The sequence below is a fragment of the Chryseobacterium oranimense genome (assembly GCF_900129755.1).
Lineage (GTDB): Bacteria > Bacteroidota > Bacteroidia > Flavobacteriales > Weeksellaceae > Chryseobacterium > Chryseobacterium oranimense.
Genome location: NZ_FQWT01000001.1, coordinates 461,371 through 519,041 on the forward strand (window position 1 = coordinate 461,371; position 57,671 = coordinate 519,041).

The window sequence follows — 57,671 nt, forward strand, 5'->3', positions numbered from 1 at the left end:
AGAAACACAAGTCCGAAGGCCATCGAAAAGATCTGTTTTCTCCATTTGTGAAAATCCTGCCATGAAGTGAACCAGGCGGCTTCAAAAAGAATAGGAGGAAGAAAAATAAGGAATACAAGATCCGGCTCTATTTCAATATGCGGCATCCCGGGGATGAGGCTGATGAGAAGGCCCGCAATCACGAGGAAGATGGGGTAAGCTACTTTCAGCTTCTGCCCTATCATCACCAATATCATTACAGATAAAAGGACTGCAATGGATATGATAACATAACTGTGAATCATTTTGATTTGTTTTTTAGTTGTTTTGGTCTGGCTAAACTTAAAGGCGTTAACATTCAGATGAAACTGAACCTTTTACTTTAAAGTACAATATTGTTCTTTGGAGCAATGGCTGGCGGAAGATCGGATTCATCCAGCATATCTCTCATATCAATCTCTATGGTACGGCTGATTTGGGTAATCGGCACATCGTTCGGACTTCCTTCAAAAGGATTTACTGAGGCTTCCCCCACACTGTCGAGGGTATGGAAACACCAGGTTACCATCAGCGAAAACGGAATATTGAACCATATGGTCCAGCCTTCCAAAAGGGTTCCTTCACCCAGTTTATCCAGCTCCTTCAGCAATCCGAAGGGTACGAAAAGGATGAACAGGAGCAAAAGATAGGTGGTAATCGATGAAAAATTTCTCGGGTAAGGAAAGTTCTTGATTCTTTCTGCTTTTCCCTGGTCATCTGTAAATTTTACCAGCTGCTGATTGATCTGCGTCCACTGAAAATCATTGATATCTCCCCTGGCATAGGCTTCGGACAATTCTTTACTCTGGCTTGCCATTAGCTGCGTTGCCCTGTTTTTTTTACTTAAAATATACTGAAGTTCGGTTTCGGAAAGATATTTTTCAAGTTCATCATCCAACTTGGTCAGCCTTTCCGGAATATCGTATTTTTTAGAATATTCATCAAACTGGGCGGTTCCCATATTTTCCCAGGCCCTTGGTTCTCTTAGCTGAAAACGAAGCGCGGTAAGCCATGCATAATGACGGAGAAACATTTCTTTTACCTTTCCGGGATCTTTTGCAGAAAGAGAATCTCTCAACACATACCCGAAACTGCGGCTGTCATTGATAATAGCACCATAGATCTGCCGGGCTTCCCAAAGTCTGCTGTAGCTGGCATTATTTTTAAAACCAACGATAAAAGCGACTGCAGTTCCCAAAATAGCAATGGGCTGCCAGGGAACGGAAAGGAATTTCCAGCCTAAAAAGTACAATACAGTAGGTATTGCTGATAATATCGTCAGAACATAGATACTTCGTCTTGTCCAGGTAGCGAACTCAAGCGCACCAAATCTTTTCCCTGAATGCATATGTGTTTATTTATTTTTTGATCTGTTGATTCTATTATCTAAATTAACAGTTTTTCTTCATCAAGGCATCCATCCGGCAAGGACTGTCAATATTAATTTTTATTAAAAGGAATATTATTATAAAAACCTATCTGGATCTGTCCCCGGTTCCTGTTTTCCTGGATCTGATTCATATATCCGGCTTCTATACGCATATTTTTATTGATAACATATCCTAACGCTCCATATACTCTGTTCCTGTCGAAAACCGGACTGTCAAAATGCAGGAAGATCTCATTATACACTGAAGCATACAATGATTTCGGGAGCATTTCTTTTTGGGTGATCGGGATATTGAGCCCGATCATATACCGGAATCTCATCCTGAAATCATCCTGGAGGAAACGTTCTTCCAAACGGTATCTGTGCTGAAGATTAAAACGTCCGAACTTCTGCTTGGTAATAAACTGCTGGAAAATCCTGTGTTCAATATTCTCTTTTTTCTCTCCGTTCACATACGGCCGGCTCAGAATAAAACCATACCCCAGCAAAATATTATTATTGTTTTCAGTAAGGTCATAACCTATTCCTGTACGAAGCAACAGCTGTTCGAGATCTCCAACGGCATCAAAATTCCGGTACTGGATTTCGTTGTGCCAGTTCAGCTTTTTACTGATCTTGTTGTTTCCGAAATACATATACCATGCTCCCAAATCGTTTTTCTGTGCTAATGCCGTTATGGAACCCAGACTCAATACTGTAAATAACAGTTTCGTAAAGATCTTTCTCATGTTATTCAATTACTATTATCTATCGTACAGAACAAAATTAATAATTTAAATCAATAATAGCAAACAATATTGAATGAGTCCTAATTGAAAGATATTTACTAAAATATTTGAATTAGCCTGGAATCTGCTCTACCAGAATATCATTTCCTTTTGTATCGAAATAGGTACAGGTCATGGCATTCAGATCCATCTCCCAGCCATTCACCCCGTTTTCTGCACAGTCGCTGCAAAATACGGGATAATCTGTACCGCCTTGCTGATGGAGCTTTAATCTTGTTTTAAACTGCTCAAGGTTCAGATCTCCTGCAACAGTAAGATCATCATATTTTTTCCCTGAATTTACAGACTGATGATCTGCATCAAAATATTCCGTATTTCCGTCAGCAACATATACTATGTATTTTGAAACTCCCAAATTTTTCATACCCTGAATATATTGAGGAAAATCTGCCCCGCTTTTCACTTTCTGATGTTCTGCTTTGATTTGTTCGATTGTAAATTTCATCTTTGTTTGTTTTTTTGTAAAAATTTAAGTCTATAACTGAATTCAAATTTAATTTTTTTTAAAGTACAAATGGATCATAAAATAAAAACCGGCAGACATTTCCACCGGTTAGCTTTACCTATATTTTGTATCTAAAGAACTTTTAAGGATGCTGCTGCATTTTCGCCGGATCGTCATAATTTACCATCCAGTTGATCCCGAATTTATCGGTAAACATCCCGAAATAAGCTCCCCAGAAGGTATCTGCCATTGGCATGGTTACCTGTCCGCCGGCTGAAAGACCGTTGAATAATTTTTCCGCTTCTTCTTTGGATTCTGCATTTACAGAAATAGAAAAATTGTTTCCTGCTTTGTAGTTGGAAGCCCATTCACCACCTGTATCGCTTCCCATTAAAACGGTTTCTTTGGAAATAGGAAGGGCAACGTGCATGATCTTGTCTTTATCTTCTTCAGGAGTTTCTTTGCCTTCCATTGGAGGCATTTCCCCAAAAGTTCCGATGTAAGGATATTCTCCTCCGAAAACTGATTTGTAAAAGTCGAATGCTTCTTTGCAGTTTCCATTAAATGTTAAATAAACGTTTACTGATGCCATGATTGTTTTTAAATATTAGTTAAGTTTTAATAAGTTTTTGTTTAAGGTTTTTCAGACAGTTCTTTCAGTCTGGAAAGTCCTTTCTGGTAATCTTTTCCAATAGCATCTTCCATATTCATAAACAGCTTCATTACCGTAAAAGGATAAGGTATTTTTGATGTGAACCCCCAGGTTGCCTTGCTTCCGTTTCCTTCGGGAACAATTTTCACATAAGCATTGGCTTCACTTTCGTAAGGGGTTAAAAATTTAATTTCCGTATCGATTCTTTTACCGGCAGGATCTACTTTTTTCACCTGCTGACAACCTTTTCCGGCAGCATCTTTTTGGCTGTTCCAGCAAACTCTCTCACCAGGCTGCCCGGTTGTTCCGGACCAATCCTTCTTCATTCCCGGGTCCAGGTCGTTCCATGGGCTCCACTGGTCCATAGCTTTTAGTGTATTGGTCTGCTGCCATACTTTTTCCACCGGTGCATTGATTGTTATTGATTTTTCGTAGGCACAGTCTCCTGAAACAAAAGCGGCTATAACCATCCATAAAATCAGGATAGAAGCCAGGACAAGGATAATTCTTCTTAATATTTTCATAATTTGGTTTTTATCTGTGTTGGTCTATTAATATCATGTTTCCATCAGGATCTTTCAGGAAAATATGTTCCGGTCCTGAAGTGGTTTCATCTGCCGTTTTATCAAGCTCCACTCCGTTTTCCTTTAAATGCCTCTGAATATCACGTACATCATCAAAAGTTTCAAGATTTTGTGCGTTTTCATCCCATCCCGGATTGAACGTCAGCATATTTCCATCAAACATAGCCTGAAACAGGCCAATCAAGGTACTTCCGTTCTTCATGATCAGATAATTCTGTTCCATATTCCCGCCCATAGCGGAAAAGCCTAGTTTTTCATAAAAATCCTTAGACTTCTGAAGATCTTTTACACTTAAACTGATTGAAAATACTCCTAATTTCATATGTTGATTTTATTGTTTTTAAAACTCAAATGGAATCGAATGCTATTCCGGATACACAATATATCCAGCCGTCGCGATTTCATATCTTTTTTGTTTTTAAAGCTAATGAACTTCCGGCAAATACAAGGCCCCACACCAGAATGCCTAAGACCCAGAACCAGGCCGGAGTCGGAAGGGAAGCCATCATATAGATCGTTATCAACAGAAAAATAACCCCACAGACAACTGCTGAAGTATGTTTTGCATTGTTGGCAACTTTTGATGCTGTGAATCCTGAAACGAAAGCAGCTAATGCGTATCCGATAATGACAAAGAAGAGTGCCATAAATGGAGCATGGGCAACATATTCCTTCATTGCCGTCATATCCCTGCTTCCGGCTGCTGCAGGAGGCGGATAAAGGTGATGCCCTATTTTCTCAACAAGGGTGATGCAGATGATTCCGGCAATAAGCCCTGCAGGGACGGCCAGTATGCGTCGTAACATAGTTATTGGTTTTTTAAACGGGTCTTGAAGTCCAGCGTTCCGTCATAACTTTTCCAATCACCAATAAGCTCTATATACTGTCCTTCTATTTTTTCAGTTTTCTTATTCCATCGGAAGGTGTAGACAAATTTACCTTTAAAAATACCGGAATGTTTTCCTTTAGGCTCTTCCGCGAGTTCATAATCCCCGAATACTATCCCTTTTCTTTTGGCATCCCTGTATTTCGTGATGGTTATTTTCCCTTCGTATTTTGCATAGTTGTCATCTACAAGAGAATAGCCGGAAATAAAATATTCCTGATCATTTTTTTTATTCTGTTCGGAGATATTGACTTTCAGCTTAAGCTGTTGCCCTTTATCACCTATTGTCCCGGAGTAGGGTTTGCTATTATTCAGCCAGACATTGGAAATATCCGGCATCTGCCCCCATGCAAAATTGCAGGCAAGAATGAGGATCCATAAAAGTTTTTTCATAGTGTGTGATTTTAAACGCCAAACTGGGCAAGGTGATGGTTCAGATGTTTTGCAAACATATTATTCCATTCCTGGGAATTGAGTTTTCCAAAAGAAAATGATTCTTTTCCATCAAAAGCCTCAGGACCCAACTGTTGGGTTTTCTGAATAAAACCGATCAGCCTTTTCTTCTCTTCCTCAAAGTTTTTTCTTCCGGAAATCAGAAACTGCGGAGCTGTAGGGGAATCTCTCGGATATGCTTTTTCACCCACTACTTTTGGTTTCACAAAGGTTTTTAAAATAAATTTTGCAATGGCTCCCGGTTTTTTATGCTTTTCAGGTTCATATACCATTTCATAGGATACGCTGCAATGCGCAAGCATCTGGTCAACCGTCATCTTGCCCCATAAACCGTGGGTATCTTCCACTAATTTATTGATCCTGTCAATATAGTTCTGGGCATCTTTTGCATCAAATACATTTTCCATAATATGTCTAATTATCTGAAAGCAAATATATCAGTTTTTTCTTTTGATTTTAACAGGTCGATGAAAAAAGTGATGACGTGTTTGAGGTAGCGGGATATGGAAATGAGTTACAGGTTTTCAGTTGCGGGATGCGGGTTCAGGATACGAATTGAAATATCAATAAAATTTACTGTTTAACTATTCACCTAATACTCTAATACTCTAATACTCTAATACTCTAATATTTCCTACTCTACAACGTTCTCTGCCTCTCCAGAGCCCGCATTTCTGAAAATAAACCAAAGCTTGATCTTTAATGCAATCCAGCCAATAACAGCATAGATGATAAGCAAAATGCTTAAATGCCTTAAATAAGGATAGGTAAGTTCAACAGAACCTTTTTGTATCAGTAGGATTTTAAAGGCTTGCAGGAAAGGGGTCAGAGGAATAATATTGGCAATAAACTGGACGAAAGCAGGCATAGCGCTTAACGGCCATGTAAATCCACTGATAATGAATGCCGGAGAAGCAATAACCATTAAAATCTGGGTTGCCTTCAATGCATCCGGGATGAGAATACTGATGAAAACACCCAAAAATGATGCAGAACCGACAAATACTGCCGTAAGAAGAATAAAATTGAATATCCCCTCAGGCATCGGAACCCTGAAAATCATATGCATAAAGTAATACACACTAACGATAAGTATGGAAAATACCCAGATAGGAATCACCTTAATGAGCATTGTCGGGAACGCCCATTTTTTCATCTTACCATATTCTTTCACGAAAGACCCTCTTTCGAATTCGGCGGCAAAACTGACAGCCATAGCAAGGAGAATCACCTGTTGCAGAACCACTGCAAGCATAGCCGGCCACATGAAAATAAGATAGTTTCCTGTAGTGTTGAAAAGGGTGATATAATTCGCTTTAAAAGGCTCATATTGTGTAGCGGCTTTTGTTGCGGGCATTCCCGCTTTTTGCAGCGCTTTGATGGATGCTCCGGCCGAGAAGGTTCCTATGGTAAGCTGTAGTGCTTTGGAAGCAAAATTGGCGGTGAGAACATTTCCGGTATTGATGTATACATTGAGTTCAGGATATTTTTTCTGAAGCATTTCTGCTTCAAACCTTGACGGAATAATAACTACCGCTGCAGCTTCATGCCGGATTACCTCATCTTTTATACTGAACGGTTCCTGGACATATTTAATGATGCTGATGCTTTTATTATCATCCAGCATATCGGTCAGCTGGCTGGATAAAGGAGTATTGTCCCGGTCAATAACAAGAACCGGAGTGTTTTCTACTTTTCCGCTTTTATAAACGAAACCCAACAGGGTGGCATAAAATACCGGGGCCAGAAAAAATACGGTCCTTAGGGTAGAATTGCCGATAAAAAGCTTGAATTCTCGTTTTAAAAGCCGGAAAAATTCTTTCATAATTATTTCAGGATAACGTTAGCGTTGACCAATATACTTTTAGCCTTGTTCATGTCTGACGGTTTTACTTTGATCTCGTAAACTGCATCCTGCAGCTGATAATCCGGGTAAGCAGTGGTAATATCCGCATATCTTGTAAGCTGTTTGATGTAAACGATTGTTCCGGTAAGAGTCTCTTTATTATAAACCACCTGCATAGTTACTTCCTGCCCTTTTTTATATTTTGAAATGGCACTTTCGGGAACGGTAAATCTGAAATACGTACTTTCCGGGATATATCCGTTGAACAGAGCAAAACCAGCAGTTGCAAGTTCACCCGTATTCAGGCTGATGGTTTCTATTTCCATATCATTGGTGGCAATAACATATCTTTCGGAATAGGCTACATTAGCCTCCTGAAGAGCACCTTTAGCCTGGGAAGCCTGCCCTGCCGCCATTTCCACTTTTTCGAACCGGGTTCCTCTTTTTACATCATCCAGCTCGGCCACTACCGCATCATACTGTGCTTTTGCTCCCTGAAGTTTGGCATAAACCTCATCGTAGGCCTGCGGAGACATTAAACTGTCACGATACATATTATTGGCTCTTTTAAAGGATTTCTGGGCAAACTCATACTGCTCTTTCAAACCTTTATATTTGGCATTGAGCTGTCTCAACTGATCTGCCGTAGCTCCGTTCTTGGCCATCTGCTCCTGAGCTGTTGCCGCACTCACGGCACCCTGAGCCTGTGCAATTTTTGCTGAAACTTCAGGTACGTCCAGTAATGCCAGCGTATCTCCTTTTTTTACGGTCTGGCCTTCGGATACATATATTTTTAAAATTCTTCCGGTTACCTTGGGTGCAAAAGAAATTACATCTTTTTTAGTTTTACCTTCGGAATCGTTAAGGTTTTCTTTTTTTTCACTGCAGCTCCCTACTAGAAAAAGAACAGCAAAGACTATGAATATATTTTTATGCATCATTTTAATGGTAGGATTAATAAAGTTTGGTAATATCAAGTTCCTGAGTCGATCTCATAAGCTCTATTCCTGCCCTTCTCTGGTTAAAAAGGGCATTCTGGTATTCCAGCTCAGCAAGCTCCAGGTCGTTTTCAGCATCAATCAGCTGTGAGGATTTGCTCATCCCGTATCTGAATTCTTTTTCAGCCTGAATCAGAGCATTTTTAGCGAGCTCTTTTTCTTTGGCTTTTAAATTGATCTGAGCGGTAGCGATATCATAATTGGTCTGGTTATTGGCCAGATTTAAAGTCAGTTTTTTAAGAGCATCTTCTTTTTTGTTCTGAAGGACTTCCTTTCCTACTTTTGCAGTTTCTTCGGCATGTTTTCCTTCTTTTCCGTCAAAGATTTCCCATTTAAAACCAACGCCGGCAGTCAACAGGGGAAGAATGTTAATATTCGTAGGTTTCCAGTCAAGCTTTGCACCTTCATAGCCCAACGCCGGAACTGCAGGGATTACATTTTCCGAAGTTTTGATACGACTTCCGTAAAGTCCGATATAATATGCTGAGGCCATCAGCTGTACTTTGGGGATCATCCAGGTTTTTTCTGCTTTTATTTTGTAGTCTGCAGCTGTTATTCCATGTTCTAATGCCCGCACCTCAGCCCTCTCCTCTATTCCTTTTTGTGAGGATAAAAGTTCTACGGGCGAAAGTACCGGGTCGATCAATCTGAGGCGTTCTTTACTGATTCCGGTCAGGACATAAAGCTGGGTAAGAAGAAGTTCTTTTTTCCCTTCATATTCTACCATTTTAGCATCAAGAGTAGCTTGTGCCAGTTCTATTTTCTTATGGTCATATGGAGTGATCAGACCGTAGCCTAAGGCTTTGTCCGCTGTTTTCCTGTTGATATCAAGTCTTTTTTTACTTTCATCGAGTACTTTTTTAGACTGATGGATAAGAGCCAGCTGATCATATGCTTTGGAAATATTGGCTACTACATCATCTTTTGTTTTTTCAAGGAGAATATCTTCAGAAATTTTCTTTTCCTCGTTGGCTTTTTTCAGGTACTTTACTTTTCCGCCTGAATAGAGAAGCATTTTGGCATCTGCTTTAGCAATTCCAGAAAAGCCGGAAACATTAAGATTGTTGTTAAAACTTCCCTGGGGAATATTGATAAAAGGAGCCAGATTAATTTCCGGTGACGTCAGCCTTGCAGTAGCATTCAGATATCCGACTTGGCCGCTTACTTCCAGCGTAGGAAGAAAGATATCTTTCAGTTTATGTTCATCAAGGTCTGTAAGCTTGTTCTGGGTAATCTGCATTTTAAGATCGGAATCCCGGACCATGGCACTGTCTAAAAGTTCTTTAAAGTCCGGCGCAGACTGTGCCCGGCAGAAAGCAGGGAAAGCCAAAAAACTAAACGCAAAAATCAATAAATTGTTTTTCATGGCTTATGTTTATAACAAATATAATGCAAAAATCCGTTAAATCCACGAAGATAATTCATCAATATGGTGAATTTAAATTAAGTTTAAAAAGTGTTTAGTTTTAATCCTCTATTTGTGATAAGGATAGAAGATCTGTTTAAGGTTAATTTGAAATTCGTTTTAAATGAAAAAAAATTAAATTATTGTCTATTCATCGTTGTTTCCAAATATATTACACCTTTACTTAAACCATTAAAAGTAGTAAAGTTTAAGGCTTAATTAAGTTAAAGTCTAGATTTTAAGTAAAACAATGAATAATTATATTTTCCAAAAGATCTGCGTCATCTGCTAAATCTGCGAGAGTTATTTTTTCTTTCTCTCGCAGATTTAGCAGATGGCGCAGATTTTATTTTAATGATTTAAATTATAATTTTTTGACAGGGATATGTACTAAAGTTTTACATCTCAATACCCTTGTTCACATAGGTTTTAGCAAACAACAACTCCCCACAAAATGTGAGGAGCTGTTATTCAAAATTGTATTGTATCGGCTTATTTCTGAACCGCTGATTTCATTTTAGCATCAGGACGCAAAATTCTGTAACGTACTTCAAGGTCTTTTGGTACATAGAAAACCAAAGGAAGTTTGCTGTTGTATCTTACGATCTCCGGTTTAAGGGTTACAAATTTCTTGGTCTTCTTCTGATCCGGGCAGGCCATTAATGTACCTCCCGCTTCACCATTGGATTCTACTTCATAATAGTTGTAGCCCCATCCCTGAAGATCCTGGGTTTTTATGTCTCCCATCAGGAAATATTTGTTACAGTCCAGCATTTTTTCAGCACCTACAAAAAACTCAACTTTTAGGTCGTTTTCATTTTTTGCAACAGGCAACTGAATATATACCTGCTTGAATCCTTCTTTTGCTTTTGGGAACATTTCAATCTGTAATTTTTCAAATTTCTCTGCTTTCTTTTGAGCGAAAGCATTTACTCCTGCCAACATTACCAATCCTGTAATTAATGTCTTTGAAAATTTCATTTTGTTTTTTTTAAAAATTTCTGTTGTACTTTCAAAAACCATTCCAAAGTTAAACAAATGTTTAGTTTTATATGTAAATAATTCTCCGCCCGGATACAAATTTTCCTTTAAAATTAGTAAAAACAGGAAATTACATCGACACTATTGAGCTGAAAACGGAACAAAAAAAACTGCAGTAAAAAGCTACTGCAGTTTTTTTGTTTACTTATAGGTTTACTCTGAAATTGTTACTTTGGTTCCTTTTGTATGAGCATTCATTTGCGGTGCATAATAATTCTGCATCGTTGTGATACCGTTGGAGAAATTACCTGCTGCATTGGAAACAAGATCATATTCAAAAACATATTTTCCTTTCGGCATGTACTGAATATAGAAATTGGTGGATGCATCCTTGGTAGACTGGTAATAACCCAGACTGTTTTTCCACTGGTAGCCGGATAGCGCATCCAGCGGTTCAAATCCTGCCGCACGCATATCTTTAATGTGAATGAATTCCATAGCCCTGTCTGTATTCAGGATCATTCTTACGGTTACTTTATCTCCTATTTTCAATGGAGTATCGGATGAAGTTTTCTGAAGTTCTTCGCCATTTACCGTTTTCACTTTTTTGTAAAGTTCTTTGGTGATGGAAATATAGTTTTCAGAAGATTTTATTTTATCCAGATCTTCATAATACTGCCAGAACAATCCTCCCTGAACAATTCCCGGTCCCGGCTTGGTAACGGTAACTGTTCCAAGGTTTTTATCTATAACATCTGTTTTAACTGCCGATTTCACATAGCCGGTTGCCTGGGTTTGCGGTGCTAATTCTTTTCCGCCCCAAACAATTGTTGCCTTATCGCTTTCAGCGCTTGTCCAAGATTTTCCTGAATTTAAAATCGTAAAAATCACTTCGGAAGTTCCTCTTGAGCTTCCCCAGGAATTGACTTCTTTCTGGGTAACCAGCCAGATCTTCATGTCTTCAATCATTTTCTGATCGTTTGGTTTCAGTTTGTTGAATGCTTCCAAAGCTCCGGCATGATTCACTACTTTGGAACCGAACCATCCCCAGTCATTCAGGTTCTGTTTCCAGTAAACACCCTGAGTTTTTGTATCGGTAGACGTTTCTTTCAGGTAGTTCATTAATTTATCCGAAACATCTTTTACCCCGTAATCATTCATCAGCAAAGCAGCACGGTGAAGTCCGAAGAATGTGAAATCTGTGATTTTTGCTGTTTTAGCTTTTTGTTTTACCATAGATTTCAATGATGCTCCTTTTCCTTTTAACGGATATTGGCTTTCCCAATAGTTTCTGGTATCAAGGTAATCTATTGCCCAGTTGGTCCATACGTTTTCTTTCTTCACATCCCAATACTTATCAATTTCATTATCCACGTACTGAACTAATTTTCCTACCAGCTCTTTCTGCTCAGGGCTTTGGTAATCTTTCGCACTATCTTTTAGCCATGTATTGATTTTGCCTAAGTTTTTAAGGATGTACAATGAGGTTCCGTAAGAACTTGTATATCCCGGATACCATGAGAATCCTCCATCAGGGTTCTGAAGCTTCTTAAGATCGTCCCAATCCTGGTTAATTGAATTTTTCATCGTATTGGCATCAAATAACAGAGCCAGTTTCTGCATCTGTTCTTCTTCGTTTTTACTTTCCAGTACCCAAGGGGTTTCTTCCAGCAGGAGCTGTTTCAGTTCCTGATTTTTCTCAAGGTTTGAATTCAATAATCCTTTATTCTGATATTCTTCAAAAACGGCTTTCATTTTCGGATTGGCCTTGAATATTTCGGAAGCCAGTACATCTGCAAACCATTTATTGAAAATCACATCAGCAGAACTGTTCTGATCATTTTTCAGACTTGGTAATGCAAACATGATCTCCCAGATCGGATTCGTGGTCAGTTCCAGTGTATTGGAAACATTGGTGATCGTATTGGAATTTGCATTTTTAAGGTTATCCAAAACAAATGTTTTGGTTTCACCTTCTTTTACAAATACCGGTACTGCATCTGTCACCAGCATCCTGTTAGGAAGTACGGCAACAGCTTGCTGCTCACCGTCGGAATAGGCTCCGGCTTTCGCCACTACCTTCAAAATAATGGAAGACACATTATTCGGAACTTTCAGTTTCCAGGTTAATGCGCTGTTTCCTTTTCCATCTATATTAAAGTTCTGTGATCCTCCACTGATTCCGAATTGGGAAGAGATATTTTCATTGGTGAAGGCATCCAGAATCTGAAGCTCAGCTGAACCACTCAGTTTTTTATCACTCAGATTGGATAATTTGGATTGAAGATTCAGTTCATCACCTTCTCTTAAAAATCTTGGATAATTTGGTGTTACCGAGAATTCTTTCTGCGTAACTACCTGTTTTTCCAATGTTGCTGCCCTGGCATCTTTAGTATGGGCCAGGAACATCAGTTTCCATTTCGTTAATGCTTCCGGAGAGGTGAATTCGAAGTTTACGTTTCCTTCTGCATCGGTTTTCAGATCCGGGTAGAAAAATGCGGTTTCATTCAGGTTCTGACGTACGGGAACTTTTTCAAGGTTGTCAACTATTGCCGGTGAATTATCTGAATATCCAGCTGCGTCAGCTTCTTGTTCACTTACTTTTGCTGCTGAAGCCATCTTGGATTTTCTAGCATACCCTGTCATAACAACTTCTTCTGCCATAGCTTCCTTTGCTACAGCAGCAGGAGCCGGCATTGCTACATTATTAACCTGTAATCCTGAAACTCTTCCTCTTAAACCATAACTGTCGAAATCGCCATCGAACCAATTAAAGTTAGGCACTTCTACATATTTTCCATTGTAGTACTTTAATCTCTTCTGATAGTATTGCTGCTGCAGATATTGTCTCATATCATAAGACGTCACTATAGAATATGGCTGATATAAATTCTGCCAGGCGAAAGTGTTTGCCGCAAACTGATCCAGTGACATATCATACATATTGGCCAGCACTTCGGCATTTATTTTCTCTTTGTCATTTCCTGATACTTTTACCGTCCATTTTTCTTTTGAATTCGGTTCCAACTTGTCTCTGAAAGTAACGGTTTCTATTTTTAAAGGCTGTTCACTGTCTTTTATTTTCAAAGTAACAGATTGAGTCTGCACATCATTAAATGCAGCAACCTGGAATTGGATATTCAATGCTGCCACACTTTTGTCTTTCGGGATATCTGTGGTATATTCCAAAACTCCTTTTTTCAGCTGGTGCACTTCTGAAACCGTTTTTCCTGAACCATCCTGAACAAATACATTGACAAGAGCATCCGGAACTGCTGAATACACATATACCTTAGCTTTCTCTCCTCTTGAGAATTCATTTTTAGGTTCAATAACCGTTAAAAAGGTCTTTTGTGAAGGTTTTAAAGATCCTTTATCCCAAACACTGAAATTCTGTGAAGTTTTGATGGTGTCTTTCCCTTCAATATTATACAGTTCAAGCTGATAATCGCCGGCTTCAAGTTTTCCTAAATCCAATTCGGCAGCCGGCTGCTGGATTTTATCTGAAATTACTTTTTCTGCTCTCCAGTTTTTGGCTTCATCGTTTTTATCAAACAAATCATGCGGGAATTTGCTGATAAATTCTTCTTTGGAATATTTCGGCTGATCCTGAACTTCCTGTGCAAAATTGTCCCTGAAAATCCTGTTTGGGGAATTCAGTTTTGACAATTTGACTTTGTAAGGCTTTTTAAGATCCTGCTCGTTATAATTTAAGGTTTTAACCTTTAATTTTACATTTTCATCACTGAAAGTATTCTTGATTCCGTCCGCTTTAATATAATGAGAAACAGAAGCTACTTTCAACTGGGTCTCTGCAGACTGTGTTTCGCCATTGATATCGGTTACGGAAGCATTGATTTCATAATTATCGATCTGAATTCCATCGAGCTTTTCATCTTTTTTAAGATCAAGGCGGATTACGAATTCTCCTTTTTCATTGGTTTTAGCTTCACCAAGAATAGAGTTTTCATTGTCATTATCACGTGGATACCACCAGAAATATCTCCATCTGATATTGTGCTTTTTAATCTCATAATTAACTGTCGTATTGCTTAAAGCCACCCCTGAAAACATCATTGCCTTTCCTTTCAGTTCAATGGTCTGTCCGTATTTGTATTCGTCTTTTACAGGATCAAAAGTGACTTCAAATTTCGGTCTTTTATATTCTTCAACCCTGATATCTTTATATCCCTCGGTACCTTCATCGGTCCTTAAATAAAAGACTCCGTTCAGCTGACCCTTCGGAAGGATAAAGCTTCCGTGATATGAACCGAATTCATTGGTTGTAAAGTTTTGAGAGGATATTTCCTGACTGTTGGCGTCCAGAAGGGTAATCTTCTGCTTTACACCTGAAGTAACGGCTTCTGTTTCTTTATCGATTTTCGTATTGATAACTTTGAAATAAACAGTCTGGCCCGGTCTGTAGATGGCTCTGTCCGTAAAGATCTGGGCCATGGTGCGGGTTTGTTTATTGGGATTGTAATCTTCTGCATTCCCATCATTTCCATAAACCTGCATGATCTGGAAATCATTGGTTTTGGACTGGCGGATCAGGAAGGTTCTGTAATATTCCTTGCTGTCTGTGGAAGGGAATTTAAAAATACCGTTCGCGTCGGTTTTACTGTCAATTTCATTTAATGTATTGTTGGCAACAAATTCGTAGAAAGTAAGATTTTCATTGGCCGCCGGCTTCCCGTTTTCGCTGTTTACAAGCTTCATTACATTGGAAAGCTGGTTTCTGTCGGTTTTGGTTTGGTAAATTACTCTGTTTCCGGAAACCAAAAAGTAAAAATTCTGTTTTGTATTGCCATCATTAGCTTCCGCTCCTGCAACGGAATATTCAGCTACATAAACACCTGATGGAAGGGGTTTAATTTCCAACGAGGTTTTATGCACCTGATAATCTTTGGAATCTCCAAACTGGAATGTTTCTTTTCTTACAAGATTTTTTTTAACTTTTCCAAAGGTATTGCTGTAAGAATTCTTTATATACTGCATTAATGTTGTAAAATCTTCTTTTACTTCATAAATGTTCAGAGAAAATTCCGTCACGTTCTTATGGTCTGCCACCAGATGAATAGGGAGATTATTCTGGGTTTGCTGCTCATATTTAAGGGTAAGAAACGGATTCGTGATCTGGTTTTCTTTATTTTTTATGTTTTCGATGAAGGGAGATTTGGGGTACTGCTTTTTCGCCTGATCAGCAATAGCCAAAGCTTCATTTTCTTTCTTTTTAGCCAAAAGCTCACTCATGATATCTTCCATGATGATTACCTTGTAGTCTCCTTCGGTATCGGTCTTTAGAAGGTTTTGCAGTTGTTCAAGCCTATCTTTGCAGTGGTTGTAATTACAGTTTTCCGTCAGCTTTTCTTTCATGAAATAAAGCTTAGGATTGCCGCTGTTTTGGGCAATAAGTTCATCAAAGATGGCATTGATCTGTATTCTGTTCTCGGTTAGCTCATTTTTTGTAAAGAGCCCGTTTTCAGAAAGAAAGCTGATTTTCTTTATGGAATACCAGTCATATACGGTTGGAAAAAAAGCAATATCCTTTATTTCAGTAAAAATGTCTTTATACTTTACAAGGGAAATTTTCTTCATTGCTTCCTTTTGCTGGTCAAGCTCCTGATAGTTTTTCTTCAGATAGTTTTTAAAATCAAGCTTACTCCAGGTTTCGATCTGTGAAATATCCTGCGAATTGATATTGGTTCTGCTTTCTATTTCCCATGAATTCTGGTTATAATAATCCATAAAAAATTCGTTCAAAAGAACAGCGTATACCAGCTTTTCTTCTCCTTTCAGCTGGGCATCTGCCTGCTGGAGCTTTTTAAAAAATCTGGAGACAGAATCATTCTTATCATCATCCTGCGTCTGGTTTACAATACTGAATTCTGCTTTCAGAGAACGGATGAGCTGAATCGCATTATTTTCTTTCATAGCATGGTTTTGTATGTCTAAAATGATGGGAAGATTAGATTTATAAGCACCTTTCGTACTGTTCTCTGTCACTTTTTTCCACTGGTCGTCGTAGTATTTCTGCGCCGAAACAGCGGAAAAGCTCAGCATTAAAAGCAAAAGCATAAAAATCTTGGAAAATCTTTTCATATATGTTATTTTTGATAAATGAATTTCTTAAAAATACTGAAAAAAACCGTTATTGACAGTCAAATTTATGTCTCCGTTATGGGAACTTTATTTGCAGTATTTTTCATGAAAGAGCAAAACACATTCCGTTTCCCTACAGTACTGCTTATTTTCATCACTTACTTCAGCGGTTACCTTTACACTAAATATCAATATACCAGGCATTTTATGAAAATCCTGGTTCTGAATGCGGTGGCGGGTATTATCTGTGCTTTTCTGATCATTCACAACCATAATGAGATCAGACTTTTGAAATGGTTCATCATTGTAGTTCTGGGACTGCTTTATAACAGCTTTTTTCTGGATGTTTACATCCGGAAGATTCCATTGCTGAAGGTATTTTATGTTGGGCTGGTCTGGGCACTGGTCAACTGCTGGCTTACGCTTCCGGAATTTAGCTTTCCGATATTCCTGATCAGTTTCTTTTTTATAACGGCACTCGTATTACCTTTTGATATCCGGGATATGGGAAGCGATACGGTACAGACTTTTCCAAAACTGATTGGAGTACAGAATACAAAATATATTGCCTACATACTTGTCTTTATCAGTATACTTCTTGCTGCATTTTATCTTAAACCTGTTTATGATACAGCCTTTTTTTTATCAGGAATCATTACGTTTATTCTGATCTATTTCTCTGAAAATAAAAGAGATGACACCTATTTTTCATTCTGGGTAGAAACCTGTTCTGCACTTCCCTTTTTATTTTTACTAATAATGGAGTATTTTTGACGAATGATTATCAAAAAGCTTTCCCTTTACAATTTCAAAAACCATTCGGAGAAGAAGTTTGAATTCTCTCCGCAGATCAACTGTTTTGTGGGAAATAACGGTGCCGGAAAGACGAATATCCTGGATGCACTTCATTATTTATCCGTAGGAAAAAGCTTTTTGGGCAATACGGATCTTAACAATATTAAAAGAGAAGAAGATTTTTTTACCATTGATGCTGAGATTCTGAACGAAGACAGCCAAGATATCATTAAAATCTCCCAGCCTAAAGAGGCTAAAAAGATCATTAAAAAAAATGATAAGAGTTACGACAGGCTTGCAGACCATATCGGCTACCTACCAAGTGTAATGATCTCCCCCTATGATTCGAACCTGATCTCGGATTCCGGGGAAAGCCGGAGAAAGTTTCTGGACTCTATGATTTCCCAAACGGATTCGGAATATCTTTTTGACCTGATCCAGTATCAGAAAACGGTTCAGCAAAGAAATGCACTTTTAAAATATTTTGCCAAAAACAGAACCTGGGATAAGGATTCCCTGGAAATATATGATGCTCCTATCACAAAATTCGGGACCAGTATTTTTGAGAAAAGAAGAAATTTTGTTGAGAAACTCGGGCCCATTGTTCAGAATTTTTACAGAATTATTTCCGGAGGAAAAGAGGCGGTTTCGGTTTACTATCAGTCTGATTTAAGGGAAAGCTTTGACTCTGCTCAGCCTGACAAAGCTTTCCAGCAGCTTTTAAAAGAAAGCCTTGAAAGAGACAGGATGCTGACCTATACTTCAAAAGGTATCCACAAAGACGACCTTATCTTTGAGATGGATCACGTGCTGATTAAAAAAATCGGATCACAGGGGCAGCAGAAATCTTTCCTGATCTCTTTAAAACTGGCCCAAATGAGTCTTATTAAGGAATTAACAAAAAAAACTCCGATTTTGTTGCTTGATGATATTTTTGATAAGCTCGACGATACCCGCGTTTCGCAATTAATCGAATTGGTTAATCAGGAAAGTTTCGGACAGATTTTTATTACGGATACACACAGGGAACGCACGGAAAGTGTGGTGAAGAAGATTAACGAAGAAAGTATAATTTTTGAGGTTTGATACCTCAACCCACATCATGAAGAAGAATAAAAAACGTGAATTTCAATCCTCGGAACTTGTAAAATCTTTTGCAAGGATTCATGGTTTTGAGCATAAGCTGATTGCTTTTGAAATCAAGGATTTTCTTGAAGATTATCTGGATGAAAGCCTTTTCAGTGAGATCAAAAGCGTTAATATTGAAAATAAATGTATTATCATTAAGATTGATTCTCCTATCCTGAAACATGATTTCCAGATGCGGAAAAGCTTTTATCTTAAAAAATTTCAGGATAAGTTTGGTGAAGATAAATTTAATGACATTCGTATTGTATAGATTATTAAAAATCAATCGAAATACAGAATTTTCAGATTAAATTAATACATTTGGATGCTAAACAAATAAATCACGTTACTATGAAAAAGTCAATCAAGAAATTAAGCAGAGAAAGATTAAAAGAAATTGCAGGTTCCGGAGCAACAATATGCTGTCAAACAGTTTGTGCCACCGGTGAATGTACCTACTATACTACACTTCCAGCTAAGTGTCCCATAATGGAGCCTTGCATATAGGCAAATGCAAATTATAAATTTGTTAAATAGCTTGAATTAACAGGTGTTAATAATTAAAACGTTCCTTTCGGGAGCGTTTTTTAATATAGGTAGATTAATGTTCCTCGGATTTACTGGAAATCGTACTGCTCATTAAATCATCTGCCTTTTTATCCAGCCCTGAACGCAGCGGAAGGAAAAACTTGAACGGATGCTTTACAAAATATTTGAAAATCTCCCTGTAGATTTCGCTCACCTGTCCGAAGTTCATTTTTCTCGATCTGAACGCCAAAAACATGGATAATGAAAAGCTTACTAGGAAGTTGAAAAATCCTATCAGAAAAACAGTAATGAATGAGATCCAGAATGTATAAGAATCCACTGAAAAATCTTTCCCGTAAAGTCCTAAAGCAAAGTTTCCGGCCGCAAAAGTGATGTGCCTGATATCAAGATCTAACCCGAAAAACAAACCTACGGGAGCTGTTGCCCCTAAAAATACCCCAAACCAGAAGTTGGAAACAATTCCCGGCCAGTTTTTAGCATAATATTTGGATAAGTTTTTCGCAAACTTTTTACCAAAAAAACTTCTGATGGAAAGGTTTTTTGCAATCCTTTCCGGAATCTGGTAGAATACGGAATTGTTCCCGATATTTCCTGAAATGATCCCTGAAATAAACAGGTAAAATCCTGCAATACTTGCATGCAAGATAGCTTTTGACTTGAACGGATCCAGGTCTTTCAATAATTTATCTGATCTTTCTACCGCCAAATTCTGGGAGAAAAATACATCCAGACCATAAATAATCGCCAGTGCAATTGGAAATGAAAGCAGCACATTCCCTACAAAAGCAATGAACTGGCTTCTGAAGAGCTTGGATACAAGATGGGCAAATTCGGTATTATTACGTTTACTGTTGCCTTCTTCAGACAGAACTTTCGTCATCGTCGCCGCTGTCATGGCAGGCTGCTTGGTCGCAAGGGTAAAGCCCATCAGATAGATCATAACGAACCCCATGGCATAGTTCATTGAATATAAAAACGCATGGGAGAAATCACTTCCGGGAATATATCCGTAAAGCATTTTCAGGACGCAAAGTGCTCCTACAATGATCCCACCTCCACTGGCTTTATAAAACATCGTCATATATTCCTTCCGGGTGGAAGTGATATAATGGGTGCCGGTTTCTGCCGTGTGATTGGTAATGAGATGCGAGAGCAGACGGGTACTGTCGTTGATCAGGTCTGCAATATTGTTTTTGTGAGATTTGTAATTGAGTATATTAAAAATCAGCTGCTTCGATTTTATGGTTATATCCTCTTCACTGTCGATCACCAGGAGCTGTACAATCTCGTAGATTCTTTCAGTCTGCTGGCGGATTTTAAGCAGTGACTGGTTGATTTTGCCGGAAATTCCATATTTGGCAGAGTTTTTAAAAGCAATATTCACAAATTCATGACAATGCTCTGTATAAATTTTGATCTGCTTGTAACGGCTGTCTTTGGAGTGCAGCTGCAATCCGGGATCTTTCTTGAGGTCTTCAGTAAGCGCCTCTAACTCATTCTGAAGAGCAAGAAAAGGGTTGTCCAGATTTCTGTACTGTGGGGCCATTCTTACCACCTCTACTTCCATTGCCATCCCAGTTACTCTCCATGAAAGAATATTCATTGAAAAGATCAGCTCTTTTTTGACGTTAGGTTTGGTGATGAAATCTGAAGCATCGAGAATTTTTAAAAACTCGTCAATTTCATTTTCAGGAAGGTTGTGAAGATATTTCAGATCCGATTTGGGTCTGAAACTTACATTATCAATCATATACCACACCGTTTTTTCATTTTCCACGGGCGGCAGTACTTTATTAAGGATTCTTTTTTTTAATTCCGGGAAAAAAGCGTTTTCTGAAAGAATATTGGCTTCGGTAAGAGAAAGGTTGAATGGCCTGTCTTTAAAGATATTATGAATGTAATGTTTAAAATTCTCAGCAAAATCCGGATTATTTCTCAGAAAATTAAGAACAGTTGTAAAATCTGCCCTCTTAATGCTCTCTAAAAACTCGGCAAATGGTTCTAAAGAAATAGTTTCGTTCTTAAAAGAGAAATATTTTTTAAGAACTGATTCAAAATTTGTGCTGGAATTAAAAAATTTCATTGGGACAAAGATACTATTTCAAACTCACATTCCTCATCTGTCTAAGGATCCAATTGTGCTTCTTTCTCAGGTAAGGGGATGGATTTTTAGGATCGTATTTCTTGGGATTAGGTAATACAGCTGCAATCCAGGCTGCATCCGAAGCACTTAAATCCTTGGAAGATTTTCCAAAATAATACTGCGCCGCTGCTTCTACCCCGAATACGCCCTGCCCCATTTCAATAGAGTTCAGGTATCTTTCCAGAATGATATCCTTACTCCATACCTTTTCAATAATGAAGGTGTAAATAGCCTCCAATCCTTTTCTGAACCAGCTTCTTCCCTGCCAAAGGAAAACATTCTTCGCTGTCTGCTGGGAAATGGTGCTTCCTCCACGTACTCTTTTCCCTTTCTCGTTATTCTTCATTGCCTTTTCAATGGCTGTATAATCAAATCCGTTATGGTTGAAGAATTTCTGATCTTCAGAAGCAATCACCGCCTTTTTTACATTATTTCCCATTTCATCATAGGAAATATAATCCCTGTGCAGTTTTCCAAACTCGAAAAGGCCTCCGATCTGCGTAATGGTAATAGGCGGATTAAAAAACCTGCCCCAGATAATAAAAAATACATTCAGAACAAGAATAATAAAAATGGCCTGCTTAATTTTTTTCCACATAATTTCTAAAAAGGACTACAAAAATAAACAATTCGCCTGAGTTATTGAAGTTCTTTCATATAGGTCAGCTGATATTCCGGAAGAAGTTCAGGGTGAAAGATCTTGATATAGTCTTTCAGAATAAGATCAGCTCTCACAGCACCACTTTCAAAAAAATCATTGGCTTTCTTCCTTTCTTTTCCTGCAATGGTATAAATTTTTCCTTTACTGAACACATCCAGTTTTCCATAAAAGGGATTGATTGTCAGCATTTCCTTTTTTGAGGCATGACTTCCGGCATTTACCCAGTACTGCACTCCTCCTGACTTGGCATACACTTCTTCAAAGCTCATCGTGAGAGATTTTTCGTCTTTGTTGTCTTTCATGATGTAAGAAGCATTGGCATCTTTAATATAGTTGGCTACCGATGTTTTCCCGCCCGGCAGATACCAGACGTCTCCATACATTTCATTGCTCAATACCACAGGTTTATCTTTCGCTTTTAATGCCAGCTGTTTCAGGTCATTGTAATTTTTTTCAATTTCGGAATATTTTGCGTCGGCCTCTTTTTCTTTCCCGAAAAATTCACCAAAAAGCTTAATGTATGCCGTTTTTTCCAGAGGAAGCTGTTCCATATATTCATCCAGGAAAACCACCTGGATTCCATTATTTTTCAGAAGCTGATAAGCATTATCGAAGCTTGCAATATAATTGGTAAAAACAGCATCAGGCTTCATGGAAATAATCTTTTCTATATCATATTTCTGCTCACTTCCTACATTCTGAATCTTACCTTCTTTTAACAGGCTCTGAATTTTTTCAGAATAAATGTATTCCGGGCTTGAAACCCCGATGATCAGATTTTCTGCTCCCAATTCAGAAATATATCCCGCCATGCTCGCATTTAAAAGGATTATTTTCTTAAAAGGAGTCTGATTGGATTTAAAATTATAGGTAAAATTCCCCGTTTTAAGTTCAATGTTCCCATCTTGTTCTTTAAATTGGGTACGGGCTGAGATCTGGGTCCAGTCTGAGGACGAAATTTTTTGTTCTCTTTTACAGGAGATTAGCGCTATAACTGTAAATAAAAGTAAAATTCTCTGTTTCATCTTTCAAAGAACGGAAAAAAGTGCTATATTTGCAAACCCTTACACAACAAGGAAACAACGGGCTCGTGGCGCAACTGAATAGCGCATCTGATTACGGCTCAGAAGGTTACAGGTTTGAATCCTGTCGAGCTCACAAACAACAATATGCGCAAATTGTCTAAATTTGCGCATATTTATTTTACACAACTCATGATCAATCAGTTATTTTAAAATTGATGAGTCCATACAGCTAACTTTTAAGAATGGAAGCGATCTATTACCTGCAAATTATAAGGAAAGCACCATTTTACAACAGTTTCATTGAGTATGCCATAACAAAAAATTATCTGGCAAGAGTTGCTTCAAACTCTACCTTTAAAGTTTCAAAAAGAGATTTGACTTCCAAAACGGTACTAGTTTGCTGTACCTGATTTTTGCTGAGCCACTGCTGTATAACATCGAAATTTTCAAATAATTCAGAAGAATCGGTGGTATAAATATTGAGACGAACGAGATTTTGAACTTCATATCCACTCGATTGAATAACTTTTTCAAGATTTTCAATAGTATGAAAAATCTGCGTTCTCATATCAGCATTACTCGATATTCCCTCTTCACTGATGGCACATTGCCCCGATACATATAAAGTTGAATCTGCATGTTTAACTTCAACTGCCTGCACATAATTTCTGGCATCCTGCCAGCTCCAGGGATTGATTACTTTCTTTTCCATTGTCGTAAATTTATTGTGAGACAAAGCTCTGGATATTTTCACATTCCTTCGTGTGACAAACCTCACAATTAAATAAAATCAAGAAAACAGACGGCTTAAAGTCTCTCTGGAAACACCAAGGTAAGAAGCAAGCACCAATTTTGGAATTCGCTGTACCAAGACGGGATTTCGGGTTATCAGCTGTTCATATCTTTCTTTAGCGCCAGAAGTTAAAAATGACAGTATTCGCTGCTGAGAACCTATATGACCCGCAATTGATTTGCGCAGGAAAAAGCGTTCCATCTTCTGAAGATTGTTGCACATCCTTTCAAAATTTTCCAGCGATAGGCATAGTAATTCTGTGTCCTCCAAACATTCTAAAGTAAATGAAGCATCGCCATTGGTATAAAAGGCCTGAATATCTGATTCCCACCAATCTTCCATGGCAAATGAAACAATATGCTCCTTACTATTCTCATCTGTATAATAGAGCTTCAGAAGGCCGGACAATACAAAGTATATATATTTTACGTTTTCACCCTCCTTAAAAATACAATCGGATTTTTTATATTCTTTACGAATGAAGCTCTGCTTTACAAATGCAAATTCTTCTTCTGTAAGTGCTACGATTTTCTCTATATGCACTTTTAACAAATTATATTTATCTTCCATTGAATTTAAGTAGATAGTTATTCATTTCTAGTATCGCAAACTCTTTATCAGTTTAAATCAAATATACAGCTATATAATAATGACTTTAACACCTTTGTCTGTGAAGCGCTAAAGTAGATAAATATAATACATAGGACAATTACTGCTATGTTATTAGTGTTTAAGCAACAGCAAAGATTAATTGAATTGAGCTCTATATTGCTGTGGACTTTGTTTGGTTTTTAATTTAAACAACCTGCTAAAGGATTGAGGCTGTTCAAAACCTAATTCAAATGCGATTTCAGAAATACTAAGATCTGTGGCAGATAACTTATTCTTTGCCCGATAAATCATTTTATCATGAATGATTTGCTGGGTGTTTTGACCTGTAAGGTTTCGCAACAGATCGCTTAAATAACTTGCTGACATATGCAGCTGATCAGCCAGATAATTAACGGTAGGAACTCCTCTACTCAACACCTTATCGCTATTAAAATAATCCTCCAATAACTGATCGATGCGCCCGGCTATACTCGGATAGTTCTGTTTCCGGGTCAGAAACTGCCTGTTATAAAATCGTTGGGCATAATTTAGCAACAGTTCAATCTGCGATATGATCACATTATGACTCATGTCGTCTATACGGTTCTCAAGTTCATCTTCTATATTCCTGAAAAGTGACAGGATGGTTTCTTTTTCTTTGGTCGAAAGGTGCAACGCTTCATTTGTTGCATAAGAGAAAAAGTGGTACTGATGGATCTTTTGTGCCAATGGATATTGCAATAAAAAATCAGGATCTATAAGTAATGTGATCTGTGGACTCAGTTTTTTTTGTTCCGCAGTTTCCTCTTTATTATTCTCTTCGATAGATGAGAGAATTTGCTGAGGAGCCACAAAAAACAAACCGCCCTCTTTAAAATCAAATTTGGTATGACCGTAGATTAATTCTCCTCCGGTGTCTGGTTTAAAAGCTATTTTATAATAATTCAATACATGCGATTTATCAGGGGCACGACCTTTCAGCGGTTTGTCTACACCGTTTAACAAAACAATTAAAGGATGCTTTGGGGGCGAAAAACCAGAGGCCTCCATTACGTCAGCCAGCGTATTAAATCTTTTTACGGTATGATTCGATTTTTTTGAAGCCATGTGATAAAAATTCTAGATTACAAGTTAAGCAATATTCGCTTTTCTTTTGTGAGGAAAAGTGAATAAAAGCATGTCAAAACATCATAGATGAATTAACCTTGGGCTGCTTCTGAAATAGTTCTCCAGGTTTCCCATTCCTGGATGCGTTCAACATAGATTTGTTGGATATGTGGCAAATCGTTTTTACCCAAGAGTAGTCTCAACGGTGGATTTTCAGCATCCACAACGGCAAATATAGCATCGGGAGTGGCCATAGGATTTCCCCGTTCCAGTTTTTGTAAATTTTTCATTAAACTGCTTTTCAAATTATCATAATCCCCTAGTTTTTTGCCGGCTATTTTTAACGATTCAGCACTGCCAAATTCAGTATTATAAGCTCCCGGTTCAATCAGCGTTACTTTGATGCCAAATTCTGCAACTTCCTTTGATAAGCTATTGTAAATCGCCTCAAACGCAAATTTTGAAGAACAATAATAACCGATTAGAGGATTACTGTAAATGCCAACGGCACTGGATGTTCCCAAAATATGGCCGTGACCCTGGGCCCGCAGTATAGGTAATGCTGCCTGAATTACATGGATAGGTCCTATAATATTGGTTTCATACATGGCTTTTACCTCATCGGTACTGCCTTCTTCGATGGTGCCCACCAGAGAATATCCGGCATTATTGAGTACAATGTCTAATCCTCCAAAATATTCGTTGGCTTGGCTAATAGCGTTTTGCACTTGGGAGGCATTGGTTACATCCACTTCAAGAATCAAGACCTGATCGCCATACGTTTCTTTTAAGGCTGTAATACTATTGATATTACGTGCTGTAGCAGCTACTTTGTCTCCGCGTTTCAAAGCGGCTTCTGTCCATATTCTTCCAAATCCTCTTGAAGATCCTGTAATGAACCAAACTTTTTCTTTCTGTTTATTTTCCATTTTTTAATTGTATTAATCTTAATGCAAAGTTGCTCCTAAACAGATATACTTGCGTTGCCGGAATGAGGATTATCCTAACCAAAACAAAGAAAAACGAACTGCTGGTATTTGGGAACCGTAGAACCCAAAACATCTATCCTTACCACATGGAAAATCAGCAGGAATTATTTAAATCTAAACATTTATATTCGGTTTAAATGATTTGATTTTTTGGACACTTGCAATCATTGTTATAAAATCGCCTGCCCTTTTGAACAAAGTTAATTAGGCCTTTTGAACAAAGCAGAGCAGGTTAAGCTTCTCTAATTTTGTCTCAGTAATAACAATTAAACGTATTCAAAATGGAAAAGAATAATTATCAGGGAGCTCAACAACAACCTATCGGTTCTGGCTTCAATGCAAAATCAACAACTCATGATGTCATTCAAAACATCGATCTTACCGGGAAAGTTGCCATAGTTACAGGTGGCAATACCGGAATTGGACTGGAAACCACAAAAGTTCTCGCCGCAGCAGGAGCTACCGTAATCGTACCTGCACGTGATATTGAAAAGGCAAAGAAAAATCTGGAAGGAATTGCCAATGTGGAAATTGCCGCAATGGATTTAATGTCACCCACCTCTATTGATGCCTTCGCGGAAAACTTTATCGCGTCAGGAAGACCTTTGCATTTACTCATTAACAATGCGGGTATTATGTGGGTACCATTACGTAGAGATGAACGGGGTATAGAATCCCAGCTGGCGACCAATTATTTAGCTGTGTTTCAACTCACCTCCGGATTATGGCCTGCACTTAAAAAAGCCAATGGAGCAAGGGTTATTAATGTTTCTTCCCACGGTCATCATTTTGCGTCTTTTAATTTTGATGATCCTAACTTCCTGCATAGAGAATATGAAACTTTACAGGGCTATGGACAGTCCAAAACTGCAGTCAATCTTTTTTCGATGGAACTGGACGTGCGGGGACAATCTTCCCATATCAGAAGCTATGCGGTTCATCCCGGTTCTATTGGCGGAACAGAATTAGGCAGGGAAGCTCCACTGGAACTATTTCAAAAAATGGGTTTCATGGATGCAGATGGCAATATGTTACCTGAAGTAGCGGCCTCGTTAAAAACCGTCCCACAAGGAGCTGCTACAACAGTTTGGTGCGCTACCACTCCATTACTTGAGCATATTGGTGGAGTCTATTGTGAGGATGGGGACATCGCAGTACTTTCATCAGATATTACCGACCAGAAAGGAGTAAATCCTTATTCACTGGATGAAAACAATGCCAAGAAACTATGGAAACTGACTGAAGAGATGACTGGGATCACCTTCAATCCATAAATCCTGATAATTCTCTGCATGTTTTATTTAACTCAATCCTGAAAAACAAAAAAAATGAAAAATTTAAAAGGCAAAATAGCCGTTATTACTGGTGGTAACAGCGGTATTGGCTATGCCACAGCCAAAAAGCTAAAAGAAAACGGCGCCCACATTATCATCACCGGAAGACGGAAAGAAGCTATTGAGAAAGCTGCTGATGAATTGAATGCAACAGCAATGATTGCTGACCAGTCAAAATTAAATGACATAGAAAATCTGGTCAGTCAGGTAAAGGAACAATTTGGAAAAGTTGATATCTTGCTTATCAATGCCGGCATTACAAAATTTTCCACCATTGAGCAGACAACGGAAAGTTTATTTGACGAAATCATGAATGTGAATTTCAAAGGAGCCTTTTTTACATTAAGCCGCTTTATTCCGTTACTTAATGATGGCGCTTCTGTCATTATACTTTCTTCTACTTCTGCAACCATTTCGCCACAAAGCGCTTCTATATATGCCGCCAGTAAAGCTGCCATCAATGCAGTTGTAAAAATAGCGGCACTTGAACTGGCTTCGAGAAAAATACGCATTAATGCTGTAAGTCCAGGCCCTATAGCGACAGAAATTATGGATAAAATCGGTTTAAATGAAGAATTGGAAAATCATCTGATACAAAGCATTCCAATGGGAAGAATGGGAAAAGCAGAAGAAGTCGCTGATATGATCCATTATTTAACAAGTGAAAATGCAGGTTTTCTGACCGGAGCCAACTTTCTGGTGGATGGCGGACAATCTATATAGAACTGATTACAATCATAAAAGAGAGGCAAGATAGCCATTTTGCTTCTCTTACGATTAACAATGAACTTTTAAACAAAGTAAATGATGTTATTTCTTATCTTTACCTTATTGATTTCTTTCTTAAAAAAGCAAAAATCATGGAATACCAAGCCCGATACATTACAAAAGATATAAAGCTTTCAAGCTACGAAGACAAGTTTTTCAAATCGGACATTATGTTTGACGAGCATATGCTGGTCTGGTTCCTTTCAGGAGAAACCAAGATTGTACAGGCTGATGCAACCTATATATTTGGAAAAGGGGATATTTTTCTAATTCCCAGAAATCAGTTGGCTACTATTATCAATTACCCTAAAGACGGTGAACCCCACAAAACCGTGGTCATGCATTTATCATTGGAAACATTAAAGAATTTTTATGCAGACAAGAATATAAACCCTCAACCCAAAAATTCACCGAAGATTTTTTGTTTCAATAATCATCCTCTGCTGGAAAGTTGCCTGGCATCGCTTATTCCCTATTTTGACATGAAGGACATCCCTGTGGATATTGCTTCCATTAAAATTACCGAAGCCATCAGTATTCTCAGAACCCTGAACCAGGAAATCGATCATGTGCTTGCTAATTTTGAAGAGCCCGGAAAAATCAATCTTGTCGACTATATGGAAAAGAATTTTATGTTCAATCTTCCGCTGGAAAAATTTGGTTACCTCACGGGCAGAAGCCTTACCACATTTAAGCGGGATTTCAAAAAGGCTTTCACGATGACTCCACAACGATGGTTAACACATAAACGTTTGGAACTTGCCTATTATCAGCTTACAGAAAAGAAAAAAAGGCCATTGGAAGTTTGCTATGAGGTAGGATTTGAAAACCTCTCCCATTTTTCATTTGCTTTCAAAAAGCAATTCGGGATTGCACCGAGCTCTTTAGTCCCTTAAATTTTTATAGTTAAAATCTTCTACCAATCAATTTCTATAGCTACAATCTATATTGTTGTTAGATTACTGACTTGCAATATTCGGCTAATGAAAACAAATGTTTTTTAGGTAACGATATACTATAATGTACCATAGGTTTGGTTGTATAAAATGAAATAAATTATGGTACACTAAAGTATATAATTTCATTATTTATTACTGTTAAGTAAAGCTGCTATTTTCTTACTGATTTCAACTGCGGCAGGACGATGACCTGCTTCCAGAGCCACGACTGCTATAGAAGCGTTCAACTGAGGGATGTAAACAGCATCTGTTCCCAATCCACCTCCGTGATTATACCCTAAAAGCCCTGCATACTTGATTTTGCGAATACCAAGACAATAGTTGATTTCCAAATTTGGCGGTACATCAGTTGTCATCTGAGCGAGAACATTTTTGTTTTTGATAATCTTACCATTGAATAGCTGCTGAAAGAACATAGCCATTTCTTTCACATTGGTTACGATTCCACCTCCGCCATACAGATCCCATGATGGATCCAGATTGTACGTGTCCCATCCAAATTGATCCCAATACTGATGCGCCTGTGAAGCTATATTTTCAGGTGCATTTTCAAATTTTGCAAATCGGGTAACTTTCAAACCTCGCTTTTCATAGCCCAGCAGTTTTCTCATCGTTTTGTAATACGGCTGGTGTGTTACACTCTCAATAACTTCGGTAAGTAATACAAAGTTGATATCGGCATAGTGAAAACCTTCGCCGGGATCTGACAACGGTTTGCCTAGTCCAGCTGCTCTTGCGATCTGCTCTTCCCGTGTCCACGCATGTTGTGAATGTTCTCCGATAAATTTAAAATATCCTTCATCCACATAGTCTCTTATACCTGATGTATGGGATAAAAGATGTTTTAAGGTGATGCTGTTCGTATGATAGCCAGCAGTTGATAATACCTGATCAGATTTTGGAGTAAGATATTTTTTTAGCGGTTGATTGATATCCAATCTCCCTTTTTCAACCAATCGCAAGATGGTGGCCGCGACATAAGGTTTGGTTGTACTCGCAATCAGTACGGGCTGATCTGCTGTTAGTTTTTGCTTTGTTTCTCGATTTGAATATCCAACCGCATAGTTGAAGGAAAGATTTTGATCCGGGGCTTCCACATATAATGCAAAACCTACAGCTTTTGGATCGGCAGCGTAAGTGGAGTCAACAATATTTTTTATTTTTTGCTGTATATCTTGTGCGTATGAATTTGAGGCTGCGAGGATGATCAGAAATATGACCTTAAGATTTTTAACGGTGTTCATTATATTATTTTACTTTTTTGGACAGAGTTATTGAAAAGCAAGGAATAAAATTTGATTAGCTATTATTTACTGGACTTTGTAAGGTTGTTTTTTACGGTTGATGTTGAGCTTAATTAAGCTGTTCCCTAAATTGCAATGGTGTCAGCCCGGTTTTGTTTTTGAAAAGTTTGTTAAATGATTGCGGATACTCAAATCCCAGCTCATAAGCAATTTCAGCTGCAGTAAGTTCCGATGTCGACAGCTTTTGTTTGGCAACTTCGATTAATTTAGCATGAATATGCTGCTGCGTATTCATCCCGGTCATATTTCTTAGGAGATCACCCAGATAACCATATGATACATTCAACTGCGCCGAAAAATAACTGACTGAAGGAATACCTTTCTGCATTGATTCTCCTTCTTCATAATAATGGTTGAGCAGCGTTTCAAACCGCTCTATTAAAGGACTGTTTATGGCTTTTCTGGTGATAAACTGCCGCTTATAATAGCGGTTACTGTAATTAAGCAAAACTTCAAGGTATGAAATGATCAGTTCCTGGCTTGTGTCGTCTATTACCGTTTCGATTTCTTCCTTAATATCTTCAAAAATGTGAAGAACTTTATTCTTTTCTTTTTCTGAAAGATGAAGAGCTTCATTTATATTGTAACCGAAAAATCCGAATTTTTTTATTAACCTCGCAAGTGGATGCCCGGCAAAAAAATCCGGATGAATGAAGAGGCTGCGTCCACTACAAATGTCATCATCAGCCACTGCAAGAGCCTGTCCCGGAGCTACAAATATTAATCCGCCCTCATCAAAGTCATAATACCCTTGTCCATATTTCAACTTTCCTTTTAGGTTACTTTTATAGGATACCATATAAAAGTCGTGAACAAGATATTTTACTTCGGATTCCGGAGAAATGTCAGCGTGATTGACAGAAACGATAAGGGGATGTAAAGGGCTGGCAACTCCCAGCCCTCTGCATAAATCAGTAATTGACTTATAATAATGCAGTTCCTTTTTTTTAACTGATTTATCGATCATGATTTAATTTTAAGAATTTTTTTTATACATGAATTGACCGTTTAAAATTAGCTATTTTTAACTACAACGATTTACCTCGCCAATCCTTTTGCAATTTGTTTTCTGAATTCTTCAGCCCCGATGTCCAGTCTGTGCTGATACGTTGATATAGCATCATCGCCCGCCAGGTAGCGAAGCTGATCTTTACCGTCTGTTATAGCCTCATAAACTACAGAGGCAATAGATTCAGGACTTGAGAATTGAAGCGGGCTTTCACTGTTTTCAAAGCTTGCCAGAAACTTGTCAAACTGTTCTGCATAAGCTTCATGCTTGCCAACATCCAGCGACCTGCTCATAAAATCGGTAGCAATTCCGCCAGGAGAAATGGTCTTTACCTGAATATTGTGTGCGGCGAGCTCAAAAGACAGGCTTTCGCTCCAGCCCTCAATAGCCCATTTTGTAGCATGGTAAATGGAAGAAAACGGGAATGTGACCAATCCGCCGATAGAAGTTGTGCTGATAATTAAGCCACTGCTTTTTTCCCGTAAGTGAGGAAGAAAAGCCTCTGTTACACGGATTACACCCAAAACATTGGTATTGAACTGTCGGGTGATTTGTTCATCCTTGTATCCTTCCAGCGGACCTGTCAGGCCGTATCCTGCATTATTGAACACCACATCTACCGGACCAATCTGAACAGCCACCGCAACTGCCTTTTCAATAGATGAAAGATCTGTTACATCCAAAGGAAGAATATGGATGTTTTTGATTTGATCCAGTTCAGTTTCTTTTTCGGGATGCCTCATCGTCGCCATTACATTCCATCCTTTTGATGCCAGTAGTTTTGCTGTTGCTTTCCCCAAACCGGAGGAAGCCCCTGTTATGAATATCGTTTTCATTGAATCGATTATTTGGACAGGAAAATGTTGTTTGTAAACGCCTGATATTCTTCTTCAGAGGTATTTCTTCGTGCTTCCAGAATAGGCTTGATGTCGTTAGTAGGAGAATAGCGCAAGCGGTCAGTTCCATCGGTTGCAGCTTCGTAAATGGCTTGTACCACTTTTTCTACCGCATCAGCATCTGCAGCTCCCTGCATTCCACCATAAACTTTACCAATCTGCTCTAAAAAAGGAAGATAATCTTCGATCAATTGTAGACCTAAACCTTCATCACCCATACGGTTTATAAAGCTGGTTTGCAGTGCTCCCCCTGGTTCAATGATTTTTGCGACAATACCTAATGACGTCAATTCATACCTTAATCCTTCAGTCCATCCCTCCAAAGCAAATTTGGATGAACTGTAAATCGAAGCCATAGGAAAACCGATGGCACCGGCACCTGAACTGATATTGATAATAGTACCTGATTTTTGAGAACGAAAATGAGGTAAAACGGCTCTTGTTACGTCCATTGCCCCAAATACATTCACGTCAAATTGTGTTTGGATAGCTTCACGGGATGCACTTTCAAAAATTCCGAAAAGACCATATCCCGCATTATTGACTACTACATCAATATTTCCGAAGTGGTTTATTCCCTCTGCGATTGCTTTATCAATAGAATTCTTATCCTGAACATCCAATTGAGTGACAAAAATATTTTCTGACTTATCGAGATTTCCATCTTTACCGGTATCTCTCATTGTAGCAATAACATTCCAGCCTTTAGCAGCGAAATAATTTGCAGTTGCGGCTCCAAAGCCTGATGATGTTCCGGTGATCAATACTGTTTTGTTCATTTTTTTGATATTTAATTGGTTTAACACTTTTGATATTGCAAATATCTAATGTATTTTGACCATCGAATAAACCGGATTAAGGTATTGATTATCCAAAATAAGGATACTTATTGTACAGGCACTTTTTTGTAATGCACTGTAAAAAAGCCCACTTTTTCAGTGAGCTTAACTGCAACCTTTTCAATATTATTATAACCTATTAAAATCAAAAGGTTTTCATCATCCAATGATTTCATGTTTCAGTGTTTGTATTCCTTCTTTCGTCTGGACAATTTCACCCTCACTATCAAAAATCCATAATTTAAACAAACACAGACAAAGCAAATTGATTATCAATCATATACATTAGAAATATTTTCAACAGGCAGAATAAGAGTTTGGATAATGTCCTGCCAGGTTCACAAACCTAAATGGCTCAATTTGATCTAAATTGAGCCATTTTTTATTCTTTATTTCCAAATAAGCCAGAATATTTACTGATTATACAGCCTAAGAATCTCTACCAATTCCGGTATGGATCGTATTTTCAGCTTCTCAAACAGCCTGTTTTTATAAGTGCTGATCGTTGATGAATGGAGATTCAGCTGATTAGAAATTTCTTTGAGAGGAAGACCTTCTGCCAGCTTATTGGCAATTTGCAATTCTCGGTCTGATAGTGTTTCAATGGGAGAATTTTTTGCCGCGCCAGTTAATGACTCTAAAAAAATTGCTTCTTTTATGTTATCACTCACGTATCGGCCCTTACTGAGCATCGCCGTTAAAGCAGTCTCAATGACTTCAGTGGAGCTTAGCTTGCTTAGATAGCCACCAGCACCCATTTTTAGATAACGCATCCCATACAACTCTTCATCCTGTGAAGAAAATATTAGAATTTTTAATTCAGGCTGGTGAATTTTTATGTAATCTATTGCTTCCTGAACAGTACCATTAGGCATATTAACGTCCATAATGGCCAGATCCAATTTTTCATTCAGAATTACTTTGTACAGCGATTTATAATCCTCTACTTCTGAAATGATGGCATCGGGTCTTAATCGTTTGAGTGTTTGTATCAAACCCATCCGGACGATACCGTGATCATCTGCTACAACAACACGAATGTTTACTTTTGAACCCATCATTCTATAAATTTATGTAAAAAAAGGGAAACCGTAGTGCCTTTATTTTCAGTGGAAATGATTTGGATGTTTCCATTCAGCAAGGATATAAAATTTTTTACAATTTTCAAACTTAATCCAACTCCTTTCTCACCCGCAGTCCCCAGGAATACGGGATTATCATAAGTGTAGATCACAGGTAAATACTTTTCATTTATTCCCGTTCCGAAATCAATTACGGAAAGCACAACCTGATCTCCTTCTGTAAGTTCCTGTAAATAAACATCCTGCCCCGGCAAGGAATATTTTACCGCATTGTTGAAAATTTTGTCTAAAACATATTCTAGCAACAGGCGATCGCTTGTAAGAAATGCATTGTGATCCCCTTTAAAATGAAATTTAATGTTTTTTTCTTTTAATTTGGCAGCATATTTTTCTTCTAAATAATGAAAAAGATCCAACACCATGATTTTAACGGGTTTAATGTTAAATTCCCCGTATTGTGTTTTTAGCCAGGCAACGCTGTCCTGGATAGTTTGAAGATTCTTCCGGGCATCTCTTTTTATCTGTGGCAACAACTTAAAAAAATCTTCCTCGCTTATGGTCTTCTGTTCTAGTTCTTCTATAAGCCAAAGAAAGGTTCCAAACAGTTCTTTTGAGTCATGAGACAATATCGAGATCAGTCCGTTCTTGAAATTGATTTCGTTTTCCTGTCTTTCGATTTTTAATTGTAGTTCGTTGATAAAATCATTCATAAATTCAGTATCATGGTTTTAGAAGCTGCTTGAATTATTTTTTTTGAAAAAGGCAGAAAGGGTTATATTGTTTAAATGCGAATAAAAACATATAGTTAAGACCCCTCTTCCAGGGTTGGCAAGTTATAAAAAATATCATATTAGTAAAAAGAAAAATTAAATAGGATTTACCTGAAACAATAAATCCCCTATTTTCTTTAACTAAAAATCGCTTTGTACGGCATAATATTCCGACAGACTTCTACCTTGGTAAACTGTTTACTGCATTACCGACATGGTCAAAAGATAGATATGGAGAATATCAAGAGATAACTGATCAATGATACAAGATAAAAAAGTGACAGCCTGAAACGTCAATAATGAATAGCCAGGCTACCAAAATACATTAAAGGTACTGAAAAGGGGGATGATGAAGGAAAACTCATCAAAGGAAGAAAACGTTTCTATGTAGAGATACTTTAGGAAATATTTTGGACAGTTTTGTGTTTTGGTATAATTGCTATGATGGAACCACTGCCATAAAATATTGGCATAAAATGCACTCAGAACACGAATTACTGGAAGGCATACAGCTTATTATGCCGATGGAATTTTTAGAAGAATTTCGCCAGCAAATAAAAACAAAAGATGAGATCGAAGCAGAATACCTAAATCCGGATACACCAAAAGGCAAAATTGAAATGCATTCTTTTGAATGCTTATTTTTATCAATATCGTGCTGATCAGGCGAATGAGTATTGATATAAAAAGTATTGTTAAATAGCCGTAAAACTATAATAAACATTGATAGAGTAAGTGGTATTTTCCTTCCCTACCAAACTTTGGGCCCCTGCAGGTGGTATGGTGTATCTTACGTTCAGTCCCCGGTCCAAAACCGGTGTTCCGTTAAAGAGTATTTTTTGGGGAATTTTGGATAAGGGCACATTTACAGAACTTCCATCTATGCCAATTTGTAATATGTTGGAATTGATATCAGTCTGCAGGCCGCCTTTCTTGAAATAATTTTCGTCCGATTTTACATAGAGTTCAAAATTTTCATTATTGGACAACATAATCTGGTTCGGAATCATTTGTGACTGACCATCGGTGTAATGGGCAGCAGTATTAAAATTGAAGTTTACATTGCGGCCGGAACTGGGAATGGTGATCTCCGAAAGAGGGAGCACCTTTAGCTGAACAGCCATATTTTGCAAGCTGTTAATGGAGTTATCTGTACTTCTGGCATTGAGATTCAGTTCAAACGTATATGTTCCGGCTTCAAAAAAATAGTTTTTAAAATCTTCCGCAGACACATGAAGATCCGGAATGAAGCTGTTTCTGTTTCCCGCTATAACACTGAAATTAGCCGCGGAAAAATTCTGAAAATCGGCAGATAAGGCTTTGGTTGTGAGTGTAGATCCGTTACTACCCAATTTAATACTTGCTATATTTCTGGTTCCCGGAACACCTTTTGAGGACGTGAACTGAATATTTGTGGAAGCAGCTTTCGCCCAAAAATTAAAATCGACCGTATGCGCTATTTCCGTATTCCCCAAATCCCACACCCGCATACTTGTATTGCGGTAGTCATTCAAAGAAGATATTTCTATGTATTTTGTTAAAGAGTTTGTGATCCATCGTATAGATGAAGGAATCGCTAAAATTGTTTTAAAATTATGTGGTGTGAAGTCATTATAATTCTGAGTGATATCCATGGAGTAATTCCCGGCCCGAAAGGCATTGGCAGTGAATTGTGAGGCAGGAATTTTAAATGTAAAATTGATATTGCCCCGGTTGAATCCTCCTCCGAGACTGGTTGATGGCGGTTCAAACCATTTTATAGCGCTTGTACTGAACGACTGAAAACCTGGTAAATAGCCTGAAAGTCCAGTAGATGGCAGCTGGCCTCCCATGCTTTCTAACTGCCACAGAAGAGTGGAACCGGGTAAAGTAAATGAAGAAGAAGAGTGGGTAAAATTTGGTCCCGAAACAGAGGTAAATGTAGGAGCTATCGGGAGTAATCCCAAAAAGGCATAATCCCAGTTTGTTCTGTTGGCGTTCGTCATTACCCTTGTAGGTACTGAGGTAAATTCGGTCCTGTTAAAAATATTATTTTCAGGAACCGACAGGTACACATCCTGAGCTTTTGTGGCTGCAGATCCGCAGAATACAGTAAAAATTCCTATTAAAAAAGCCCTCATCTTTTTCATACTTTTAAATTTAAAACTTTTTCACCTTAATGGTGGTGTCTTTCTTCTTATATTCAAAAACCACAGTTTTTGAGTAACCTTCTTTTGTCACCTGAATAGTTTGGGTGGGTTGTGTATAGGTGTATTTGTCATTTTCAATATAGAGGTCGTATTTTCCATCTTTCAGGAAAAACTCAAACTCATTTTTCTGATTAACCACTGCGGTGTAAATTTTACCATCTTCACCTTTTGCATACACCACGATTCCTGTTACATCCGTTTCTACATTATCATAAGCTTGTCTGATCTCCGTTAATTTCCCGCCTACCCTGATGTTTTTTACCAAACCTACTTTGCGGTTGATATTGTTATGCACCATAATAACAGGATCCGTCATCAACCTGGAACCCGCACTTTCGTTCACCTTCAGTGTGTAGGTACCTTCAGGCACATTCTGAAAAACTACTTTTCCATTCTTATCCGTCATCGCCACATAATTGTCCAGTTTTACGATTTCATTAGCAAGTACCGATTCACCGGACTCCAGAAGTCCATTGAAATTTTTATCTTCAAAGAACTGGAATGCCACTTTATGATTTCCGAGAGCCGTAGCTGTGGTAAAATATTTTTTAATCCCCACTCTGAACTGGTAATAACTGCCACTGCTTGCATATTCAGCGGTAGATTTATAACCGGAAAGATTAAAATAACCTGTGGTGGACCAGGAAGGAGAAATCTTATATTCCAGATTACCGGTAATATTGCTGTTTAAATTTTTATAAAGTTCCGAATAGAAGGCTCCGGCTGAAAAAGATCCGGTCAGATTATGATTAAGCATCTGGAAATTATACGAGGCGTATACATTGTAGTTGGCAAAATTACGGTCTGCATTGTAATAAGAAGTTAAATCAAAGACACTGGTAGCATTCCATTGGGCTGTTCCGTTAAGGGAAAATGACTTATATCTGTAAGATAAAGTTGTTTTCAAACTGTTGAACCAATCAGGTTTATTATTCTCTCTTGAATAAGAATATTCCGCTGTCAGGTTCAATCCGTGGGCACCTAATGTAGTGCTGATGTTGGCTTCCAACTTGTATGAAAAAAGTTCCTGTGCTGTATAAAAATTAGCTGTTTTCTGGCTTTCAACCTTTGGAGAAAGCAGAAAATTCCACTTCTTTAAAGAAAACTGATACCCTAACCCCAAAGCTTCTGTACTGTTAAAATAATACCGCAAATTAGCGGTATTCCCAGATTGGATTGGCTCATTCTGGAAACTCAGGAACTCAGGTTCTACCTGCGAATTCTGATATTGTATAAAAGCGCGCTGTGAAGCGGAAAATTGGTGACCGATTCGCTGATTTGAGAAAAAAGATCCCCGCTTGATCCCTGCATAGCTTTTGGTGGCAAAGGAATTGACAGACTGTATATCCCATTTTCCTATTTTTCCCTCGTAATTTGCTCCCATTAAAGCTCCTGCATTTTCATCGTTGTTCGAAAGCCCTTTTTCTTGGCTCAGCCCCATCTCCATGCGGATGGTGTGTTTATCGTTAATTAATAAGGATGTTGCTGCGTTCGCCACCTGTGTATCTACATTAAAACGCGGATCATGGTCGAATATATAGGACACTTTCCCATTGAAAGATTTAGCATTCCCGAAACCATATTTTGCCCCCACCATGGTAGATCCTTTGGTTTGCTGGAAATAAGTACCGTACAAGTTATAATTATTTTCCAGCGCAAGAATTTCAATCTGATTATTATTTCCGAATTTGGTAGAAATTTTCCCTCCTCTACCGAAAACCGGGTAATCGTAATCGTTGCTGTTAACATTTCCTACCCGTAATACCGTATTTTTCCTCTCCAGTTCCAGCCAGGTATCATACAGATTATAACGGCCGTCCAGATAGTAATCCGCACCAATATTGAAGCGCGATCTTAAATTATCAGTTACCTGAAACGCTGTATTTCCCCTCAATTGAAGATAATTAAAACCTGAACTGTTTTCATTATAGCTAATTTCCGCAAAATTACTTCCGCTCACCGCTTCGTTTCCCCTGGCAATTTGCCTGTTGTGTGACAAAACGACCAAGTAGAGCGTGTTGCTTCCCACGATTTTATTATCAAGCAGGTCTGTGACGATTGCATTAATATTAAATTCGGGATAAATTGTATTCTGTTTTCTGACTGCAATTCTGATTTCAACCGTTTGTTTTTCTAAACCTTCCAGAGTTACGGTTTGTTGTTTTGGCATCATTTCCAAACCATCGGGAATGGATTGCAAATCAATCTTAACAGTTCGTTTACTATACCCCTGGTTTTCTACAGTGAGCAGAATTGAGGATTCGGGCACAGCAGGGTTAATGAAATTTTCGTAAGTGGCGGTATAAATTGCTATGTTTTTGTTCTCGCCTTTAGTAACGAAGAACGAGGCGCTTTCAGTTCTGGTGACCGTTGCGGTGGCGTACGAAACCTGGAATCGGATCTCATTGGATCTCAGTTTCATAAAATCCACGTTGGCGATCAGCTTCACAGGAAGATTTTTAGACTGGCCCGCACCTAAGGTAAAGTCATTTTTAGGATAAAAAAGCAATCCCGGATAGTTTTCCTGAGGTAAGATATTCTGAATGGTAATCTCTTCAGAACTTTTATTTTCAATGACCAGGAAATTGGTAAAAGTAGAACCTTTCTCAACAGCTACGCTGTCATTTTCAAAATGGATCCGGATATCCTTCTTTTCCTGAGCAAAGGCCAACGAAAAGTGCAGAAAAACAAATACAAAAAATAAGATTGTTCTTCTTAGCACTGATATCGATATTCCATTCTGTGGTTTCAAGACTTAGTTTTAAAATTTAAAGTTTTTTTCTCCTACACGTAAATCATTGGATTCTGCCATTTTGATAATAACCACGCCAAGGAAGTTCCCTGAAATGTTCTCTGGTAAAGAAAATTGAACGGTCTGATTGGTATCCGGAAACATGGAGATGGCAATTGCGGGTAATTTTATTTCCTTACCGCTGTCTTTGTCGGTGAGTTCAAACTCAACGGTGGCATCATTGATGGTGTTTCCATCATTATGGATGCTTACTGCGACTTTTCTGTTCGCTGCATTCTCATTACTCACCTCTGAAATATTGGTAATATCCAGGCTTTTTACATGGTTTCCCGGTGGAGTATAAAAGATGTGAAGTCCCACCTCAAATAAGGTGATAATACCAATACCATTCTGAATACGTGCCTTATCAGCCTGCTGAGGAAGCTGGGTGAAAAACAACATGCTGTTCGTAATGGCAGACTTTGATGCATTTGCCGGAATCTGCATGGTTACTACAATCTCCTTTGTACTTTTCGCAGGAACTGTTACCGTGTTTTCTAAGGTGGACACCCAGGAAGCATTGGAAGTTTTTGAACTGCCTGGTTCAAGATAAACCTTATTTCCGTCTTCTTCTCTAACCCAATCTTTATAGTTGAGATTAAAAACATAATCCTTATCCGAGCTGTTTTGAAGTGTGACTGTCTTTGTTACTTTTTCTCCCGGATTACCTGTGAAAAACAAGCGTGTAGGCGACATAGAGATGCTTTGTGCCAGAATTGAAGAAGATCCTGTAAGGATAAAGAAAATGAAAAGGTAAATGAACTTGTGCATGGTGTAAATAGTTTAATAATAAAGATTCCCAAAACTACTGAAAACGCAGCAAAAGGAACCTTTACAGACTAAAAATTTTATTACAAAGCAGTCGCGGTATAAGTTACTGTTTGCGTGTAAGTTCCGGCCGGTTTACCTAAAATATCAGAAGATGAAGATTTTGCAGCTGGAATAGTGTAGTCCAGATTCAGTGTTAATGCGCTTCCTAGTGGGGCATTTGTAACTAAATTCTGATCCGTTGCAGATAAAACTACAGCATTTTTAGTTCCGCCCATTGTTCCGGCAGCTGTAGCTGCTTTGATAGTCAAAACATTGACAGGGATCAGGTTCGTTCCATTCATGAAATTAGCTCCTCCTGCATTTACTTTAACATTAAAGTTCTTTGTTGAAGTTACCTTCAAAGAGTTGGCTTTAGTAATTGTTTGATCAGAGTTATAGTCTGCTGCTGTAACATAGTTGAAATCAACTGTATTACCAATTGCAGTACTCCCTGCGTCGATAGAGATTACATCGTTAAGGGTAATGTTTACCGTTGTGGTTGCAGTTGTATTTTGAGCTTGAACATTGTTAGTCCCTAATATGATTGCTCCAAAAGTTAAGGCTGAGATTACGATTTGCTTTGTCATGATAGTAATATTTAATTTTTATTTTTATTTAATTATTCTCTTTTGTATACTGCAAATTTACAGTGGCGATAAAAGTTTCTTTGTAGTGGAAAACGGAAGTTCATGTAGTAAAATCACTACACGGTTTACTCATTTGGTTTAAATAGAAAAACCCTCAATACCTGAAAAGTGTTGAGGGCGCATATATATTGATGTGTTTTTTTTATTTTTTTATAAAGCAGTCGCTGTATAAGTTACCGTTTGTGTATAAGTTCCGGCCGGTTTACCTAAAATATCAGAGGATGATGATTTTGCCGCTGGAATGGTATAGTCCAGATTCAGTGTTAATGCACTTCCAAGAGGAGCATTGGCTACCAAGGTTCTTTCTCCTGGGGATAAAACCACATCGTTTTTGGTCCCGCCCATATTTCCGGAAGCTTCTGCAGCTTTGATTGTCAAAACATCTACAGGGATTGAGTTTAAACCATTGACGAAATGCGGCCCTCCTGCTTTTACCTTTATATTAAAATTCTTCGTTGAGGTAACTTTTAAAGAGTTGGCTTTGGTAATTGTATGATCAGAGTTATAGTCTGCTGCAGTAACATAGTTAAAGGCAACTATACCACCAATTGCTGTACTTCCTGCATCTATAGAGATTACATCGTTCAGGGTAATGTTTACAGCCGTGGTTGCGGCTGTATTTTGAGCTTGAACATTATCAGTTCCAAATACAACTACTCCAAAAGTTAAGGCTGTGATGGCGATTTGTTTTGTCATGGCAATAAGATTTAATTATTATTCTTGTTTAATTGTTCTCTTTTGAACATTACAAATCTACAGCTGCTATAAAGCAGTCGCCGTATAAGTTACTGTTTGCGTATAAGTTCCGGCCGGTTTACCTAAAATATCAGAAGATGATGATTTTGCCGCTGGAATGGTATAGTCCAGATTCAGTGTTAATGCACTTCCAAGCGGAGCATTGGATACTAAAGTCTGATCCGTTGCAGATAAAACTACAGCGCTTTTTGTTCCGCCCATTGTTCCGGCAGCTGTAGCTGCTTTGATAGTCAAAACATTCACAGGGATCAGGTTCGTTCCATTCATGAAATTAGCTCCTCCTGCTTTTACTTTAACATTAAAGTTCTTTGTTGAAGTTACCTTCAAAGAGTTGGCTTTAGTAATTGTCTGATCAGAGTTATAGTCTGCTGCAGTAGCATAGTTGAAATCAACCGTATTACCAATTGCTGTACTTCCTGCGTCGATAGAGATTACATCGTTCAGGGTAATGTTTACGGTTGTAGTTGCGGTAGTATTTTGAGCTTGAACATTGTTAGTTCCTAATATGATTGCTCCAAAAGTTAAGGCTGTGATTACGATTTGCTTTTTCATGATGGTAATATTTTATTGTTATTTTTACTTAATTGTTATCTTTTGTATACTGCAAATTTATAGTGGTGCTAAAAATTTCTTTGTAGTGGAAAAAGGAAGTTCATGTAGTAAAATCACTACACGGTTTATCATTTTGACTTAAATAGTAAAGCCCTCAACACTTTCTAAGTGTTGGGGGCGTATTTAAATTCCTGTTATTTCTATTATAAAGCTGCCGTAATATAAATTAACGTTTGCGTATAATTTTTCTTTAGGTTTTCACAAAAATTTACTGAATGTTTGGTGTTATGTATTAATCAGATTTAAATGTCCAAAAACATAGTTTCTACCTTACAGCTGACAGATACTTATTTCCGGGTTTTGAATTTTATCTATATCGGTACAATACATATAAAATCAAAGGCCTCCTGAGGAAGCCTTCGAAACACCAAATCACAAAATATTAATATGAAAAATAATTAACTTATAAAGCTGTTGCAGTATAAGTTACCGTTTGCGTATAAGTTCCGGCCGGTTTACCTAAAATATCAGAAGATGAAGATTTTGCAGCTGGAATAGTGTAGTCCAGATTCAGTGTTAATGCACTTCCAAGAGGAGCATTTGTAACTAAATTCTGATCCGTTGCAGATAAAACTACAGCATTTTTAGTTCCGCCCATTGTCCCGGCAGCTGTAGCTGCTTTGATAGTCAAAACATTGACAGGGATCAGGTTCGTTCCATTCATGAAATTAGCACCTCCTGCTTTTACTTTAACATTAAAGTTCTTCGTTGAAGTAACCTTCAGAGAATTGGCTTTAGTAATCGTCTGATCAGAGTTATAGTCTGCTGCAGTAACATAGTTGAAATCAACCGTATTACCAATTGCAGTACTTCCTGCGTCGATAGAGATTACATCGTTAAGGGTAATGTTTACCGTTGTGGTTGCGGTAGTATTTTGAGCTTGAACATTGTTAGTCCCTAATATGATTGCTCCAAAAGTTAAGGCTGAGATTACGATTTGTTTTTTCATGATAATAATATTTAATTTTATTTTTATTTAATTGTTCTCTTTTGTATACTGCAAATTTACAGTGACGATAAAAGTTTCTTTGTAGTGGAAAATGGAAGTTCATGTAGTAAAATCACTACACGGTTTATTTATATGCTCAAAAAGCAAAGCCCCCAATACTTTGAAAGTATTGGGGGCTTTGCTTTTTAAAATTGGGTATTTACTTACAATGCAGTGGCAGTATAAGTTACTTTTTGTGTGTAAGTTCCCTGGGGTTTTCCAAGAAGTACTTTGGATGCATTTTCCGCCGAAATGGAATAGGCAATATTTAAAGACTGCTTGGTCCCTAAACTTGCATTACTCACCAGCACCTGATCAGTTGTAGATAAAGTGACCTCATTCAGGTTCCCCGCCAAACTTCCGCCCGGTATTGCTTTTACCTGTAATATATCTACAGGAATTACGTTTGCGCCACTTACAAAATGGGTCCCTTCAGATTTTACTTTTACATCAAAATTTTTGGAGGAAATAATGATTAAGCTATTGGGAACTGTTACATTTTTAGATGAATTATAATCATTTGTGCTCCCATAATTAAAATCTACAGTGCCTTCCGAAGCAACGGAGCCAATATCCATTGCAATAACATCCGATAAAATAATATTTACTGATGTACTCACCTGGTCTGAATTTTGTGCCATAACCTGTTCGGTTCCTAAGGCGGTTGCTCCCAGAGAAAGCGCAGCGATAAAGAGTTGTTTTTTCATGATTAATAAATTTAGTGGTGTATATAATATTGTCATTCAGAACTAATTATAAATCTAATAACATTAAATGACATTACCAAAACTTTTCTTATCAATAATTAAGCATTATCATAATAAAATTTACAAATATTTAAATATGTTAGAGAAAAATACAACTTAAACACTAAAATATTATCTATCTTCTAATAAATAATTTACAGAAAAACAAAATGGACACTCTATCTATGAACAATGTTCTTACAATGAACAAATCAGAATATTGAAATTCAAATGTTCTATTATATCACCATTGTTTCACAACAATTATGATGAAACCTTAAGTATTTTATTTGAAGAATTAAAATTTATATTTCTATTTTTTCTCTGCTCTGACTTTAAGATTCTTTAGCCAGATTTGTAGTGAACTTTCCAAACCTTTTTGAAATGTACTCCTAAATAGGGATACTAACCATCCTTCCATACTTTCTTCAACTTTCACTGAGCAAAAATTGTAAGAAAACGAAGACAGTCGTCAAGTACTGGGTGAAAAATAAGTCAAAAAAATGTCAATCAGCTGTTTATATGGTAGCTAACTGTCATATGATTATGGAAGGCATGAACAAAATTTGTACTTTTAACCCATCCGTTATATGGTAAAGAAATTGTAAAAGATGGCATCGATACCCCCAATTAAAACCTATCATTTTCTGCCCTTTAAATATGGTTCAGAGCTATTATTGGATCTTGGCCGTATTGAAACTCTGAAAAATTATGTATTAGACAGCACATTGCATCAGCTTAGTTTTTACGAAATTATTTTCATCAGAGAAGGATCCGGAACATTGGCTTTGGATGAGAATAAAGTGCCAATTCACCCGCGAACCATAATTTTTACCAGTCCCGGACAGGTTCGCCGATGGGAAATTGAGGAAGAGGTAAAAGGCTACACGCTGTTTTTTGAAAAAGACTTTCTCCATCTTTTTTTTTCAGATGAGTTTTTTCTGTATCGGTTTCAGTACTTTCATCAGTATTCACATCCCGCTGAAATGCAGATTGATGAAACATCATTCGGAAAATGCCTGCAACTTTTACAGGAAATAGAACAGGAGTTCGGACAGATCCAGAATGACAGCAATCATATGATCAGGTCACTTCTATATCAGCTTCTTATCATACTCAACCGTTATTATGCCGGTGTTTACCATGTCCCAGGCGACACCTATGTACATGCAGATTTCTATAGATTCAGGTCACTGCTGGAAAAAAGATTCTTACAGGACCAGACTGTTGAGGCCTACACCAGAATGCTAAACATAAGCCCCGGATTCCTCAATAAGATATGCAGGCAGTTCAGCGGATTGTCAGCACAACAAATGATTCATCACAAGCTGGTTTCGGAAATAAAGAAACAGTTGCACCAGAATAAATCCGCAAAAGAGATTTGCTATGAGTTGGGATTCTCTGATCCATCCAATTTCAATCGTTTCTTCAAAAAATTTGCTAATGTCACGCCCCAGCAATACCGAAAGAGCATAAAATGACAACTTTAAAGATAAAATGACCTTTTTGCAGGCGATGAATGTTTCTAATTTTACAAAAAAAAGAAAATGATAAAATCTGCAACACTTGGTCTTTTATTCTGCCTGATGAACCTGTTTTGGATAAAAGCAGAGCAATTATATGTTAACCCCCGGACCGGCAATGACATCAATTCCGGAACAAAGATCCAGCCGTTAAAGAACCTTTCGGAGGCGGCTAGACGCGTCAACCTAAACAAAGAGAAGGGAGAGACAACGATCATCCTTTCAGAAGGTATTCATATTTTAACTCAAACCGTACTATTTAACAACGATAAGTACAGTTTTACCAATCGTCTTGTCATTCGCGCCGAAATTATGCCGGATGATGCAGACTGGGCACCCAATAAAATGCCGGTCGTAATAACAGCTGCACCCCTTGAGCCCGGCATAGGAGGAGAAGAAGCTAAAGGTATACAACCCGAGGTTAGCCACGTCACCATTGAAGGCCTGCGGTTTACAGGCAGTCCCGATTATACTTATCTCGACAGTAATAATTTACGTCGCTCCTACCCCATATGGCGTGACGGAAAAAACCTGGATGACCTTCTGGTAACCCAATGTCTGTTTGCCGGAAATGTGGATGTATTGCCATTACATGTTGGTGTCATAGCAAATGGCTATGGTCTGGTTATCGATCATTGTGTTTTTTTCAACTGTAAAATTCCTGTTGTCTTCTGGAAAAATGATGGAAAGAAAGGCAGCCGCAGTGTCATGAGACATTCTTTGGTCTATGGCGGCTATTTCTGCGGAGTGTGGACCACACAGGGTACTAATGGAGATGATTTCGATTTTCATCATAACATCATAGCCAATACCAGTACCATATGGATAAGGGAAAAAGGAAGTACACGAAAGTATAAGGCTTCTGACTGCATTTTTGTCAATTATAATAAGCTGGCAGGCTATGGAAGCGGTCCGTTAAGTGACAGTGATGCCACCTCAACAGATTTTCTGGAAATGAAAAACGTACAAACCACAGGAAATGTTATCATTGAAAAAGATCAGAGTAAACGCAATTACCTGCAATTGGCAGAAGGTTCGGAAGGTTCAAAATTAAATGCGGGACTTTTTAAAAAATGAGCTCTGTAAATACAGATCATAAACCTATGGCTATTAAATAATATGAAAAATATAAGAATAATTTTGTTGCTTTTTCTTTTTGCCGTAGAAAGTATATACAGCCAAAGAATAAATTTAGACAAACACCACCTTATACCCAATAACGTTTATATGGAAATCAATAATTTGAAGGGTAAAAATATTGTTAGGGTCATAAAAGACTCTACTGTGAAACAAGCTGACGAACCTACGTTTGTACGGGTAAAGAACACTAATTTTAAAAATGGCATTATAGAGATAGAAGTTCTAAGCAGGCTTCTCCCCACGGCTTCTCCTACGGACCGTGGATTTATCGGATTGGCATTCAGAATCAACGACACGAATTCCAGATTTGAATCCATTTATATACGTCCGGCGAATGGCAGAGCTGAAGATCAGGTAAGACGCAATCACTCCATTCAATACTTCTCTTTTCCAGATTATAAATATGAGCGTCTAAGAAAAGAGAATCCCGAGAAGTATGAGTCATATGCCGATATGGGTTTGAATGAATGGATAAAGATGAAAATTGAAGTAGAAGGCAGCCAGGCAAGACTTTTTTTAAACAAAGACAAACATCCTTCGCTTATTGTGAATGATCTCAAGCAAGGAGCAGATGGATCTGGAGCTGTAGGTTTATTTGTTGATGTAGGCACAGATGGCTATTTCCGCAATCTGAAAATTACCTCATCAAATTGATACAAAAGATGAAAAGGCTTTGTAAGCGTAATCAACATCAGTGCTCTTATCCGAATCAAATTGGCTAGGGCGGTAAGTCAATTGATAACGAAAGGTTCACTAAAACTGTATCATCGAACTATGAAATCCCACTTCTACTCCGAATTCCTGTCCAAATGTCCAAGCCATCTCAGTGGTGAATACATGTCCCCGATACAGAGCTTTAAGATCTCTGCATTGTTTTTTTCAAAGTTCTCACTGTTGCTGAGGATAATGACGGCTGTTCCATTTTCAGGAAATGCCACAGCATAATTCTGGTTAGCTTCACCGTGCCCGGTATGGAAGAAAGCTCTTCCAAAAGGCGAATCGAAGAGCCCTATTCCTAATCCCCACGCAAGATGAATCGCATCATTCTCAGTGGTGATACTATCTTTCAAAGGGCCGAATCCCCTCCTGCTCTTTACCATGATCTGTGGCTTCAGCATCTCAAGATAAGCTTTACGGGATAAGCCTTTCTTTTTCATCAGGTTGATCGTAAAATTCGCATAATCATTTGCAGTGGTAGACATTGAACCAGCTGCCCTGCTGCTTTCCCTTCTTTCCGAACCGTATTTCTTCCCATCTTTGAAATAAGCATTGGAGAAATTGTCTTCAAACCTATTTTCCCAAATCATGCTTGTATGTCGCATCTGCAATGGTCCGAAAACTTCTTCCCTTGCAATATCTTCAAGTTTCCTTCCCGTATATTCCTCTATCATAAATCCCAACAGGTTAATCCCTTCATTGGAGTAATAGAACTTTTCGCCCGGCTTAGCGATAAGGTTAACTTTATTGCCGTACAAATGCCGGAGAACCGGAAGCCCGGAACTATGGCTCAAGAGCATTCTGGGGGTGATCAGATTGAAGGATTCAGATTCTTCTGCCAGGTCTTTCCATTTTGCATAGTCTCCTATCGGCTTTTTCAGATATTTGTAAACAGGCTGGTCGAGGCTGAATATTCCTTTATCTACCAGGCGCATAAAGATATAAGCAGCAACAGGCTTGGTTAGTGAGGCTGCGTACATTACTGTACTGTCATTAAGCTTCTTACTGTTTTCAATATCCTTATAGCCGAAGCTTGATAAATAGATCACTTTATTATGGTTGATAATAGCTATCTGCAAACCGGCAATCTTAGCACTATCGACCAATCGCGACAACCGTTGTTGCAGAACATGAGAATCGATTGTTTTTCCGTTAAGGTGTCTAATCTTGATATTTTTTTGAGCAATTAAAGGTAATATCCAGATTAAGAATAAAAGAGTGAAGAATTTTTTCATGAGGAAAAGATTTATCACAAATTTAGCAGCAAATCACGGTAATTTATTACGACTCTTTCACGACAGGTTAACGTCATTTGGCTCTGGAAGAGACTTTCAGGGAGTTCATTTCAAAAACAGATAGGTAAAAGGATAGAAGCTGTCTTTTTTGTTGATGCTCCTGAAAATATTTATTATACACATGACGAGTGTATAAAGATAGATGATCAGTACCAACGGAAATCCAACGTAAAATACAAAGATCATTAATAAAACCGCCGGTATAAAAAGTAGGGACATTGTGATCTGAAAATTAATGACTGATTTCCCTTCAAGGTCGTAAGCCTGGGATTCATCTTTTTTAAAAAACCAGAGAAGGCCGGGAAGAATAATGTTAAAAACAGGAAAAAAGAGCCCGATGAGGGCTAACATATGAAAACCCGGTTTTATTTTATCTCCGTTTTTGATTTCCGGAGATTCTGATAACGGTTTATTTATCGTGAGTTTTTCAGTGCCCACTTCAAGTGCGTCCGCAAGCATCTTTAGTGTCGAGGGATGTGCTTCCACTTTTCCGCTTTCGATGCGCTGTATCGTTCTTATACTCACCCCTGAAACGTCTGCAAGCTGCTGCTGGCTTAGTCCTTTTTTACGTCTGTAATCTGCTAATTTCGAATTCATGGTTTCACAAAAATATGTAAAAATATTGCTTATGAAAACAGCTAATCCAGTGCTAGTATAACTTATAACTTATGACTGCCGTTATAAGACCACTACATAAATGCTGACCAGGGAAGATTTTGGCATCGGGTTGTTGTAATGAGAAGTTTTTTCTCAATGATTGCGTATTATTTTATCTTACCAAATCCTGCATTCCGTAATAACTGATTGCTTTTTCTTTAAGCGGATTGGTACTCCATTCTTCCCATTCACCTGTGTATGGATTATATCCGCATTTTAAAGGTTTTGAAGTATCTAAACCTTCAGAATTAGTATGGGTTCTTTCTGTATAAGCTCTGCAATCTGTACAGATGTACCGAAATTCACAATCTTTGCAAACCTCTATGCTGTCTTTGGTCAGGTTCCAGTATTTTTTGAAGTCAGGATGGGATAATGCTTCGTCTAAGGCAGTATCTTTAATATTCCCAAAACTTTGAGGCATGGAAGGACAGTTCCTAATGTTCCCTTCGGAATCTATGGAAATTTTTTTGTGGAGACAGGAGTTGTGGCTGTTGGATAAAGTATAGGTTTCGAGATTAGAATTAAAATATTTTGAAGAAATCAATCCGCAGCTTTTTTTATTTATAATTTTATCTTCAACATAAATAATCATTCTGTTCAAATATTTATCATGTTTAGTTTCATTACATCCAAAATAAATCAATCTATAAATTTTATCATTTGAATTAATAATATTCTTATTGATTAATCTGTTTTCTAATTTCATTTTATAAGGTAAAATTATTTCAATACCTTTTAAAGTTGTTGCAGATAGATTATTCAAGAAATTAAAAAACAGATTTAAATCAATTGCATCATAACATCTGATTTGTAATTGTTTTACTCTGTTTGTATCAATAAATTCTGCAATTTGAACTGAATTTTCAAGAAAAAAAGATTCTTTGTCTAAATCAATTATCATACTGGAAATCGATTCAGCAACCTTATAATTTAAATTTAAAGGAAGTAGTTCTTTTATGATCTGGGTATCTATAAACCCGATTTCATTTACCAATAAAAAATTTAAATAATCTTTTAAATGTTTTTCATTTTCCTTTCCATAGCTTTCATAAATTTCTTCAATGGAAAAATTTGGAAACTCTTCAGTAAGTAAAATATAGAGGGAATTTGGAATCAGGTAGTAATTATTTCTTTGCACATCACAAATTATACTTCTTGTATGCCCATAATTTACCAAGCAACAAGCAAATCTATTAAAATAAGTCATTTTATATTATCGTCTAAAGGATAGGAGTTTAATTTGGAAACATATTCCAAATATTCTTTTCTAAAATTAATTTCTACACAAGAGGTTAGAAATCAAATAATAATATTATTTTCACAATTAACTGATAATTTTAGATATAACTATTCTAGAGCCTTCAACAACATAACCTCTTGTTTGATATAAATCTGAATTGGAATACATCATTGCGGGAATATCACCCAATTTTTTATCTGATAATTCTTTTTGTATATTCCAGTAAGGAAGAGGAAGTTTTTTATTTTTAAACTTCGTTGTTATTTTCTTCATAATTTTTTAATATATATAATGCCATTTGTTCTTCCAAATGATAATTACATGGTTGGGAAACCATTCCAAACTGCCCTACAGGATTTATTTCAAGAAAATAGTACTCTTCATCTTTTGAAACGATCATATCTATCGAGCAAGTTTTCAGATTTAATTCTTTAACTAATTCTTTTAAACTTGATTCTATCTTTACCGGTAGTTTATAGGGCACATTTCTGTTACTTTTTTTAAAATTATAATTTCTAAAATCCACCTTGGTTTTATGATCATTTTGAGAAAATATAGCCATAGAATAAAAAACATCGTCTATATAGAATATTCTAAGTTCAAATTTTTTATCTATTTTACTTTGAAGTTTGGTAGGAAAAATATAGCCCTCTTTTTTAATTTCACTTACTTCGCTTGTATACATCATATAATGAGAATCATCATCAAAAAGCGTTACAGCATCGCTTATGGGCTTTGTAATCAGATTTTTATCTGTTGCTAATTGGTTAATAATTTCTATTTTGTTAGTTATATAGGTGTCTGGAATTTTCAGACCATGTTTTTCAGCAAGCTTAAGAGTTTTCAGTTTATTTAAACTTTCACTGTATTTATTGATCCAGACTGAATTGTCTAAAAACGATTCTAAAAACCTGTATATTGTTCCTAATTCTGATAACAAATGATTTTCCAGAGTTTTGTTATTATGAAAATCATTAAAAATTTTAGGTTCAATATTTAAAAAATCTTGATCAAAAGTGCGTCTAAACCAAATAGTATGTACAATTTGATTATTTATTTTTTGATTGTTAAAATTAAATTCGGAATTGGAGACGTCAATATAAAAGTCTTTATTTAGTAAATCATCACCATTTATTCTAAGTATTACTTCATTGTCTTTTTTATGGTGATGCAACCAGTTTAAAACATCATCCGTTGTATTCTCACCGTAATTTTTACTAAAAATAATTATCATAATGTCAATCTTAAAATTAGGCTATTTGCAATAAATACAAATAGCCTATTTTAGTTTCTATCCTGGATTTATATCTGTTTGAACAGTGTCAGTAACATAATATGTTCCATTATAGGTATTGCCTGGCCCATAAGTATAAGGGTCAAAACCTGTTACCGGATCTAATGGACCTCCACCTTTTACTTTTTGCATTTTAAATTTTTTAAGCTTTAAGCTTTCTAACTTCTTTTTCATAAAATAATTTTAAAAATTTAATATTAGTTTTTGTCATACAAAACCCTGACATGGGTTGATGCTGATCAGCATTTTATTTTTTTTGTACTGTACACATACAAAAGACACTTTCCGGTGTCATATTTTCAAATGTATCAAACATAATTCACACAAAAAAGCAAAAATTATAGCTTTTTATAGCCCTTTATTTTGTGTTAAAAAAAATATTGTATACTTTCGTTTCACCCAATTTTTCACAAAACCATGAACAAGAAACTAATTGCCGTACGAAAAGCAAGAAAAATTACGCAGGCAGATATTGCAACTTACCTTAAAATAAGCCAGACCCAGTATCAGAAAAGAGAAACAGGAAAAATTAAAATTTCGGATCAGGAATGGAAAGATATTGCCAGGCTGCTGGATGTTTCTGTAGAAGAAATTTTTGAAGAATATCCTAATCAATATCTTGTATTACAAAAGAAAATAGAAATCTTAAAACTGGAACTAAAAGCACTAAGTTTGGGGAAGAATATTTAGATCTTTTACATAGATTTTTTTAAAGCCATTAGTGACTGAATTTAACTCAATATGAGATTATTATAGATACAAAAATTTTGACACCTTATAAATCAATCAGTTACAATGTGTCTTTTTTGTTCTTATGTGAAAATTCGGTTAAGAGAAATTTATATAATTTTATTTTCTAATTCTAAAAAATATGAATAGTCCTGTTTTATCAAAAGAATTTTCAAATTCAAAGGATTTGCTGGATACACTCTACCAAAACGGCATTACAAAAACCTATCACGAAGGTGACATCATTCTCGATGAAAATGCATCTATCCGTTCTATTCCTATTGTGATGAAAGGGATGATAAAAGTAATCCGTACCGAAGAAGATGGCCGCGAGATCTTGTTGTATTACATAAAGGCAGGCGAAAGCTGCATCATGTCTTTTCTGGGCGGCATGCACAAAGAGAAAAGCATCGTAAAAGCCGAAGTGGAAGAAGATGCCGAAATTCTTTTTTTACCTGTGGATAAAGTTTCTCTCTTCATAAAGCAATATCCTGAATGGCTCGACTATATTTTCAGACTGTACCACAAACGTTTTGAAGAGCTTCTCGATATCATTAATGCCATTGCGTTCAAAAAAGTAGATGAAAGACTGCTTAATTTGCTGTATAAAAAATCGTCAAACCTGGGTTCAAAAACCATTATCATTACTCACGAACAATTGGCAAACGAACTGGGAACGGCAAGAGTGGTGGTTTCAAGGCTTCTGAAGCAGCTTGAAGATGCAGGTAAATTGAAGCTTGGACGTAATAAAATAACTCTTTCAGAAAACTAATAATCCTTATGTAACAAAAGTAACTGTACGGGTTATCGAAGATTTCCAATTTTGCATCATAAATAAAGCAAATGGAAATTTTTGGTTATCTCGCTTCAGTTTTAATTGGTATTTCTTTAGGATTAATTGGCGGCGGTGGAAGCATTCTTACTGTTCCGGTATTGGTCTACCTTTTTGGTTTGGATGCTTTTTTGGCAACAGAATATTCTCTTTTCATTGTCGGAATCAGCAGTGTTGTTGGTTCGCTCTCTTACTTTAAAAAAGGCCTGGTTAATCTGAAAACAGTTTTCGTTTTTGGAATTCCTTCCATTATTTCAATCTTTCTTACCCGAAATTATCTGGTACCGCTTATTCCTGATGAAGTTTTTAACATCAGTAATTTGATAGTGACCAAAAATATTTTTTTACTTCTCATTTTTGCAGGATTAATGATTTTTGCATCGTACAAAATGATTCAGAAAACACCTGAATTACCATTGCAAGCTACTGATGGCAATATAAATAAGACGCTTTTGGCAGCGGGTGAAGGTTCTGTCGTTGGAATTCTTACCGGACTTGTGGGAGCTGGTGGTGGTTTTATGATTATCCCCGCACTCGTTAATTTACTGAAAATACCTATGAAAATGGCTATTGGAACTTCTTTGGTTATTATTTCACTCAATTCTTTAATAGGTTTTTTCTCATCCATCCCAAATACTGAAATCGACTGGAAGTTATTGTCCACTATTTCTTCTATTGCCATTGTTGGGATTATTATTGGTTCTCAACTCGCCAAAAAGATTGATGGGAAAAAGCTGAAACCTGCTTTTGGCTGGTTTATTTTGATGATGGGAATTTACATTATCGTGAAAGAGCTTTTTATCTAAAAAAGCCTTATGTAACAAAAGTGGCAGTACCGAAATATCAAAACTCAGAACTTTGTAACACTAAAAAATAAAAAATATCACAATGAATATAGAACAAATGTATACAGGATGTCTTGCCCAGGGAGCTTACTACATTGTTTCAAACGGAGAAGCTGCAATCATTGATCCGTTAAGAGAAACTCAGCCTTATACTGAAAGATTAGAAAAAGACGGGGTTGTTTTAAAATATATTTTTGAAACCCATTTTCATGCAGACTTTGTGAGCGGTCACGTCGATTTAAGTAAAAAGACAAAAGCACCTATTGTTTACGGACCAACTGCAAAACCGGAATTCAAATCGATTATTGCAGAAGACAATCAGGTTTTTGAAGTGGGAAATGTCAAAATAAAAGTTCTTCACACGCCCGGTCACACGATGGAAAGTACATCTTTTTTATTAACAGATGAAAAGGGAAAAGATGTTGCTTTATTCAGTGGGGACACTTTGTTTTTAGGCGACGTGGGGAGACCGGATTTGGCACAGAAAGCAGCAAATCTTACGCAGGAAGAATTGGCAGCTTTGCTTTACGACAGTTTGTACGAAAAAATCCTGCCTTTAGACGATGATATTATTGTATATCCGGCCCATGGGTCAGGTTCTGCCTGCGGAAAAAATATGCAGAAAGAAACAGTGGACAGCTTAGGAAACCAGAAGGAAACAAACTATGCACTTAACCAAAAAGACAAGGAAAGTTTCATAAAAGCAGTTACTGATGGACTTCTTCCCCCACCTGCATATTTTGGAATGAATGTAGCGATGAATAAGAAAGGCTACGAAAGTTTTGATGAAGTTTTGTCTAAAGGCCTTCACGCCTTGTCGCCTGACGAATTTGAAGAAACAGCAGATCACAGCGGAGCATTATTATTAGATGTCAGAAACAATAATGATTTTGCAAGAGGCTTTATTCCGCAATCTGTAAATATTGGTTTAAACGGAGATTTTGCCCCCTGGGTTGGAGCTTTAATAACAGATGTACAGCAACCGATTCTCTTGATTACTGATGAAAACGAAGAGGAAGAAGCTGTTACTAGATTGAGCCGTGTAGGTTTTGATCATGTCATTGGTTTCCTAAAAGGAGGCTTTAATGCTTGGAAAAACAGTGGTAAAGAAATCGATACAGTGAACAGGATTTCAGTGCAGCAATTTGAGAAAGAAATTTACGGAAAAGAGGTGAAAATTATCGATGTGAGAAAAGAATCTGAATACAGTGCAGAACACATAAATGATGCTTTCAGTAAACCTTTAGCTTATATTAATGAGTGGATCAACACGTTGGATTCTGAAGAACATTTCTACTTACATTGTGCGGGCGGCTACAGAAGTATGATGGCTGCCAGTATTTTGCAGGCAAGAGGATACAGAAATTTTAGCGAAATTGCAGGTGGTTTCAGTGAAATTGCAAAAACAGGAGTTCCGAAAAGCAATTTTGTCTGTCAGAGTAAAGTTTTAAATTAAAAATATAATTAATGTTAGAATTGATAAAAGAACCATGGCCTTGGTACATTGCGGGTCCCCTTATTGGTCTTACCGTTCCGGTTTTATTGATTTTAGGGAATAAGTCTTTCGGAATCAGCTCGTCTTTAAGGCATATTTGTGCAGCATGTATTCCTGCAGATATTAGTTTTTTTAAATATGATTGGAAGAAAGAATGGTGGAATCTGTTTTTCGTTTTCGGAATTTTCCTTGGCGGAATCATCGCTTCGCATTTTCTAATCAACACTGGGGAGATTTCAGTAAATCCTAAATTGAAAACCGAATTAGCAACATACGGAATTACGGACTTCAGCAATCTCATTCCTGTTCAGCTGATGAATTTCGCAAGTCTATTGACCTGGAGAGGTTTTATTACAATGGTAGTTGGAGGTTTTCTGGTAGGTTTCGGAACCCGTTACGCAGGAGGCTGTACAAGTGGTCATGCCATTATGGGACTTTCAAATCTGCAATGGCCCTCATTGGTGGCAACAGTATGTTTTATGGCAGGCGGTTTTTTAATGGCCAATGTTATTCTGCCCATTATTCTTTCACTTTAATAATTAAAAAAAATGATAAAAGAAACAGAAGATATACGTCACCAAGACGCAATTTGCATCAACGAAAGCGAACTGAAGCACAAATGGTATCACAACATCAAATACCTCATCGTAGGGATTCTTTTCGGGATTGTATTTGTAAAAGCGGAAGTTATCAGTTGGTTCAGGATTCAGGAGATGTTCCGTTTGCAGTCGTTCCATATGTATGGCGTAATCGGAAGTGCTGTTCTCACAGGAATCATTTCCGTTTGGCTCATCAAAAAATTTAAGATTAAAACCATTCATGGTGAACCCATCAAAATTGCTCCAAAGAAGTTTAATAAAGGGCAAATCTATGGTGGATTAATTTTTGGATTCGGCTGGGCGATTACAGGAGCTTGTCCCGGACCTCTTTTTGCTCAGATCGGAACCGGAGCTTTGGCGGTTATTGTCACTTTAGCAAGTGCCATTTTAGGAACCTGGGTATATGGATATTTTAGGGATAAATTACCTCACTAAAATTTAAGAAGAATAAAGACTGTAGTTTTGTATTACAGTCT

General features: G+C 37.4%; 58 protein-coding genes and 1 tRNA gene (1 of these 59 running past the window's edge). 16 read left to right on the forward strand and 43 right to left on the reverse strand.

Annotation, left to right across the window (positions count from 1 at the left end):
• The 15 genes from BUB03_RS02135 to BUB03_RS02205 all read right to left on the reverse strand — a co-directional run.
• On the reverse strand, nt 1-284 hold the start of the coding sequence (locus BUB03_RS02135; RefSeq protein WP_040994322.1) for a Na+/H+ antiporter. Its footprint begins 1,330 nt before the window's first position; the window shows 284 of its 1,614 coding nt (coding positions 1-284); it begins with the start codon at nt 282-284; its stop codon lies off the left edge, out of view.
• Between the two features lie 77 nt (nt 285-361).
• Nucleotides 362-1,366, reverse strand: coding sequence for a bestrophin family protein (locus BUB03_RS02140; protein WP_073059923.1), 1,005 nt, complete (start codon nt 1,364-1,366; stop codon nt 362-364).
• A 92-nt stretch (nt 1,367-1,458) separates the two neighbouring features.
• A complete protein-coding gene (locus BUB03_RS02145) occupies nt 1,459-2,136 on the reverse strand; it encodes a DUF2490 domain-containing protein (protein ID WP_073059924.1) in 678 nt (225 codons plus the stop codon).
• Between the two features lie 112 nt (nt 2,137-2,248).
• Entirely contained in the window at nt 2,249-2,641 is a 393-nt protein-coding gene (locus BUB03_RS02150; protein ID WP_073059926.1) for a DUF1398 domain-containing protein, read from the reverse strand.
• 142 nt (nt 2,642-2,783) lie between these two features.
• The gene (locus BUB03_RS02155; RefSeq protein WP_040994314.1) at nt 2,784-3,233 is read right to left on the reverse strand and encodes a VOC family protein; all 450 of its coding nucleotides are present in this window, start codon (nt 3,231-3,233) and stop codon (nt 2,784-2,786) included.
• Nucleotides 3,234-3,274: 41 nt separating this feature from the next.
• The gene (locus tag BUB03_RS02160; RefSeq protein ID WP_073059927.1) at nt 3,275-3,817 is read right to left on the reverse strand and encodes an SRPBCC family protein; all 543 of its coding nucleotides are present in this window, start codon (nt 3,815-3,817) and stop codon (nt 3,275-3,277) included.
• Between the two features lie 10 nt (nt 3,818-3,827).
• Complete coding sequence (locus tag BUB03_RS02165) at nt 3,828-4,199, reverse strand: VOC family protein (protein WP_073059929.1); 372 nt, start codon at nt 4,197-4,199, stop codon at nt 3,828-3,830.
• Between the two features lie 79 nt (nt 4,200-4,278).
• Nucleotides 4,279-4,683, reverse strand: coding sequence for a hypothetical protein (locus BUB03_RS02170; RefSeq protein ID WP_073059931.1), 405 nt, complete (start codon nt 4,681-4,683; stop codon nt 4,279-4,281).
• Between the two features lie 2 nt (nt 4,684-4,685).
• Nucleotides 4,686-5,156 carry a hypothetical protein gene (locus BUB03_RS02175; protein WP_073059933.1) on the reverse strand — a complete coding sequence of 157 codons (471 nt, stop codon included), beginning with the start codon at nt 5,154-5,156 and terminating at the stop codon, nt 4,686-4,688.
• An 11-nt stretch (nt 5,157-5,167) separates the two neighbouring features.
• Nucleotides 5,168-5,623, reverse strand: a complete 456-nt coding sequence (locus BUB03_RS02180; RefSeq protein WP_040994307.1) for a DUF1569 domain-containing protein — start codon at nt 5,621-5,623, stop codon at nt 5,168-5,170.
• Between the two features lie 227 nt (nt 5,624-5,850).
• Nucleotides 5,851-7,041 carry an ABC transporter permease gene (locus tag BUB03_RS02185; RefSeq protein WP_073059935.1) on the reverse strand — a complete coding sequence of 397 codons (1,191 nt, stop codon included), beginning with the start codon at nt 7,039-7,041 and terminating at the stop codon, nt 5,851-5,853.
• Between the two features lie 2 nt (nt 7,042-7,043).
• The gene (locus tag BUB03_RS02190; protein WP_073061269.1) at nt 7,044-8,000 is read right to left on the reverse strand and encodes an HlyD family secretion protein; all 957 of its coding nucleotides are present in this window, start codon (nt 7,998-8,000) and stop codon (nt 7,044-7,046) included.
• 16 nt (nt 8,001-8,016) lie between these two features.
• The gene (locus BUB03_RS02195; protein WP_073059937.1) at nt 8,017-9,426 is read right to left on the reverse strand and encodes a TolC family protein; all 1,410 of its coding nucleotides are present in this window, start codon (nt 9,424-9,426) and stop codon (nt 8,017-8,019) included.
• Between the two features lie 531 nt (nt 9,427-9,957).
• Nucleotides 9,958-10,446, reverse strand: coding sequence for a serine protease inhibitor ecotin (gene eco / locus BUB03_RS02200; RefSeq protein WP_073061272.1), 489 nt, complete (start codon nt 10,444-10,446; stop codon nt 9,958-9,960).
• A gap of 213 nt (nt 10,447-10,659) precedes the next feature.
• Nucleotides 10,660-16,548, reverse strand: a complete 5,889-nt coding sequence (locus tag BUB03_RS02205; RefSeq protein WP_073059939.1) for an alpha-2-macroglobulin family protein — start codon at nt 16,546-16,548, stop codon at nt 10,660-10,662.
• A 78-nt stretch (nt 16,549-16,626) separates the two neighbouring features.
• Between BUB03_RS02205 and BUB03_RS02210 the strand changes: the two genes are divergently transcribed.
• The 3 genes from BUB03_RS02210 to BUB03_RS02220 are packed head-to-tail and all read left to right on the forward strand — an operon-like array spanning nt 16,627 to nt 18,742.
• Nucleotides 16,627-17,322 carry a UbiA prenyltransferase family protein gene (locus tag BUB03_RS02210; RefSeq protein ID WP_317041463.1) on the forward strand — a complete coding sequence of 232 codons (696 nt, stop codon included), beginning with the start codon at nt 16,627-16,629 and terminating at the stop codon, nt 17,320-17,322.
• Nucleotides 17,323-17,325: 3 nt separating this feature from the next.
• On the forward strand, nt 17,326-18,429 hold the full coding sequence (gene recF, locus BUB03_RS02215) for a DNA replication/repair protein RecF (protein WP_073059942.1): 1,104 nt from the start codon (nt 17,326-17,328) through the stop codon (nt 18,427-18,429).
• A gap of 16 nt (nt 18,430-18,445) precedes the next feature.
• Nucleotides 18,446-18,742: a DciA family protein gene (locus tag BUB03_RS02220; protein WP_073059944.1), complete on the forward strand. Its 297-nt coding sequence runs from the start codon at nt 18,446-18,448 to the stop codon at nt 18,740-18,742.
• Between the two features lie 330 nt (nt 18,743-19,072).
• On the opposite strand, the gene BUB03_RS02225 is transcribed toward BUB03_RS02220, so the two are convergent.
• From BUB03_RS02225 to BUB03_RS02235, 3 genes are read right to left on the reverse strand one after another with little or no spacing between them, the layout of a single operon-like run.
• Complete coding sequence (locus BUB03_RS02225; RefSeq protein WP_073059946.1) at nt 19,073-21,103, reverse strand: recombinase; 2,031 nt, start codon at nt 21,101-21,103, stop codon at nt 19,073-19,075.
• A gap of 13 nt (nt 21,104-21,116) precedes the next feature.
• Nucleotides 21,117-21,761 (reverse strand): monofunctional biosynthetic peptidoglycan transglycosylase, encoded by a 645-nt coding sequence (gene mtgA, locus BUB03_RS02230; RefSeq protein ID WP_040994289.1) that lies wholly within the window; start codon nt 21,759-21,761, stop codon nt 21,117-21,119.
• A gap of 41 nt (nt 21,762-21,802) precedes the next feature.
• Complete coding sequence (locus BUB03_RS02235; RefSeq protein ID WP_073059948.1) at nt 21,803-22,849, reverse strand: ABC transporter substrate-binding protein; 1,047 nt, start codon at nt 22,847-22,849, stop codon at nt 21,803-21,805.
• A gap of 59 nt (nt 22,850-22,908) precedes the next feature.
• Here BUB03_RS02235 and BUB03_RS02240 point away from each other — a divergent pair.
• A tRNA-Arg gene (locus tag BUB03_RS02240) sits at nt 22,909-22,982 on the forward strand.
• Nucleotides 22,983-23,171: 189 nt separating this feature from the next.
• Here the strand turns inward: BUB03_RS02240 and BUB03_RS02245 are convergent.
• From BUB03_RS02245 to BUB03_RS02260, 4 genes are all read right to left on the reverse strand, one after another.
• Nucleotides 23,172-23,561 (reverse strand): RidA family protein, encoded by a 390-nt coding sequence (locus tag BUB03_RS02245; protein ID WP_040994286.1) that lies wholly within the window; start codon nt 23,559-23,561, stop codon nt 23,172-23,174.
• A 78-nt stretch (nt 23,562-23,639) separates the two neighbouring features.
• Nucleotides 23,640-24,212 carry a Crp/Fnr family transcriptional regulator gene (locus BUB03_RS02250; protein ID WP_040994284.1) on the reverse strand — a complete coding sequence of 191 codons (573 nt, stop codon included), beginning with the start codon at nt 24,210-24,212 and terminating at the stop codon, nt 23,640-23,642.
• A gap of 177 nt (nt 24,213-24,389) precedes the next feature.
• Nucleotides 24,390-25,340, reverse strand: a complete 951-nt coding sequence (locus BUB03_RS02255) for a helix-turn-helix domain-containing protein (RefSeq protein ID WP_073059950.1) — start codon at nt 25,338-25,340, stop codon at nt 24,390-24,392.
• A gap of 92 nt (nt 25,341-25,432) precedes the next feature.
• On the reverse strand, nt 25,433-26,269 hold the full coding sequence (locus BUB03_RS02260; RefSeq protein WP_073059952.1) for an SDR family NAD(P)-dependent oxidoreductase: 837 nt from the start codon (nt 26,267-26,269) through the stop codon (nt 25,433-25,435).
• A gap of 341 nt (nt 26,270-26,610) precedes the next feature.
• Between BUB03_RS02260 and BUB03_RS02265 the strand changes: the two genes are divergently transcribed.
• The 3 genes from BUB03_RS02265 to BUB03_RS02275 all read left to right on the forward strand — a co-directional run bounded on the left by BUB03_RS02265 (nt 26,611) and on the right by BUB03_RS02275 (nt 29,327).
• Entirely contained in the window at nt 26,611-27,603 is a 993-nt protein-coding gene (locus tag BUB03_RS02265) for an SDR family NAD(P)-dependent oxidoreductase (protein ID WP_073059954.1), read from the forward strand.
• Nucleotides 27,604-27,657: 54 nt separating this feature from the next.
• Entirely contained in the window at nt 27,658-28,386 is a 729-nt protein-coding gene (locus BUB03_RS02270; protein ID WP_073059955.1) for an SDR family NAD(P)-dependent oxidoreductase, read from the forward strand.
• A gap of 137 nt (nt 28,387-28,523) precedes the next feature.
• Nucleotides 28,524-29,327, forward strand: coding sequence for an AraC family transcriptional regulator (locus BUB03_RS02275; protein ID WP_073059957.1), 804 nt, complete (start codon nt 28,524-28,526; stop codon nt 29,325-29,327).
• A 188-nt stretch (nt 29,328-29,515) separates the two neighbouring features.
• Here the strand turns inward: BUB03_RS02275 and BUB03_RS02280 are convergent, their stop codons facing one another.
• The 15 genes from BUB03_RS02280 to BUB03_RS02350 all read right to left on the reverse strand — a co-directional run bounded on the left by BUB03_RS02280 (nt 29,516) and on the right by BUB03_RS02350 (nt 44,790).
• Complete coding sequence (locus tag BUB03_RS02280; RefSeq protein WP_073059958.1) at nt 29,516-30,634, reverse strand: serine hydrolase domain-containing protein; 1,119 nt, start codon at nt 30,632-30,634, stop codon at nt 29,516-29,518.
• 109 nt (nt 30,635-30,743) lie between these two features.
• Nucleotides 30,744-31,661 (reverse strand): helix-turn-helix domain-containing protein, encoded by a 918-nt coding sequence (locus tag BUB03_RS02285; RefSeq protein WP_073059959.1) that lies wholly within the window; start codon nt 31,659-31,661, stop codon nt 30,744-30,746.
• 71 nt (nt 31,662-31,732) lie between these two features.
• Complete coding sequence (locus tag BUB03_RS02290) at nt 31,733-32,539, reverse strand: SDR family oxidoreductase (RefSeq protein WP_073059969.1); 807 nt, start codon at nt 32,537-32,539, stop codon at nt 31,733-31,735.
• Between the two features lie 8 nt (nt 32,540-32,547).
• Nucleotides 32,548-33,378: an SDR family oxidoreductase gene (locus BUB03_RS02295; RefSeq protein ID WP_073061274.1), complete on the reverse strand. Its 831-nt coding sequence runs from the start codon at nt 33,376-33,378 to the stop codon at nt 32,548-32,550.
• Between the two features lie 107 nt (nt 33,379-33,485).
• The gene (locus BUB03_RS22175) at nt 33,486-33,614 is read right to left on the reverse strand and encodes a hypothetical protein (RefSeq protein WP_262484325.1); all 129 of its coding nucleotides are present in this window, start codon (nt 33,612-33,614) and stop codon (nt 33,486-33,488) included.
• Nucleotides 33,615-33,851: 237 nt separating this feature from the next.
• Complete coding sequence (locus BUB03_RS02300) at nt 33,852-34,499, reverse strand: response regulator (protein WP_228374782.1); 648 nt, start codon at nt 34,497-34,499, stop codon at nt 33,852-33,854.
• A complete protein-coding gene (locus BUB03_RS02305; RefSeq protein ID WP_073059971.1) occupies nt 34,496-35,230 on the reverse strand; it encodes a sensor histidine kinase in 735 nt (244 codons plus the stop codon). Before BUB03_RS02305 ends, BUB03_RS02300 begins: the two co-directional genes overlap by 4 nt.
• A 755-nt stretch (nt 35,231-35,985) precedes the next feature.
• Entirely contained in the window at nt 35,986-37,419 is a 1,434-nt protein-coding gene (locus BUB03_RS02315) for a hypothetical protein (RefSeq protein WP_073059974.1), read from the reverse strand.
• Nucleotides 37,420-37,429: 10 nt separating this feature from the next.
• Nucleotides 37,430-40,231, reverse strand: a complete 2,802-nt coding sequence (locus BUB03_RS02320) for a hypothetical protein (protein WP_228417739.1) — start codon at nt 40,229-40,231, stop codon at nt 37,430-37,432.
• Between the two features lie 9 nt (nt 40,232-40,240).
• Nucleotides 40,241-41,041 (reverse strand): fimbrial biogenesis chaperone, encoded by an 801-nt coding sequence (locus tag BUB03_RS02325; RefSeq protein ID WP_228417741.1) that lies wholly within the window; start codon nt 41,039-41,041, stop codon nt 40,241-40,243.
• Nucleotides 41,042-41,121: 80 nt separating this feature from the next.
• The gene (locus tag BUB03_RS02330) at nt 41,122-41,667 is read right to left on the reverse strand and encodes a peptidoglycan-binding protein LysM (protein ID WP_073059978.1); all 546 of its coding nucleotides are present in this window, start codon (nt 41,665-41,667) and stop codon (nt 41,122-41,124) included.
• Nucleotides 41,668-41,877: 210 nt separating this feature from the next.
• Nucleotides 41,878-42,423 carry a peptidoglycan-binding protein LysM gene (locus tag BUB03_RS02335; RefSeq protein ID WP_073059988.1) on the reverse strand — a complete coding sequence of 182 codons (546 nt, stop codon included), beginning with the start codon at nt 42,421-42,423 and terminating at the stop codon, nt 41,878-41,880.
• A 66-nt stretch (nt 42,424-42,489) separates the two neighbouring features.
• Nucleotides 42,490-43,035, reverse strand: a complete 546-nt coding sequence (locus BUB03_RS02340; protein WP_073059990.1) for a peptidoglycan-binding protein LysM — start codon at nt 43,033-43,035, stop codon at nt 42,490-42,492.
• A gap of 463 nt (nt 43,036-43,498) precedes the next feature.
• Nucleotides 43,499-44,044, reverse strand: a complete 546-nt coding sequence (locus tag BUB03_RS02345) for a hypothetical protein (RefSeq protein ID WP_040994255.1) — start codon at nt 44,042-44,044, stop codon at nt 43,499-43,501.
• 203 nt (nt 44,045-44,247) lie between these two features.
• Nucleotides 44,248-44,790, reverse strand: coding sequence for a hypothetical protein (locus tag BUB03_RS02350; RefSeq protein ID WP_040994253.1), 543 nt, complete (start codon nt 44,788-44,790; stop codon nt 44,248-44,250).
• Nucleotides 44,791-45,440: 650 nt separating this feature from the next.
• On the opposite strand from BUB03_RS02350, the gene BUB03_RS02355 reads away from it, so the two are divergent.
• The 3 genes from BUB03_RS02355 (at nt 45,441) to BUB03_RS02365 (ending at nt 48,146) form a co-directional block, all read left to right on the forward strand.
• Nucleotides 45,441-46,310 (forward strand): AraC family transcriptional regulator, encoded by an 870-nt coding sequence (locus BUB03_RS02355; RefSeq protein WP_040994251.1) that lies wholly within the window; start codon nt 45,441-45,443, stop codon nt 46,308-46,310.
• A gap of 66 nt (nt 46,311-46,376) precedes the next feature.
• Nucleotides 46,377-47,429 (forward strand): hypothetical protein, encoded by a 1,053-nt coding sequence (locus tag BUB03_RS02360; protein ID WP_139258747.1) that lies wholly within the window; start codon nt 46,377-46,379, stop codon nt 47,427-47,429.
• 150 nt (nt 47,430-47,579) lie between these two features.
• On the forward strand, nt 47,580-48,146 hold the full coding sequence (locus BUB03_RS02365) for a 3-keto-alpha-glucoside-1,2-lyase-like domain-containing protein (protein WP_394363661.1): 567 nt from the start codon (nt 47,580-47,582) through the stop codon (nt 48,144-48,146).
• Between the two features lie 134 nt (nt 48,147-48,280).
• On the opposite strand, the gene BUB03_RS02370 is transcribed toward BUB03_RS02365, so the two are convergent.
• From BUB03_RS02370 to BUB03_RS21750, 6 genes are all read right to left on the reverse strand, one after another.
• Nucleotides 48,281-49,444, reverse strand: a complete 1,164-nt coding sequence (locus BUB03_RS02370; RefSeq protein WP_073059994.1) for a serine hydrolase domain-containing protein — start codon at nt 49,442-49,444, stop codon at nt 48,281-48,283.
• Nucleotides 49,445-49,549: 105 nt separating this feature from the next.
• Complete coding sequence (locus BUB03_RS02375; RefSeq protein ID WP_073059996.1) at nt 49,550-50,101, reverse strand: helix-turn-helix domain-containing protein; 552 nt, start codon at nt 50,099-50,101, stop codon at nt 49,550-49,552.
• Between the two features lie 172 nt (nt 50,102-50,273).
• Nucleotides 50,274-51,368, reverse strand: coding sequence for a grasp-with-spasm system SPASM domain peptide maturase (gene gwsS, locus BUB03_RS02380; protein ID WP_040994247.1), 1,095 nt, complete (start codon nt 51,366-51,368; stop codon nt 50,274-50,276).
• Between the two features lie 117 nt (nt 51,369-51,485).
• Nucleotides 51,486-51,674, reverse strand: coding sequence for a hypothetical protein (locus BUB03_RS02385; RefSeq protein WP_073059998.1), 189 nt, complete (start codon nt 51,672-51,674; stop codon nt 51,486-51,488).
• Entirely contained in the window at nt 51,649-52,635 is a 987-nt protein-coding gene (gene gwsG, locus BUB03_RS02390; RefSeq protein ID WP_073060000.1) for a grasp-with-spasm system ATP-grasp peptide maturase, read from the reverse strand. The genes BUB03_RS02385 and gwsG overlap by 26 nt, the downstream gene beginning before the upstream one ends.
• A gap of 57 nt (nt 52,636-52,692) precedes the next feature.
• On the reverse strand, nt 52,693-52,869 hold the full coding sequence (locus BUB03_RS21750; RefSeq protein WP_175547472.1) for a hypothetical protein: 177 nt from the start codon (nt 52,867-52,869) through the stop codon (nt 52,693-52,695).
• Nucleotides 52,870-53,112: 243 nt separating this feature from the next.
• Here BUB03_RS21750 and BUB03_RS02395 point away from each other — a divergent pair, with 243 nt between their 5' ends.
• The 6 genes from BUB03_RS02395 (at nt 53,113) to BUB03_RS02420 (ending at nt 57,630) form a co-directional block, all read left to right on the forward strand.
• A complete protein-coding gene (locus tag BUB03_RS02395) occupies nt 53,113-53,385 on the forward strand; it encodes a helix-turn-helix transcriptional regulator (RefSeq protein WP_073060003.1) in 273 nt (90 codons plus the stop codon).
• Nucleotides 53,386-53,566: 181 nt separating this feature from the next.
• Nucleotides 53,567-54,196, forward strand: a complete 630-nt coding sequence (locus BUB03_RS02400; RefSeq protein ID WP_073060005.1) for a Crp/Fnr family transcriptional regulator — start codon at nt 53,567-53,569, stop codon at nt 54,194-54,196.
• 71 nt (nt 54,197-54,267) lie between these two features.
• On the forward strand, nt 54,268-55,062 hold the full coding sequence (locus BUB03_RS02405; RefSeq protein ID WP_073060007.1) for a sulfite exporter TauE/SafE family protein: 795 nt from the start codon (nt 54,268-54,270) through the stop codon (nt 55,060-55,062).
• Nucleotides 55,063-55,144: 82 nt separating this feature from the next.
• A complete protein-coding gene (locus tag BUB03_RS02410) occupies nt 55,145-56,557 on the forward strand; it encodes an MBL fold metallo-hydrolase (protein WP_073060016.1) in 1,413 nt (470 codons plus the stop codon).
• A gap of 11 nt (nt 56,558-56,568) precedes the next feature.
• Nucleotides 56,569-57,132, forward strand: a complete 564-nt coding sequence (locus tag BUB03_RS02415) for a YeeE/YedE family protein (RefSeq protein ID WP_073060018.1) — start codon at nt 56,569-56,571, stop codon at nt 57,130-57,132.
• A gap of 12 nt (nt 57,133-57,144) precedes the next feature.
• Nucleotides 57,145-57,630, forward strand: a complete 486-nt coding sequence (locus tag BUB03_RS02420; protein WP_073060020.1) for a DUF6691 family protein — start codon at nt 57,145-57,147, stop codon at nt 57,628-57,630.
• Nucleotides 57,631-57,671: the final 41 nt, after the last annotated feature.

What these genes read in the sequence shown, in the direction of transcription:
- BUB03_RS02140 (WP_073059923.1), bottom strand. Translation starts at nt 1,366, where the DNA reads ATGCATTCAGGGAAAAGATTTGGTGCGCTTGAGTTCGCTACCTGGACA.
- BUB03_RS02145 (WP_073059924.1), bottom strand. Translation starts at nt 2,136, where the DNA reads ATGAGAAAGATCTTTACGAAACTGTTATTTACAGTATTGAGTCTGGGT.
- BUB03_RS02150 (WP_073059926.1), bottom strand. Translation starts at nt 2,641, where the DNA reads ATGAAATTTACAATCGAACAAATCAAAGCAGAACATCAGAAAGTGAAA.
- BUB03_RS02155 (WP_040994314.1), bottom strand. Translation starts at nt 3,233, where the DNA reads ATGGCATCAGTAAACGTTTATTTAACATTTAATGGAAACTGCAAAGAA.
- BUB03_RS02160 (WP_073059927.1), bottom strand. Translation starts at nt 3,817, where the DNA reads ATGAAAATATTAAGAAGAATTATCCTTGTCCTGGCTTCTATCCTGATT.
- BUB03_RS02165 (WP_073059929.1), bottom strand. Translation starts at nt 4,199, where the DNA reads ATGAAATTAGGAGTATTTTCAATCAGTTTAAGTGTAAAAGATCTTCAG.
- BUB03_RS02170 (WP_073059931.1), bottom strand. Translation starts at nt 4,683, where the DNA reads ATGTTACGACGCATACTGGCCGTCCCTGCAGGGCTTATTGCCGGAATC.
- BUB03_RS02175 (WP_073059933.1), bottom strand. Translation starts at nt 5,156, where the DNA reads ATGAAAAAACTTTTATGGATCCTCATTCTTGCCTGCAATTTTGCATGG.
- BUB03_RS02180 (WP_040994307.1), bottom strand. Translation starts at nt 5,623, where the DNA reads ATGGAAAATGTATTTGATGCAAAAGATGCCCAGAACTATATTGACAGG.
- BUB03_RS02185 (WP_073059935.1), bottom strand. Translation starts at nt 7,041, where the DNA reads ATGAAAGAATTTTTCCGGCTTTTAAAACGAGAATTCAAGCTTTTTATC.
- BUB03_RS02190 (WP_073061269.1), bottom strand. Translation starts at nt 8,000, where the DNA reads ATGCATAAAAATATATTCATAGTCTTTGCTGTTCTTTTTCTAGTAGGG.
- BUB03_RS02195 (WP_073059937.1), bottom strand. Translation starts at nt 9,426, where the DNA reads ATGAAAAACAATTTATTGATTTTTGCGTTTAGTTTTTTGGCTTTCCCT.
- eco (WP_073061272.1), bottom strand. Translation starts at nt 10,446, where the DNA reads ATGAAATTTTCAAAGACATTAATTACAGGATTGGTAATGTTGGCAGGA.
- BUB03_RS02205 (WP_073059939.1), bottom strand. Translation starts at nt 16,548, where the DNA reads ATGAAAAGATTTTCCAAGATTTTTATGCTTTTGCTTTTAATGCTGAGC.
- BUB03_RS02210 (WP_317041463.1), top strand. Translation starts at nt 16,627, where the DNA reads ATGGGAACTTTATTTGCAGTATTTTTCATGAAAGAGCAAAACACATTC.
- recF (WP_073059942.1), top strand. Translation starts at nt 17,326, where the DNA reads ATGATTATCAAAAAGCTTTCCCTTTACAATTTCAAAAACCATTCGGAG.
- BUB03_RS02220 (WP_073059944.1), top strand. Translation starts at nt 18,446, where the DNA reads ATGAAGAAGAATAAAAAACGTGAATTTCAATCCTCGGAACTTGTAAAA.
- BUB03_RS02225 (WP_073059946.1), bottom strand. Translation starts at nt 21,103, where the DNA reads ATGAAATTTTTTAATTCCAGCACAAATTTTGAATCAGTTCTTAAAAAA.
- mtgA (WP_040994289.1), bottom strand. Translation starts at nt 21,761, where the DNA reads ATGTGGAAAAAAATTAAGCAGGCCATTTTTATTATTCTTGTTCTGAAT.
- BUB03_RS02235 (WP_073059948.1), bottom strand. Translation starts at nt 22,849, where the DNA reads ATGAAACAGAGAATTTTACTTTTATTTACAGTTATAGCGCTAATCTCC.
- BUB03_RS02245 (WP_040994286.1), bottom strand. Translation starts at nt 23,561, where the DNA reads ATGGAAAAGAAAGTAATCAATCCCTGGAGCTGGCAGGATGCCAGAAAT.
- BUB03_RS02250 (WP_040994284.1), bottom strand. Translation starts at nt 24,212, where the DNA reads ATGGAAGATAAATATAATTTGTTAAAAGTGCATATAGAGAAAATCGTA.
- BUB03_RS02255 (WP_073059950.1), bottom strand. Translation starts at nt 25,340, where the DNA reads ATGGCTTCAAAAAAATCGAATCATACCGTAAAAAGATTTAATACGCTG.
- BUB03_RS02260 (WP_073059952.1), bottom strand. Translation starts at nt 26,269, where the DNA reads ATGGAAAATAAACAGAAAGAAAAAGTTTGGTTCATTACAGGATCTTCA.
- BUB03_RS02265 (WP_073059954.1), top strand. Translation starts at nt 26,611, where the DNA reads ATGGAAAAGAATAATTATCAGGGAGCTCAACAACAACCTATCGGTTCT.
- BUB03_RS02270 (WP_073059955.1), top strand. Translation starts at nt 27,658, where the DNA reads ATGAAAAATTTAAAAGGCAAAATAGCCGTTATTACTGGTGGTAACAGC.
- BUB03_RS02275 (WP_073059957.1), top strand. Translation starts at nt 28,524, where the DNA reads ATGGAATACCAAGCCCGATACATTACAAAAGATATAAAGCTTTCAAGC.
- BUB03_RS02280 (WP_073059958.1), bottom strand. Translation starts at nt 30,634, where the DNA reads ATGAACACCGTTAAAAATCTTAAGGTCATATTTCTGATCATCCTCGCA.
- BUB03_RS02285 (WP_073059959.1), bottom strand. Translation starts at nt 31,661, where the DNA reads ATGATCGATAAATCAGTTAAAAAAAAGGAACTGCATTATTATAAGTCA.
- BUB03_RS02290 (WP_073059969.1), bottom strand. Translation starts at nt 32,539, where the DNA reads ATGAAAACGATATTCATAACAGGGGCTTCCTCCGGTTTGGGGAAAGCA.
- BUB03_RS02295 (WP_073061274.1), bottom strand. Translation starts at nt 33,378, where the DNA reads ATGAACAAAACAGTATTGATCACCGGAACATCATCAGGCTTTGGAGCC.
- BUB03_RS22175 (WP_262484325.1), bottom strand. Translation starts at nt 33,614, where the DNA reads ATGAAATCATTGGATGATGAAAACCTTTTGATTTTAATAGGTTATAAT.
- BUB03_RS02300 (WP_228374782.1), bottom strand. Translation starts at nt 34,499, where the DNA reads ATGATGGGTTCAAAAGTAAACATTCGTGTTGTTGTAGCAGATGATCAC.
- BUB03_RS02305 (WP_073059971.1), bottom strand. Translation starts at nt 35,230, where the DNA reads ATGAATGATTTTATCAACGAACTACAATTAAAAATCGAAAGACAGGAA.
- BUB03_RS02315 (WP_073059974.1), bottom strand. Translation starts at nt 37,419, where the DNA reads ATGAAAAAGATGAGGGCTTTTTTAATAGGAATTTTTACTGTATTCTGC.
- BUB03_RS02325 (WP_228417741.1), bottom strand. Translation starts at nt 41,041, where the DNA reads ATGCACAAGTTCATTTACCTTTTCATTTTCTTTATCCTTACAGGATCT.
- BUB03_RS02330 (WP_073059978.1), bottom strand. Translation starts at nt 41,667, where the DNA reads ATGACAAAGCAAATCGTAATCTCAGCCTTAACTTTTGGAGCAATCATA.
- BUB03_RS02335 (WP_073059988.1), bottom strand. Translation starts at nt 42,423, where the DNA reads ATGACAAAACAAATCGCCATCACAGCCTTAACTTTTGGAGTAGTTGTA.
- BUB03_RS02340 (WP_073059990.1), bottom strand. Translation starts at nt 43,035, where the DNA reads ATGAAAAAGCAAATCGTAATCACAGCCTTAACTTTTGGAGCAATCATA.
- BUB03_RS02345 (WP_040994255.1), bottom strand. Translation starts at nt 44,044, where the DNA reads ATGAAAAAACAAATCGTAATCTCAGCCTTAACTTTTGGAGCAATCATA.
- BUB03_RS02350 (WP_040994253.1), bottom strand. Translation starts at nt 44,790, where the DNA reads ATGAAAAAACAACTCTTTATCGCTGCGCTTTCTCTGGGAGCAACCGCC.
- BUB03_RS02355 (WP_040994251.1), top strand. Translation starts at nt 45,441, where the DNA reads ATGGCATCGATACCCCCAATTAAAACCTATCATTTTCTGCCCTTTAAA.
- BUB03_RS02360 (WP_139258747.1), top strand. Translation starts at nt 46,377, where the DNA reads ATGATAAAATCTGCAACACTTGGTCTTTTATTCTGCCTGATGAACCTG.
- BUB03_RS02365 (WP_394363661.1), top strand. Translation starts at nt 47,580, where the DNA reads ATGGAAATCAATAATTTGAAGGGTAAAAATATTGTTAGGGTCATAAAA.
- BUB03_RS02370 (WP_073059994.1), bottom strand. Translation starts at nt 49,444, where the DNA reads ATGAAAAAATTCTTCACTCTTTTATTCTTAATCTGGATATTACCTTTA.
- BUB03_RS02375 (WP_073059996.1), bottom strand. Translation starts at nt 50,101, where the DNA reads ATGAATTCGAAATTAGCAGATTACAGACGTAAAAAAGGACTAAGCCAG.
- gwsS (WP_040994247.1), bottom strand. Translation starts at nt 51,368, where the DNA reads ATGACTTATTTTAATAGATTTGCTTGTTGCTTGGTAAATTATGGGCAT.
- BUB03_RS02385 (WP_073059998.1), bottom strand. Translation starts at nt 51,674, where the DNA reads ATGAAGAAAATAACAACGAAGTTTAAAAATAAAAAACTTCCTCTTCCT.
- gwsG (WP_073060000.1), bottom strand. Translation starts at nt 52,635, where the DNA reads ATGATAATTATTTTTAGTAAAAATTACGGTGAGAATACAACGGATGAT.
- BUB03_RS21750 (WP_175547472.1), bottom strand. Translation starts at nt 52,869, where the DNA reads ATGAAAAAGAAGTTAGAAAGCTTAAAGCTTAAAAAATTTAAAATGCAA.
- BUB03_RS02395 (WP_073060003.1), top strand. Translation starts at nt 53,113, where the DNA reads ATGAACAAGAAACTAATTGCCGTACGAAAAGCAAGAAAAATTACGCAG.
- BUB03_RS02400 (WP_073060005.1), top strand. Translation starts at nt 53,567, where the DNA reads ATGAATAGTCCTGTTTTATCAAAAGAATTTTCAAATTCAAAGGATTTG.
- BUB03_RS02405 (WP_073060007.1), top strand. Translation starts at nt 54,268, where the DNA reads ATGGAAATTTTTGGTTATCTCGCTTCAGTTTTAATTGGTATTTCTTTA.
- BUB03_RS02410 (WP_073060016.1), top strand. Translation starts at nt 55,145, where the DNA reads ATGAATATAGAACAAATGTATACAGGATGTCTTGCCCAGGGAGCTTAC.
- BUB03_RS02415 (WP_073060018.1), top strand. Translation starts at nt 56,569, where the DNA reads ATGTTAGAATTGATAAAAGAACCATGGCCTTGGTACATTGCGGGTCCC.
- BUB03_RS02420 (WP_073060020.1), top strand. Translation starts at nt 57,145, where the DNA reads ATGATAAAAGAAACAGAAGATATACGTCACCAAGACGCAATTTGCATC.